Annotated in this window: 58 protein-coding genes, 1 tRNA gene and 2 pseudogenes (2 of these 61 running past the window's edge); 32 read left to right on the top strand and 29 right to left on the bottom strand. The window is 69.4% G+C overall.

Annotation, left to right across the window (positions count from 1 at the left end):
• The 4 genes in view from ACH413_RS37175 to ACH413_RS37160 are tightly spaced (at most 50 nt apart) and all read left to right on the top strand, a layout consistent with a single transcriptional unit that may run on beyond the window.
• Positions 1–940 carry the 3' portion of a glycosyltransferase family 2 protein gene (locus tag ACH413_RS37175; RefSeq protein ID WP_360039704.1) on the top strand. It extends 110 nt beyond the left edge of the window, so only the last 940 of its 1050 coding nucleotides appear in the window; the start codon falls outside the window, past its left edge; it ends in the stop codon at positions 938–940.
• Positions 933–1742, top strand: a complete 810-nt coding sequence (locus ACH413_RS37170) for a GNAT family N-acetyltransferase (RefSeq protein ID WP_360039707.1) — start codon at positions 933–935, stop codon at positions 1740–1742. Before ACH413_RS37175 ends, ACH413_RS37170 begins: the two co-directional genes overlap by 8 nt.
• Before the next feature lie 50 nt (positions 1743–1792).
• Entirely contained in the window at positions 1793–3079 is a 1287-nt protein-coding gene (locus ACH413_RS37165; RefSeq protein WP_360039710.1) for an MFS transporter, read from the top strand.
• A gap of 46 nt (positions 3080–3125) precedes the next feature.
• Positions 3126–3908 (top strand): thioredoxin domain-containing protein, encoded by a 783-nt coding sequence (locus ACH413_RS37160; RefSeq protein ID WP_360039713.1) that lies wholly within the window; start codon positions 3126–3128, stop codon positions 3906–3908.
• Here ACH413_RS37160 and ACH413_RS37155 read toward each other — a convergent pair.
• Positions 3901–5139 carry a phenylacetate--CoA ligase gene (locus ACH413_RS37155; protein WP_360039715.1) on the bottom strand — a complete coding sequence of 413 codons (1239 nt, stop codon included), beginning with the start codon at positions 5137–5139 and terminating at the stop codon, positions 3901–3903. The two genes, ACH413_RS37160 and ACH413_RS37155, sit on opposite strands and share 8 nt — an antisense overlap.
• A gap of 123 nt (positions 5140–5262) precedes the next feature.
• Here ACH413_RS37155 and ACH413_RS37150 point away from each other — a divergent pair.
• A tRNA-Ala gene (locus ACH413_RS37150) sits at positions 5263–5335 on the top strand.
• 236 nt (positions 5336–5571) lie between these two features.
• A complete protein-coding gene (locus ACH413_RS37145) occupies positions 5572–7713 on the top strand; it encodes an SNF2-related protein (protein ID WP_360039718.1) in 2142 nt (713 codons plus the stop codon).
• Between the two features lie 167 nt (positions 7714–7880).
• Here the strand turns inward: ACH413_RS37145 and ACH413_RS37140 are convergent, their stop codons facing one another.
• Positions 7881–8084 (bottom strand): cold-shock protein, encoded by a 204-nt coding sequence (locus ACH413_RS37140; RefSeq protein WP_030475722.1) that lies wholly within the window; start codon positions 8082–8084, stop codon positions 7881–7883.
• A 338-nt stretch (positions 8085–8422) separates the two neighbouring features.
• On the opposite strand from ACH413_RS37140, the gene ACH413_RS37135 reads away from it, so the two are divergent.
• Genes ACH413_RS37135 through ACH413_RS37120 form a run of 4 tightly spaced genes read left to right on the top strand, consistent with a single transcriptional unit; the run spans position 8423 to position 11431 of the window.
• Positions 8423–8986, top strand: coding sequence for a hypothetical protein (locus tag ACH413_RS37135; RefSeq protein WP_360039721.1), 564 nt, complete (start codon positions 8423–8425; stop codon positions 8984–8986).
• A 5-nt stretch (positions 8987–8991) separates the two neighbouring features.
• Entirely contained in the window at positions 8992–10083 is a 1092-nt protein-coding gene (locus ACH413_RS37130) for a histidine kinase (protein WP_360039724.1), read from the top strand.
• Positions 10080–10703 carry a response regulator transcription factor gene (locus ACH413_RS37125; RefSeq protein WP_360039727.1) on the top strand — a complete coding sequence of 208 codons (624 nt, stop codon included), beginning with the start codon at positions 10080–10082 and terminating at the stop codon, positions 10701–10703. The genes ACH413_RS37130 and ACH413_RS37125 overlap by 4 nt, the downstream gene beginning before the upstream one ends.
• A gap of 32 nt (positions 10704–10735) precedes the next feature.
• On the top strand, positions 10736–11431 hold the full coding sequence (locus tag ACH413_RS37120; protein ID WP_360039730.1) for an excalibur calcium-binding domain-containing protein: 696 nt from the start codon (positions 10736–10738) through the stop codon (positions 11429–11431).
• Here ACH413_RS37120 and ACH413_RS37115 read toward each other — a convergent pair whose 3' ends face one another.
• Entirely contained in the window at positions 11432–11593 is a 162-nt protein-coding gene (locus tag ACH413_RS37115) for a hypothetical protein (RefSeq protein WP_360039733.1), read from the bottom strand. It abuts the gene before it with no gap.
• Between the two features lie 143 nt (positions 11594–11736).
• Between ACH413_RS37115 and ACH413_RS37110 the strand changes: the two genes are divergently transcribed.
• Positions 11737–12606 carry a peptidase inhibitor family I36 protein gene (locus ACH413_RS37110; protein WP_360039736.1) on the top strand — a complete coding sequence of 290 codons (870 nt, stop codon included), beginning with the start codon at positions 11737–11739 and terminating at the stop codon, positions 12604–12606.
• A gap of 54 nt (positions 12607–12660) precedes the next feature.
• On the opposite strand, the gene ACH413_RS37105 is transcribed toward ACH413_RS37110, so the two are convergent.
• Positions 12661–13887: a helix-turn-helix domain-containing protein gene (locus tag ACH413_RS37105; RefSeq protein WP_360039738.1), complete on the bottom strand. Its 1227-nt coding sequence runs from the start codon at positions 13885–13887 to the stop codon at positions 12661–12663.
• A gap of 166 nt (positions 13888–14053) precedes the next feature.
• On the opposite strand from ACH413_RS37105, the gene ACH413_RS37100 reads away from it, so the two are divergent.
• From ACH413_RS37100 to ACH413_RS37070, 7 genes are all read left to right on the top strand, one after another.
• A complete protein-coding gene (locus tag ACH413_RS37100) occupies positions 14054–14359 on the top strand; it encodes a hypothetical protein (RefSeq protein ID WP_396425440.1) in 306 nt (101 codons plus the stop codon).
• A gap of 77 nt (positions 14360–14436) precedes the next feature.
• Positions 14437–15087: a hypothetical protein gene (locus tag ACH413_RS37095; RefSeq protein WP_360039743.1), complete on the top strand. Its 651-nt coding sequence runs from the start codon at positions 14437–14439 to the stop codon at positions 15085–15087.
• A 12-nt stretch (positions 15088–15099) separates the two neighbouring features.
• Complete coding sequence (locus ACH413_RS37090; RefSeq protein WP_360039746.1) at positions 15100–15942, top strand: NYN domain-containing protein; 843 nt, start codon at positions 15100–15102, stop codon at positions 15940–15942.
• 69 nt (positions 15943–16011) lie between these two features.
• Positions 16012–16902, top strand: coding sequence for an ABC transporter ATP-binding protein (locus ACH413_RS37085; RefSeq protein ID WP_360039749.1), 891 nt, complete (start codon positions 16012–16014; stop codon positions 16900–16902).
• Entirely contained in the window at positions 16899–17636 is a 738-nt protein-coding gene (locus ACH413_RS37080) for an ABC transporter permease (protein ID WP_360039752.1), read from the top strand. The genes ACH413_RS37085 and ACH413_RS37080 overlap by 4 nt, the downstream gene beginning before the upstream one ends.
• Positions 17633–18697 (top strand): sensor histidine kinase, encoded by a 1065-nt coding sequence (locus ACH413_RS37075; protein ID WP_360039755.1) that lies wholly within the window; start codon positions 17633–17635, stop codon positions 18695–18697. Before ACH413_RS37080 ends, ACH413_RS37075 begins: the two co-directional genes overlap by 4 nt.
• Complete coding sequence (locus tag ACH413_RS37070) at positions 18694–19296, top strand: response regulator transcription factor (RefSeq protein WP_360039758.1); 603 nt, start codon at positions 18694–18696, stop codon at positions 19294–19296. The genes ACH413_RS37075 and ACH413_RS37070 overlap by 4 nt, the downstream gene beginning before the upstream one ends.
• Positions 19297–19455: 159 nt before the next feature.
• Here ACH413_RS37070 and ACH413_RS37065 read toward each other — a convergent pair whose 3' ends face one another.
• Entirely contained in the window at positions 19456–20121 is a 666-nt protein-coding gene (locus ACH413_RS37065) for a DNA alkylation repair protein (RefSeq protein WP_360039761.1), read from the bottom strand.
• A 104-nt stretch (positions 20122–20225) separates the two neighbouring features.
• Positions 20226–20723: an RICIN domain-containing protein gene (locus ACH413_RS37060; RefSeq protein ID WP_360039763.1), complete on the bottom strand. Its 498-nt coding sequence runs from the start codon at positions 20721–20723 to the stop codon at positions 20226–20228.
• Between the two features lie 164 nt (positions 20724–20887).
• Here ACH413_RS37060 and ACH413_RS37055 point away from each other — a divergent pair.
• Positions 20888–22156: pseudogene (locus tag ACH413_RS37055) on the top strand (BTAD domain-containing putative transcriptional regulator); the annotation flags it as partial.
• A 334-nt stretch (positions 22157–22490) separates the two neighbouring features.
• Here ACH413_RS37055 and ACH413_RS37050 read toward each other — a convergent pair.
• The 3 genes from ACH413_RS37050 to ACH413_RS37040 are packed head-to-tail and all read right to left on the bottom strand — an operon-like array spanning position 22491 to position 23687.
• Positions 22491–22853 (bottom strand): MerR family transcriptional regulator, encoded by a 363-nt coding sequence (locus tag ACH413_RS37050; protein WP_360039766.1) that lies wholly within the window; start codon positions 22851–22853, stop codon positions 22491–22493.
• Between the two features lie 9 nt (positions 22854–22862).
• A complete protein-coding gene (locus ACH413_RS37045; RefSeq protein ID WP_360039769.1) occupies positions 22863–23222 on the bottom strand; it encodes a hypothetical protein in 360 nt (119 codons plus the stop codon).
• Positions 23223–23264: 42 nt separating this feature from the next.
• Positions 23265–23687 carry a hypothetical protein gene (locus ACH413_RS37040; protein WP_360039772.1) on the bottom strand — a complete coding sequence of 141 codons (423 nt, stop codon included), beginning with the start codon at positions 23685–23687 and terminating at the stop codon, positions 23265–23267.
• Positions 23688–23749: 62 nt separating this feature from the next.
• On the opposite strand from ACH413_RS37040, the gene ACH413_RS37035 reads away from it, so the two are divergent.
• Positions 23750–24490: a hypothetical protein gene (locus tag ACH413_RS37035; RefSeq protein ID WP_360039775.1), complete on the top strand. Its 741-nt coding sequence runs from the start codon at positions 23750–23752 to the stop codon at positions 24488–24490.
• On the opposite strand, the gene ACH413_RS37030 is transcribed toward ACH413_RS37035, so the two are convergent.
• On the bottom strand, positions 24487–24702 hold the full coding sequence (locus ACH413_RS37030) for a hypothetical protein (protein WP_360039778.1): 216 nt from the start codon (positions 24700–24702) through the stop codon (positions 24487–24489). The two genes, ACH413_RS37035 and ACH413_RS37030, sit on opposite strands and share 4 nt — an antisense overlap.
• A gap of 104 nt (positions 24703–24806) precedes the next feature.
• On the opposite strand from ACH413_RS37030, the gene ACH413_RS37025 reads away from it, so the two are divergent.
• Positions 24807–27548 (top strand): AAA family ATPase, encoded by a 2742-nt coding sequence (locus tag ACH413_RS37025; RefSeq protein WP_360039781.1) that lies wholly within the window; start codon positions 24807–24809, stop codon positions 27546–27548.
• A 174-nt stretch (positions 27549–27722) separates the two neighbouring features.
• Positions 27723–28295 carry a dihydrofolate reductase family protein gene (locus tag ACH413_RS37020; RefSeq protein ID WP_360039784.1) on the top strand — a complete coding sequence of 191 codons (573 nt, stop codon included), beginning with the start codon at positions 27723–27725 and terminating at the stop codon, positions 28293–28295.
• A 1-nt stretch (position 28296) separates the two neighbouring features.
• Here ACH413_RS37020 and ACH413_RS37015 read toward each other — a convergent pair whose 3' ends face one another.
• From ACH413_RS37015 to ACH413_RS37000, 4 genes are read right to left on the bottom strand one after another with little or no spacing between them, the layout of a single operon-like run.
• Positions 28297–28959, bottom strand: coding sequence for an HAD family hydrolase (locus ACH413_RS37015; protein WP_360039787.1), 663 nt, complete (start codon positions 28957–28959; stop codon positions 28297–28299).
• Complete coding sequence (locus tag ACH413_RS37010; RefSeq protein WP_360039789.1) at positions 28956–29828, bottom strand: pseudouridine-5'-phosphate glycosidase; 873 nt, start codon at positions 29826–29828, stop codon at positions 28956–28958. Before ACH413_RS37010 ends, ACH413_RS37015 begins: the two co-directional genes overlap by 4 nt.
• A gap of 7 nt (positions 29829–29835) precedes the next feature.
• On the bottom strand, positions 29836–30060 hold the full coding sequence (locus tag ACH413_RS37005) for a tautomerase family protein (protein ID WP_360039792.1): 225 nt from the start codon (positions 30058–30060) through the stop codon (positions 29836–29838).
• 10 nt (positions 30061–30070) lie between these two features.
• The gene (locus ACH413_RS37000) at positions 30071–33934 is read right to left on the bottom strand and encodes an amino acid adenylation domain-containing protein (protein WP_360039795.1); all 3864 of its coding nucleotides are present in this window, start codon (positions 33932–33934) and stop codon (positions 30071–30073) included.
• 253 nt (positions 33935–34187) lie between these two features.
• Here ACH413_RS37000 and ACH413_RS36995 point away from each other — a divergent pair, with 253 nt between their 5' ends.
• The 4 genes from ACH413_RS36995 to ACH413_RS36980 are packed head-to-tail and all read left to right on the top strand — an operon-like array spanning position 34188 to position 37621.
• Entirely contained in the window at positions 34188–34835 is a 648-nt protein-coding gene (locus ACH413_RS36995) for an ABC transporter permease (RefSeq protein ID WP_360039798.1), read from the top strand.
• Entirely contained in the window at positions 34828–35940 is a 1113-nt protein-coding gene (locus ACH413_RS36990) for an ATP-binding cassette domain-containing protein (protein WP_360039801.1), read from the top strand. Before ACH413_RS36995 ends, ACH413_RS36990 begins: the two co-directional genes overlap by 8 nt.
• Entirely contained in the window at positions 35937–36671 is a 735-nt protein-coding gene (locus ACH413_RS36985) for an ABC transporter permease (protein WP_360039804.1), read from the top strand. Before ACH413_RS36990 ends, ACH413_RS36985 begins: the two co-directional genes overlap by 4 nt.
• Positions 36668–37621, top strand: coding sequence for a glycine betaine ABC transporter substrate-binding protein (locus tag ACH413_RS36980; RefSeq protein ID WP_360039807.1), 954 nt, complete (start codon positions 36668–36670; stop codon positions 37619–37621). Before ACH413_RS36985 ends, ACH413_RS36980 begins: the two co-directional genes overlap by 4 nt.
• Here the strand turns inward: ACH413_RS36980 and ACH413_RS36975 are convergent, their stop codons facing one another.
• A complete protein-coding gene (locus ACH413_RS36975) occupies positions 37622–38146 on the bottom strand; it encodes a hypothetical protein (protein ID WP_360039810.1) in 525 nt (174 codons plus the stop codon).
• Between the two features lie 133 nt (positions 38147–38279).
• Between ACH413_RS36975 and ACH413_RS36970 the strand changes: the two genes are divergently transcribed.
• Positions 38280–38816, top strand: coding sequence for a hypothetical protein (locus tag ACH413_RS36970; protein WP_360039813.1), 537 nt, complete (start codon positions 38280–38282; stop codon positions 38814–38816).
• On the opposite strand, the gene ACH413_RS36965 is transcribed toward ACH413_RS36970, so the two are convergent.
• Positions 38802–39095, bottom strand: a complete 294-nt coding sequence (locus tag ACH413_RS36965) for a SelT/SelW/SelH family protein (RefSeq protein WP_319977958.1) — start codon at positions 39093–39095, stop codon at positions 38802–38804. The two genes, ACH413_RS36970 and ACH413_RS36965, sit on opposite strands and share 15 nt — an antisense overlap.
• On the bottom strand, positions 39092–39964 hold the full coding sequence (locus ACH413_RS36960) for a helix-turn-helix transcriptional regulator (RefSeq protein ID WP_360039816.1): 873 nt from the start codon (positions 39962–39964) through the stop codon (positions 39092–39094). Before ACH413_RS36960 ends, ACH413_RS36965 begins: the two co-directional genes overlap by 4 nt.
• Positions 39965–40106: 142 nt before the next feature.
• On the opposite strand from ACH413_RS36960, the gene ACH413_RS36955 reads away from it, so the two are divergent.
• Positions 40107–41147 (top strand): NAD(P)-dependent alcohol dehydrogenase, encoded by a 1041-nt coding sequence (locus ACH413_RS36955; RefSeq protein ID WP_396425438.1) that lies wholly within the window; start codon positions 40107–40109, stop codon positions 41145–41147.
• Between the two features lie 18 nt (positions 41148–41165).
• Here the strand turns inward: ACH413_RS36955 and ACH413_RS36950 are convergent, their stop codons facing one another.
• Positions 41166–41537, bottom strand: coding sequence for a MerR family transcriptional regulator (locus tag ACH413_RS36950; RefSeq protein WP_360039819.1), 372 nt, complete (start codon positions 41535–41537; stop codon positions 41166–41168).
• Between the two features lie 60 nt (positions 41538–41597).
• Between ACH413_RS36950 and ACH413_RS36945 the strand changes: the two genes are divergently transcribed.
• On the top strand, positions 41598–42647 hold the full coding sequence (locus ACH413_RS36945) for an alkene reductase (RefSeq protein WP_360039821.1): 1050 nt from the start codon (positions 41598–41600) through the stop codon (positions 42645–42647).
• On the opposite strand, the gene ACH413_RS36940 is transcribed toward ACH413_RS36945, so the two are convergent.
• Positions 42638–43225 (bottom strand): TetR/AcrR family transcriptional regulator, encoded by a 588-nt coding sequence (locus ACH413_RS36940; protein WP_360039824.1) that lies wholly within the window; start codon positions 43223–43225, stop codon positions 42638–42640. The two genes, ACH413_RS36945 and ACH413_RS36940, sit on opposite strands and share 10 nt — an antisense overlap.
• Before the next feature lie 94 nt (positions 43226–43319).
• Here ACH413_RS36940 and ACH413_RS36935 point away from each other — a divergent pair, with 94 nt between their 5' ends.
• Together ACH413_RS36935 and ACH413_RS36930 are read left to right on the top strand one after the other, a co-directional pair.
• The gene (locus tag ACH413_RS36935; protein WP_360039827.1) at positions 43320–43700 is read left to right on the top strand and encodes a nuclear transport factor 2 family protein; all 381 of its coding nucleotides are present in this window, start codon (positions 43320–43322) and stop codon (positions 43698–43700) included.
• On the top strand, positions 43697–44494 hold the full coding sequence (locus ACH413_RS36930) for an NmrA family NAD(P)-binding protein (protein WP_360039830.1): 798 nt from the start codon (positions 43697–43699) through the stop codon (positions 44492–44494). The genes ACH413_RS36935 and ACH413_RS36930 overlap by 4 nt, the downstream gene beginning before the upstream one ends.
• Here the strand turns inward: ACH413_RS36930 and ACH413_RS36925 are convergent.
• The 7 genes and pseudogenes from ACH413_RS36925 to ACH413_RS36895 all read right to left on the bottom strand — a co-directional run bounded on the left by ACH413_RS36925 (position 44472) and on the right by ACH413_RS36895 (position 50855).
• Complete coding sequence (locus ACH413_RS36925; RefSeq protein ID WP_360039833.1) at positions 44472–44990, bottom strand: pyridoxamine 5'-phosphate oxidase family protein; 519 nt, start codon at positions 44988–44990, stop codon at positions 44472–44474. The two genes, ACH413_RS36930 and ACH413_RS36925, sit on opposite strands and share 23 nt — an antisense overlap.
• Before the next feature lie 37 nt (positions 44991–45027).
• Entirely contained in the window at positions 45028–46344 is a 1317-nt protein-coding gene (locus ACH413_RS36920; RefSeq protein ID WP_360039836.1) for a hypothetical protein, read from the bottom strand.
• A gap of 48 nt (positions 46345–46392) precedes the next feature.
• The gene (locus ACH413_RS36915) at positions 46393–47895 is read right to left on the bottom strand and encodes a beta-xylosidase (RefSeq protein WP_360039839.1); all 1503 of its coding nucleotides are present in this window, start codon (positions 47893–47895) and stop codon (positions 46393–46395) included.
• 277 nt (positions 47896–48172) lie between these two features.
• A pseudogene (locus ACH413_RS36910) lies at positions 48173–48280 on the bottom strand (hypothetical protein); the annotation flags it as partial.
• Between the two features lie 27 nt (positions 48281–48307).
• Positions 48308–49096, bottom strand: coding sequence for a phosphotransferase (locus tag ACH413_RS36905; protein WP_360039842.1), 789 nt, complete (start codon positions 49094–49096; stop codon positions 48308–48310).
• Positions 49096–49740: a response regulator transcription factor gene (locus ACH413_RS36900; RefSeq protein WP_360039844.1), complete on the bottom strand. Its 645-nt coding sequence runs from the start codon at positions 49738–49740 to the stop codon at positions 49096–49098. Before ACH413_RS36900 ends, ACH413_RS36905 begins: the two co-directional genes overlap by 1 nt.
• Complete coding sequence (locus ACH413_RS36895) at positions 49731–50855, bottom strand: histidine kinase (protein ID WP_360039847.1); 1125 nt, start codon at positions 50853–50855, stop codon at positions 49731–49733. Before ACH413_RS36895 ends, ACH413_RS36900 begins: the two co-directional genes overlap by 10 nt.
• Before the next feature lie 163 nt (positions 50856–51018).
• On the opposite strand from ACH413_RS36895, the gene ACH413_RS36890 reads away from it, so the two are divergent.
• The gene (locus tag ACH413_RS36890) at positions 51019–51660 is read left to right on the top strand and encodes a DedA family protein (protein ID WP_360039850.1); all 642 of its coding nucleotides are present in this window, start codon (positions 51019–51021) and stop codon (positions 51658–51660) included.
• A gap of 591 nt (positions 51661–52251) precedes the next feature.
• Here ACH413_RS36890 and katG read toward each other — a convergent pair.
• The 3 genes from katG to ACH413_RS36875 all read right to left on the bottom strand — a co-directional run.
• The gene (katG, locus tag ACH413_RS36885) at positions 52252–54483 is read right to left on the bottom strand and encodes a catalase/peroxidase HPI (RefSeq protein WP_360039853.1); all 2232 of its coding nucleotides are present in this window, start codon (positions 54481–54483) and stop codon (positions 52252–52254) included.
• Between the two features lie 18 nt (positions 54484–54501).
• Positions 54502–54936 (bottom strand): Fur family transcriptional regulator, encoded by a 435-nt coding sequence (locus tag ACH413_RS36880; RefSeq protein ID WP_360039856.1) that lies wholly within the window; start codon positions 54934–54936, stop codon positions 54502–54504.
• A gap of 67 nt (positions 54937–55003) precedes the next feature.
• On the bottom strand, positions 55004–55057 hold the 3' portion of the coding sequence (locus tag ACH413_RS36875) for a PLP-dependent aminotransferase family protein (protein ID WP_360039859.1). It continues 1341 nt past the right edge of the window; the window shows 54 of its 1395 coding nt (coding positions 1342–1395); its start codon lies off the right edge, out of view; the stop codon is at positions 55004–55006.

Below are 55057 nucleotides of genomic sequence, written 5' to 3'. Positions count from 1 at the left end.
CGTCCTGGCCGTCGTGCCGGCGCGCAACGAGGAAGCCACGTTGCCGCGGTTGTTGCCCGGTCTGGTCGGGCAGCCGGGTGTGCGTGTCGTGGTGGTGGACGACGCTTCCGAGGACGGAACGGCCGCCGTCGCGCGGTCTCTGGGTGCCGAGGTGGTCGAGTCGTCCGGTCCTCCGCCTGGTTGGGCGGGCAAGACGCACGCGATGCATCTCGGCGTCGCGTCCGCTCGGGACGAAGAGTGGCTGTTGTTCGTGGACGCCGACGTGACCTGCACGCCTGACCTGGTCGGACGGCTGGTGGCGACGGCGACCGAACTGGGCGCGGACCTCGTGTCGTCGTCGGCGCGCGGGACCGGGCCTGCCTGGTGGTTCCTCCTGCCCGCGTTCAACACGCTGGTGTTCGAGGGCTCACCGCCGGACGGTCGCGGGGCCACGGCGCTCGCCGTTGGGCACTGCATCCTCGTGCGGCGGGCCGCGTTCGAGGCCGCCGGTGGCTGGGAGGCGATCGCGGGGACCCACGCGGACGACGTCGGCCTCGGGACGTTGATCAGGGACTCCGGCGGGTTCGTGAAGTTCGTCGACGCCTCGGCGTTGCTGACGACCTCCGGGATCGACACGTTCGGGGACTGCTGGCGCTCGTTGCGCAAGAGCATCCAGCCGGCGTTCCGGGAGATGTTCGGGCCGTGGGGACGTCCGTTGCTGGTGGCCGCGGGGCTGTTGCACCTCGCGTACGGGCTGGTCCCGGTGCTGCGGTGGCGGTCGCCGTGGTCGTGGCTGGCGTGGTTCGCGCAGGCCGTGCCGCACCGCGAGTTCCTGCTGCGGACCGGGCAGCCGGGGACCGCGGCTGTGCTGGCGCCGCTGGCGTGGGCGACGATTGGGGTGTTCCTGTTGGACTGCGCGTTGCGTCCAGGTGCCCAGTGGAAGGACCGCCGCGTTGGTTGACCCGTTGCGCGACCCGGACGACCCGGAGCTGCTCGACCCCTATCAGTCGAGGTCGCTCGCGATCCTGGTGGAAGGGGCGCGGCTCGCGTCCGGCGCCGTCCGGTACGGCAAGGTCGGCAAGGTCGGTTCCGCGGCCGTGGTGATCAACCGCGAGAACCCGCTGCCGTCCGGCAACTTCGGCTGCGCGCTGGACGGGTCGTCCGTCGAGGTCGCGTCGACGTTGTTGCAGCTCGAGCACACGTTCGCCGCGGCGGGACGCGCGGAGGCGGTCGTGTACGCCTCGCCGACCACCGTGGACGAGATCGAGGGGATCGCCGACGACTCCGGCTGGTACGCGGTCGAGGAGCTGCAGACCGTGGTCCACCGCGGGTCCGCCTCGGCCGTCGACGGGGTGCGGCGGGCGGTCGACGCGGACGTTCCCGGGATCGTCGAGCTGCTGTCCGATGAACTGGTCGGCAACCGGGAGCGGTTGTCGCGGTGGCTCGGGCATCGGCTGGACGACCCGCGGTGCCTGGTGATGGTGGTGGACGACGGCGACCGGGTCGGCGGGTTCGTGTCGGGCTTCGCCGAACGTGGTGTGGGCCTGGTCGAGCAGTGCGTGGTGCGTCCGGCGCGACGGCGTCGGGGCGTGGGGCGGTCGTTGGTGGTGTCCGCTGTCTCCGCGTTGCGTTCGTCGGGCGCGATGCTGGTCGCGTCGCAGGTGGACGAGGGTCCGGGGGAGCGGTTCGCCGAGGCGTGCGGGTTCGTCGCCGCCTATCCGGTGACGGCATATGTACGCAGAGTGGATGAGCTGCTCGATTGAGTTAGTTAGTTGCCGCGTGACATATCCTTAGCAGGGCTAAGGGAGGCTTTGTGCGCGAGCGGTTGCCGGTCGAGGTGTGGGTTCTGGTCGCGGCGAGCTTCATCATCGCCGTGGGGTTCGGGATCGTGGCACCTGTTCTGCCGGTGTACGCGTCCTCGTTCGGTGTCGGTCACACCGCTGTCGCGGCTCTGATCAGCACCTTCGCGTTCGTGAGGCTGGCGTTCGCGCCGGTGAGCGGCAAGCTGGTCAACCGGTTCGGCGAGCCTCGGGTGTACATCGTCGGGATCCTGATCGTCGCGTTCGGCACCGCGATGTCCGGGTTCTCGACGAGCTACGCCGAGATGCTGTCGTGGCGGGCGCTCGCCGGTGTCGGGTCGACGATGTTCACGGTCGCGGCCCTCGGGCTGCTGATCCGGATCACACCGGCGCCGATGCGCGGGCGTGCCTCGGGGATGTGGGCGGCCGGGTTCCTGATCGGCAACATCGCCGGACCGATCATCGGTGCCGGGCTGGTGCCGTTCGGGCTGTGGGTGCCGTTCGTGTCGTACGGCGCGTTGCTGTGCGTCGCGGCGTTCGTGGTCTGGATCTTCCTCCGGCGGTCGACGCTGGTGGCGCTGGACAGGACCAACACCGAAGTGCCCATGACGGTGCGTGAGGCCGCACGGCACCCCGCTTACCGCGCGGCGCTGGCGTCCGGGTTCGCGAACGGCTGGGCCGTGTTCGGCGTGCGGATCTCGCTGGTGCCGGTGTTCGTCATCGAGGCGCTGGAACACAGCGCGGCCGTGGCGGGCATCTCGATGTCGGTGTTCGCGGCCGGCAACGCCGCGATGCTGTTCCTGTCCGGCCGGATCGCCGACACGCGCGGCCGCAAGCCCGTCGCCATCGCCGGTCTCCTGGTGAGCGGCCTCGCGACGGTCGGGATGGGCTTCACCGGCGACCTGTGGACGTTCATGGCGGCGTCGTTGATCGCGGGCGCCGGAGCGGGCCTGCTGAACCCGCCGCAGAACGCGGTGGTGGCCGACGTCATCGGCGCGCGCGGCAAGGGCGGACCCGTGCTCGCGGGCTTCCAGATGGTGACGGACCTGGGTGCGATCATCGGCCCGATGTGCGCTGGCCTGCTCGCCGACTCGTTCGGCTTCGGAGCGTCGTTCGCCATCACCGGCGCCTCGCTGCTGCTGGCCGTGGGCTTCTGGTTCATCGCTCCCGAGACCCTGCCCACACATGAGGAGGAGCACACGGCCGCCGCGGTGGCGCCGGAGTGCGGCTGCCTCGACGAAAGTGCCGAGGTTCCGACCGGCGAACGCGTCGGCGGCAAGCCGCGTCACCCGGAAGCGTGATTGCGCGCTCAGCTTTCTTTTAGTTTGTGTCGCTACCCTCGTCGCCGTGGGTGGAGCAGAGCGCAGTGCGCGGAAGAAGAAGCAGGCCGCGCGTGCGGTGGTCCAGGCTCGTTCGTCGGGCTCTGACCGCACGAAGGTCATCGCGGGCATCGCGGTCGTGGCGGTGCTCGCCGTCGCCGTCATCGGCTACGTCATCTTCCAGCAGATGAAGCCGTCCACGTCGGCCACGGACGCCATTCCGCTGGCGCCGGCCGACCACACGATCTCGGCGCCCGCCGTCCGCGACGGCAACACCGTGCTCGTCGGCAAGGACACGGCCACCGTGACGGTCGACGTGTACGAGGACTTCCTGTGCCCGATCTGCGGCACGTTCGAGAAGACCTACGGCACCGACATCAAGAAGGCCGTCGAGGACGGCAAGGTCAAGATCCGCTACAACATCCTGCCGATGCTCAACCGCGCGTCGAAGCCCGAGGGCTACTCGACCGAGTCGGCCAACGCCGCCCTGTGCGTGGCCGACGACGGCAAGTTCAACGCGTTCCACGCGGCGCTGTTCAACTCGCAGCCCGAGGAGGGCGACGCCGGCTACACCAAGGACCAGCTCATCAAGCTGGGCAAGGAAGTCGGCGTGACCGCCGCCGGTTTCGAGTCGTGCGTGCAGAACCAGACCTACAAGTCGCAGCTGGACGAGCTGATGTCCAAGACCAGCAACGACCCTGTTCTGAAGGACGCCGAGACGGGCCGCTTCCGCGGCACGCCCAGCGTCGCCGCGGGTGGCAAGCTCGTCGACCTGGACAACAAGAACTGGTTGTCCGACCTGGCTAAGTAAGACCGTCGATCGGCGCCTGGCCCTGGGTCCACCGGGCCAGGCGTTGTGCTTTGCCCACTTCGGTGCGCGGCAGCTTGCCCGGTGTGAGGACGTGCACTTGGCACGTGATGCCGAGGCGTTCCTTGAGCTTGTTCGTCAGTTGGCTCTTGACGTCCTCCGTGGACTCGACGGCCACGTGCAACTGCGCCGTGGTGGTCCGGCGGTCCTCGACGATCAGGTAGTGCGGGCTCGCGAGGTCCAGCACGACGGCCTCGATCTCCGTCGGGAACACGTTCACGCCCCGGATGACGAGCATGTCGTCCTTGCGTCCCTTGAGCTTGCTCATTCTTTTCAGCGTGCGCTGGCCTTTTGGTTCGTGCAGGGTCGCCACGTCACCCGTGCGGTAGCGGAGGAGCGGCATGCCGGTCTTGGTGAGCGTGGTGAAGATGAGCTCGCCGTCGTCGGTCTCGGGGTAGAAGTGATCTTCCGCGATGTTGAGAAGCCCTTCGGAGTCAAGGGATTCACACGCCACACCGGGCCCGATGATCTCGGACAACCCGTAGATGTCCAGCGCTCTGATGCCCAGCCGCTGCTGAATCTCCTGCCGCATCTCGTCCGTCCACGGCTCGGCACCGAAGATGCCGACCTGGACGGAGTTCTCGCCGAGGTCCTCCGCCAGCCGCAGCGCGTACGACGGCGTGCAGCACAGCACGTCCGGCTTCAGATCCTCGATGAGCCGGACCTGCCGCTCCGTCATGCCGCCGGACATGGGGATGACCGTGGCGCCGAGCTTCAGGCCACCGTGATGCACCCCAAGCCCGCCGGTGAAAAGCCCGTAGCCGTAGGCGTTGTGGACGATCGAACTCGTGGTCGCGCCCGCACCCTTCAACGCCCTGGCCATCACCGTGGCCCAGACCTCGACGTCGTTGGCGGTGTAGGGGATAAGCGTCGGCCTGCCGCCCGTGCCGGACGACCCGTGCACGCACACGATGTCTTCCTGCGGCGCGATCCGCAGCCCGAACGGATAGTGGTCCCACAGGTCCTGCTTGCTGATCGTGGGCAGCAGGTGGATCTCGTCCAGCCGCACGTCTGTGCCGCTCGTCACTCCCGATTCCCTCAGCCTGGAACCCTGGAGGTTGTCCGTGCTCAGCAGGCGGTCGACGAGTGCTCGCAGACGCTGTTCCTGCAGCTCGTGACGGGCCTCGGGGTCCATGCACTCGATCTTCGGGTCAAGCGGTGCTCCGGCGGTCATCACCCGGTCCTACCAGCCTGAATGCGCTTTGGATACCCCCGATTTTTATCTTGTGGCGTCGATGTTGTACGGTATTGCCACACGAGAACGGCAGGGAAACCTACCGGGAACGTGGACCTTCAAGGGGCTGTGGCGCAGCTGGTAGCGCATCACACTGGCAGTGTGAGGGTCAGGGGTTCGAGTCCCCTCAGCTCCACTCGTTCCGAGGGCCGAGAAGTATCTGCAAAAAGCGCAGATCTTCTCGGCCCTCGGTGTTTTTCTGGGGGCCGAGCCCCCAGACCCCACGCCGGGGGCAAGCCCCCGGACCCCCCGTAGGTTGACCGGCACCCCGTAGGTTGACCGGGAGGTCGGGGGTTCTCGTGTGCCGCAACCATGTTCCGTTTTTGGCTTGGGATGCTGGGTACCCTCGGGCCGCCTTACGGAAGGACACGGGTGGACGACTCGGCGAAGGTCGGTAGGCACGCTCGCGCGGTGCTGGGGGCTGCGGAGGAATTTCGCGCCGAGGCGGCTGGGGTGCGTGCGGAGCCGGATCGGTTGCTCGCGCTTGCGCGTGTGAAGTACGAGGCGGTTCTGGACTCGGTGGTGGCCGAGCGGCTTCGTGTCATGTCGGTGGACAAGCTGCGGGACACCGAGGCGAACCTGCGGCTGAGCACGTTGAAGGCCGCTGGGTACCGGACTGTGGCCGATGTTGCCGAGGTGCGGCCGGAGCAGCTTGACGGTGTGCCTGGGGTCGGCCGGCAGTCCGCCGAGCAGATCGTGCGGGTCGCCCGTGCCGTTGTTGACGGTGTCGTGCGTGACACGACTGTTCGGCTGAATCCTGACCGTGCTGATCGGGCTCAGACCGAGCTGCTGCAGTTGATGTCCAAGCTGCGCAGGGCCAACCAGCTCGTCGGGCCGTTGCGTGAGCCGCTCGGGGACGTGCTGGGGCGGGTCGACGCCGATGTGCGTGCCGCGTCCCGTGCGTTGAGCCGGGTGCGGATGTTCTTCTCGTTGCGGAAGAACCGGCAGGCCGCCGTCGAGTCGCTCGACCGGCTCGAGGCCTTGCTGGGCAGTCGTGACGTGGCGGCGTTGCGTGCGGTGGGCGCGCAGTTGCGGGTGCCGGATCTGGATCATCGTGCGCTGTGGCGTGACTACGAGCTCGACGCGGCCGCGTACAACACGCTTCTCGCCGAGTTGGCCGGTGCGGACGCGGTGCCGGATCGCAGTGCCGCCAAGGGGTTCGTCCCGGCGGACATCGAGCACGAGGTCGACGCGACCACACTGGACACCAGCCGGCTGAAGGTGGCGCTGCGCGGGTACCAGGTGTTCGGGGCCAAGTTCGCGTTGGCGCGCAAGCGCGTCATCATCGGCGACGAGATGGGACTGGGCAAGACGATCGAGGCCATCGCGGTGATGGCCAGCCTCGCCGCCGGCGGCCGCAAGGGCTTCCTGGTGGTCTGCCCGGCGAGCGTTGTCGTCAACTGGGTCAACGAGATCGCCAGGCACAGCGATTTGGTGCCGCACCGGATGCACGGCTCTGGTCGTGACGGCGCGGTCGGCGAGTGGCTGGCGCAGGGCGGCGTCGGCGTGACGACGTTCGGCACGTTGCCGAAACTGGTGCTGCCGAAGAGGTTCCGGCCGGCGTTGGTCGTGGTCGACGAGGCGCACTACGTGAAGAACCCGGACACACAGCGCTCGCAGGCGGTCAACACGATCGTGCAGCGCGCGGAACGGGTGGTGCTCCTCACCGGCACGCCGATGGAGAACCGCGTCGAGGAGTTCCGCAACCTGGTCGCCTACCTCCAGCCGGGCGTCGCGGCCCGCACGGGCGCCACCGACGCCGTGGTGGGAGCGAAGGCCTTCCGTCGCGTCGTCGCGCCGGTGTACCTGCGGCGCAACCAGGAGGACGTGCTGGGGGAGCTGCCGGAACTGCTCGAGGTCGAGGACTGGGTCGAGTTCGGCAAGCAGGATCGTGGTGCGTACCTCGACGCGGTGCGCGAGGGGAACCTGATGGCGATGCGCCGCGCCGCCTACGCGCCCGGCACGCCCCGCGGTTCGGCGAAGCTCGAGCGGCTGCTGGAGATCATCGAGGAGTCGAGGGACAACGGCTGGAAGGTCGTGGTGTTCTCGTACTTCCACGACGTGCTGGACGCGGTCGCGGAGCACGTCGAGGTCTTCGGCCCCCTGACCGGCGCGACGTCGGCGCAGGGCCGTCAGCAACTGGTGGACGACTTCACGGCGTGCGAGGACCACGCGGTGCTGGTGGCCCAGATCGAGGCGGGCGGCGTGGGCCTCAACATCCAGGCCGCGTCCGTGGTGATCATCGCCGAGCCGCAGTGGAAGCCGAGCACGGAGGACCAGGCGATCGCCCGTTGCCACCGGATGGGCCAGGTCCGCAAGGTCCACGTGCACCGGTTGCTGGTCAAGGACAGCGTGGACGCGCGGGTGCAGGAGATCCGCGACCACAAGACCCTGCTGTTCGACCACTACGCGCGTGAGAGCGACACGAAGCACTCGCACGCGAGCGCGCTGGACTCGGCGGTGTCGGTGGAGCAGCGGGTGGTGCGGGCCGAGCAGCAGCGCCTCGGTCTCTAGGGGCCGGACGTCGCGGTGCCGGGCGCACAGGGGTGAACGCAGAGGTTGGCGCCGGGCTTCGTCGTTCGTGGAACAACGCGGACACGACGAAGCCCGGCCGGATGAGTCATCCGGCCGGGCTTCGGTGTCGTCCTGCTTGCCGCTGAGATCAGAGGCGGGCGAGGGGACTAGGCGGGGACGATGTTCTCCGCCTGCGGGCCCTTCTGGCCCTGCGTGATGTCGAAGGAGACCTTCTGGCCCTCCTGGAGCTCACGGAAGCCCTGAGCGGCGATGTTCGAGTAGTGGGCGAAGACGTCGGCGCCGCCACCGTCCTGCTCGATGAAGCCGAAGCCCTTTTCGGCGTTGAACCACTTGACGGTTCCGGTGGCCATGGTGCACTCCAAGCATGAATGTGGCGCCCGCACTGTGCGGGGCCGAGGTAACCCGTCGTGGCCGAAGAACACCGAACAGCAAAATGCCCGTGACCTGCGATCACGGGCGAACGGTACTTCGTAGCCATGACAGATGGGCATCACCCTACACGGATCGGCCTCCTGGCGGGCGCTGTACACGCCCCAATCTCCAGGATCTGCCGTGAATTCGACGCTCACCAGGCGGTCGGGCGTGCTGGGCACGTGTCGATCGGCACACTTCCGGGCATGACGTTCGACGTCCGAAGTGGCTGGTCGGGACTTCGGAGCACGGTGGTGGCGTCCCTAGCGTCGGTCGTGTGACGGACAACAGGATTTTCTTGCCGAGGTTCGGGGCCGCGTGCGGGGTCGTGCTGGCCCTGTCGATCGGCGTGCCGGGGGCCGTGGAGGCCTTCACCGGGGAGACGGCGGTCACCAGTGCGGTGATCGGGTTGGGGACGGCCTTCGGGGCGCCCGCGGTTCTGGCGTTGCACGGGCATCAGGCGCACGCGTCGGGGCGGTTCGGGGCGTTCGCGTTTGCCGCGAACCTGCTCGGGCTCGGGTTGTTCACCGGGGTGGCGTTCGCGCTGAACCTGGTGATCTTCTTCTTGGAACCGGGGCAGGTGGCGCCCGTGACGCAGGTGGTGCTGAAGGTGGCCTCGTTGGTGTTCGTGGCCGGCACCGCGTTGTTCGGGGTGTCGATGGTGCGGGCGAAGGTGTTCCCCGCGGTGCCGGCCTGGGGGTACGGGATCAGCTTCGTCGTGCTGGCCGTGTTCGCGGCGCTGCCGGACACGCCGTTGACGGCGCTGGTGCACGTCGCGTGCGCGGTGGTGCTGGTGTGGCTGTCTTCCGCGGTGTGGTCGGCGCGTCCGGCACTAGCCTGAGCGGCATGTTCACCTCGCGGCCCGCGTTCTGGGTCTCGCCTGTGATGTGTGCCGCGGTGCTGGTCGCGGGGGTGTACGCGGCGGTGTCCGGGCTCGGTGACACCAGCGTGCCCCTGCTGGTCGGCGGGCTGGTGGTGCTGGTGGCCGTGGACCTCGTGGAGTTCCGGCGTTATCCGGTGCGCACGCCCAAGGCGGTGGCGGCGGGGTTGTTGGTGTTGCGCGCGGCCCTCTACTTGGGACTGGCCTATGCGGACGGTTCCGGGCTGGCGCGGGTGATGTTGTTGCTCGTGCCGTTCACGGCGTACTTCGCGTTCGGGCAAGGCGTTGCGGTCGTGCTGGCGGTGGCGTGCTTCGTGATGGCCGTGGTGAGCACTCCGGAGTGGTACGCCGATCTCGAACAGGCGTCGGACCTCGTGATGTTCGCCGTGGGGCTGGTGCTCACCATCACGATGGCGGCGGTGGCGGTGCGCGAGCGCGACGGGCGGATCCGGTTGCAGGAGTCGCATCGGACGGTCGCGGAGCTGTCGGCGGCCGCGGAACGGGCGCGGGTGGCCAGGGATCTGCACGATGACCTCGGGCACCACCTGACGGCGATCGTGGTGCTGCTGGAAAAGGCTTCCGCCTTCCACGACCTCGAACCGGGCACGGCGAAGGCCGCGGTGCTCGACGCCGAACGGTCGGCGCGGCGGGCGTTGGGCGAGGTGCGGGAGTCGGTCCGGTCGCTGCGGTCGTTCCACCTGCCGGCCGCCCTCGACGAACTCGTTGCGGGGCAAGGGGATGTGACGCTCACGGTCAGCGGCTCGCCCGAGGCTCACGACACGGGTGCGTTGCACGCGCTGTATCGGGCGGCGCAGGAGGGCATCACCAACGCGCGCAGGCACGCTGCGGCCGGCAGCATCGCCGTCGCGGTCGAACTCGACGCCGAGCGGGCGCGGTTGACCGTGGCCGATGATGGACGTGGCATGGGTGCCGCGGCGGAGGGGTTCGGGTTGCTCGGGATGCGGGAACGGGTCGCGCTGGCCGGTGGACGGGTCGACCTCACCAGCTCGTCGGCCGGCACGCGGCTGACGGTGACGATTCCGGTGAGGACGACGTGACGCGCGTGCTGGTCGTCGACGACCAGCGGTTGATCCGGGAGGGCATCGCGTCGCTGCTGAGGCTGCAACCCGGCATCGAGGTCGTCGGCACCGCGGCGGACGGGCACGAGGCCGTGGAGCAGGCGGTGACGCTGGCCCCGGACGTGGTGCTGATGGACGTGCGGATGCCCGGCCTCGACGGGGTGGAGGCGGTGGCGTTGCTGCGCCGGCGCGCGCCCGCCTGCAAGGTCGTCATGTTGACCACGTTCGACGACGAGGACTACGTGGTGCGTTCGCTGCGTGCGGGTGCCACGGGCTATCTGCTCAAGGACCTGCCGTCGCAGAAGCTCGCGGCGGCGGTCAGGCTCGCCGCGGCGGGCGTGGCCCAGTTCGACCCGGCCGCGGCGGCCCGGCTGGCGGCGGTGCTCGGCCGGTCCGACGGCCACCGCGAACCGCTCACCGTGCGCGAGGTCGAGGTCCTGCGGCTGGTCGCGAGCGGAGCGACGAACAAGGAGATCGCCGAGCGCCTCCACCTGTCGGAGGGCACGGTGAAGAACCACATCTCGCGCATTCTCGGACGGCTCGGGCTGCGGGACCGGACGCAGGCCGCGCTTTATGCCCAGTCGCACGGACTTGTGTAACGACGCGTGGCGAAGGTCGCGATGTGGCGGCCATGACCGATTTCCAGCAGCTGTCGAGGACGGCCGCGATCGCTGCCGGTGTCCTGCTCGTGGTGTCCGCGTGCGGCACGCCGGAGCCCACCCGGCTCGCGGCCGGCCTCACCGGCACGACCACGACGACCGCCAGTTCGGCCGCCGCGACGACCACGCCTCCGCCGGTGACCGTGGAGTCCATCGTGGACGGTCGGACGGCGATGTTGTCCAACGGCACCACGGTTGTGCTGTCCGGACTCGCGCAGCCCGGCGAGTGCTGGGCCGCGTCTGCCGTCGAGTTCGCGACGAAGACCCTGGTGGGCGCGACGGTCCAGGTCGCGGACTCGCGACTGCTGCTGGCCGACGGCAAGGACTACGCGGCGCTCGCGGTCAGCCAGGGCGCCGGCCGGGCGATCGCCGGGGCGGACACGGCGATCCAGGTCGCGGAGACGGCGGCCAAGAAGGCCGCTCTAGGGTTTTGGGGACCGTCGTGCGGCGGGCTCGACGTGAAGCCCGCGCCCGTCGTGGCACCGCCCGTCGCGCCGCAGCCGGTGGTGCCGCAGCCGGAACCAGCGCCCGCACCCCAGCCGCCCGCAGCCGCGTACTACGCGAACTGCGCGGCCGCGAAGGCCGCCGGTGCGGCACCGCTCTTCCGGGGACAGCCCGGCTACCGCGCCGCTCTCGACCGGGACGGGGACGGCAAGGCCTGCGAGTAACTAGAAGCCTCCGCGCTCCAGCACGTTGCGCGCCTCCCGCAGCTCACGGCCGCCCTCGGCCTCGTCGAGGGCACCGGGCAGCGGCGGGTTCGTGTCCTTCTCCGCCACCCACTCCTCCGGTTTCGGACGGTCGGGCAGCGCGTCCCACTTGTTCTCGCTCATGAATCCAGTGTGCCCTGACAAGTCGGTGGCCGCCGGTGTCAGCGGAATGTCAGCGGCTCTCGCAATCCTTCAGTCGAAACGAAGCTTCCCCGGCACGACTGGGGTGTGCTGGGGCCGGTAAAACGGGACAAAGGGTTCACATCGTGCTGAAGAAAACCATCTTCGTGGCATTGATGGGCGCGCTGGTCAGCGCGTCCTTCGGGGCGGGCGTCGCGAACGCGGCGACGGACCGCAACGGCGTCTGCGAGTCGGGCGAGTTCTGCCTCTACTACAACAGCGACCAGGCCGGTTCGGTCTCGGACTTCGCCGGGTCGATCTCCGACTACGGTGACAGCCAGCCGTCCTGCTACGAGTTCAAGAGCGCGGGCAACGGCCAGGGCGTGTGCGTGAAGAACAACGCCGCCGCCGTCTGGAACCGCACCAGCGGGAACGTCACCGTCTACTACAACAGCGGCTACGCCGGCGCCAACCAGACGTTCGCGTCCGGCGCCAAGGGCAACCTGAAGGCGGAGCTCAAGAACGAGAACGCCTCGCACCGCTTCGGCGCGGGCAGCGACCCGGACCCGGACCCCGGTACGGGCACCTACCCGACGCCGCCGACCAACAACCAGCCGTCCGAGGCCGTTCGCGCGCCTCAGGCCAGCAAGCGGACCGCGTTCGTGCGCACGCAGATCGCCGACCTGACCGGTGAGAAGCAGTGCTACGTGGGCGACTACCGCTCCGGTGAGTCGTCGACGAGCAACCACAACACCGGCAACGCGCTCGACTGCACCATCTCGAACGCGATCGGCCAGCACCCCAACGCCACGCAGAAGGCCCAGGGCTGGAAGCTCGCCTACTGGCTGCAGAAGCACGCCGTGAAGCTCGACGTCCGGTACGTCATCTGGCAGGGCAAGATCTGGAGCGTCGCCCGCGCGTCCGAGGGCTGGCGCAAGTACACCGTCGCCACCGACGTGACCGGTGGCCACTACGACCACGTCCACGTCTCGATGCAGAACCCGTACGGCGACTGATCTGAGTCGTTTCCCGAAAGGCGAGCGCTTGATGCGCTCGCCTTTTCGGCGTTTTCAGGACCTCAGGTCGTGGACGATCAGCGACGCCGAGAGCAGCCGGATGTCGGTGGGATCGGCCGGGTTGTAGCCGGTGAGCTCGGTGACGCGGCGCAGGCGGTAGTTGAGCGTGTTGCGGTGCAGGTGCAGCTCGTCGGCCGTGCGGTGGCGGTTGTGGTCGCTGTTGATGAACGTCCGGAGCGTGTGCAGCAGGTCGGGGTGCTCGGCCAGCCGGTCCATCACGCGAGCCAAGCGCTTGCGGCCGGGGCCAGGGCGGCAGAGCTGGTACTCGAGCAGCACGTCGTCGAGGACGTACGCGCCGGGCGGGCGTCCGAGACGCTGGGCCAGTTCGGCGATGTCGGCGGCCTGACGGGCGGCGGCGGGAACGTCCTCGCGGTGCTCCGCCACGGCGATTCCGCCGGTCAGGACGGTACCGGCGGCGGTGTGCAGGCTGCGGACCAACGCGGCCGCTTCTTCCAGGTCCGATTCGGCGGTCTCCGCGGTGGTGGGCAGCAGCACCGTTCCGCCGTCGTGGTCCAACGCCGATAGGGCGTGTTTCGGCAGTTCAGCCCGCAGGCGCCGCACGAGACCATGGACGGCGAGCCGTGCGTCAGAGCCCTCGGCCAGTGCCGGCGCCTCGACGCGCACGGCGACCACGACGTGGTGGCTGGACAGCTCCAGCCCGATCCGTTCGGCCAGCGGCTCGGCCTCCCTGCCGGTCAGCAGGGCCGCGACCAGCGCACGACCGGCCTCGCGGCGTTCGGCGTGCAGGGCCTGCTGCTCGGCGAGGTACGACCCGGCCACGGCGGGAACGGCGACGCTCAGGTACCGCAGCAGCGCCGGCACCGTCGCCAGCAGGTCGGGGATCTCGTCCGGCTCGGCGACGGCGGCCATCGCCTCCCAGCCGACGGTCGCGGCGACGTGGTAGGTGCTGAGCACGATGTCGAGCGGAACGCCCTGCTGGGCGCGGCGCACCGCCGTGGCGATCTGCATGTCGAGCTCCTCGGGCGCCGGAGGCCGTTGTTCTCGCAACGAGCGCAGGAAGACCTGGAGGTGCCGGGTCACCGCTTCGGTGATCTCGCGGTCGACCAGCTGGTGCGGCAGCTGCCGGTACGTCGCGGATCTGGCGAAGAACGCCTCCAGCACCTTCTCGGCGATGCTCGGGATCTGCGTCGCGGCCCGGTCGTACAGCGGCGAGGCGGGGTCTGGTGCCTGGATGTCGACCACCGCCAGAGGCTTGCGCATCCGTGAGTCGCAGGCGATAGCCCGTTCCGGTGTGGTTGGTTGCACGAAAGAGGGACACCTCCGTTGTGCACGTGCCCCAAACATTTGACCCTATCGAGTGATGGACGATGAGGACGGCTCCGTCGCCCGGTCAGAATCAGGCGTTGTGAGCAGCGTCGAGGAATGCATGAAGTTGTTGCTGCGTCGCGGGTTTCGGCGGTCTGTCGTGCGTGATCAATTCACGTGCGTCAACGCGGTGATGTTCAGACGGGTGTGGCGTGGCACCAATGAGACGGTGCTCGCGTTGTCGGAGTCGGAGGCCCTGGCGTATCGCGTGGCCGAGGGCGACGCGGATCCATCGGACCCGTTCGTCGTCGATCCCGATCTGACGATGTGGCAGTGCGGTGGCGAGTTCCTGGACGTCGCGGGCCAGTTGCTGGGGCTGCCCGCCGCGCCGGGCCAGTCCGCGTTCGACCGGAATTCCGGCGGGTGACGTACCGCCGTTGATGCGTTGAGATGGAGTTCGGCTGCCGCCTGTGTGAACCCTGCGACCACACAAGGAGCAACCCGATGCGTCTCATGGCGATCGCCGGTGTCACCGTTCTGGTGGTGGCCGGCATGCAGCCCGCGGCCCACGCCGGGCCGGTGGGCAGCGGCTGGACCGAGCACAGTCCCGCGTGGAACCTGCAGATCCAGAGCAAGGGCGTGATCACGTCCTATCCGAGCAGCACCACCAGCGCGTCCGGGCCCGGCGGCTCCTACTCCCGTTCGGGCGGGGTGCAGACCTTCAAGCTGGTCAACAACGGCTCCAACCGGGTCGAGGCGCGGATCCAGGACAACTACCGGACCGGGCAGCGGCAGTTCGAGGGCGAGCTCAAGGTCACCGCGGGCACCGACGACGAGAGCGCCATGCAGATCTTCGGCAACGACGGCGACGGCGCCACCACATTGATGATCAGGTCGTTCTCCCGTGGCGGCGGCACCCTGCGTGGCGGAGGCAAGGATCTGATCAGCGGCATCAACGGCAAGTGGGTGCGGATCAACGTCACCCACAACGCCACCGCGACGGGCGGCAGCTACTCGATCCACATCAACGGCAAGCAGGTGCACACGGCCGGCGGCCCCAAGGGCGACCACTACTTCAAGTACGGCGTGTACGGCACGTTGAAGGCGTCGAGCGCCGAGCACCAGTGGCGCAACGTGCACTTCTACCGGAAGTAGTAATCTCGTCCGGTGGGTGAGACCGACCGGATCGGAGTGTTCTACGACGGCACGTGGTTCGCCTACCTGAGCGATTTCTACGCCACCGCGCACCCCAGGGGCGCGCGCATCTCTCTTGACGGCCTGCACGACGCGTTGCGCTGGTACGTCCACACGGAGACGGGTCGTCCATTGGACGAGTGCGTGGTCGCCGAGGCGCATTACGTTCGCGGTCGCATCGACACTCCCGCCGAATCCTTCGACCGGGCACTGGCTGCCGCCGGCATCACGCGGCACGACCTGCCGTTGCACAACGGCAAGGAGAAGGGTGTCGACGTCCTGCTCGCGCTGGAGGCGTGGGACCGGGCGACGACGGTGCCGTTGCAGTGGGTCGTGCTGCTGACCGGTGACTCGGACTTCGCTCCCCTCGCGGAGAGGCTGACGGCGCGGGGCGTGCGCGTGATCGTGCCGGTGGTGGACATCCAGACGGTCCACAAGCCTCCCGCGTGGACCCCGCGCACCGCCGCGCCGTTGCGGGCCGCGACACCGTTCACACCGGGGTTCGACGCGTTGTTCGCACCCGGTGACCAGGCCGACTACCCGTTGCGGCGCGCGTTCGTGCGGTCGTCGCAGGCGGTGGCGTCGCCGGTGGGAGCGCCGCGCGGCCGTCGCAAGGGCACGGTGGCCAGCTGGAAGACCGGGCAGGCGCACGGGTTCATCACCGACACGCGCGGCGGGTCGTGGTTCGTCTCGCGGGACGAGTTGCCGTCGGGACTGACGCTGCTGCTGGCGGGCACGACGGTGTCGTTCACCGGGTCGCCCTCGCCGTTGCCCGGCCGCAAGTACCCGAGGGCGCAGGCCGTCCGGCCCGAATGACAATTGTCATCCTGACGTCGTGACGCTGCCTCACTACTGGTGAAAGCCTGCTCCGACCAGGCTTGACGCATGGAAACGGTGCTCGAGGTACGGGGAGCGCGGCACGACTACGGTGCCACGCGAGCGTTGGACGGCGTCGATCTCGACGTCGGCGCGGGGGAGTGCGTGGCGTTGCTCGGGCCGAACGGCGCGGGCAAGACGACGCTGGTCAACCAGGTGATCGGGCTGCTGCCCGCCAAGCCCGGTTCGGTGCGCGTGCGCGGTGGAGATCCGCGGGTCGCGGCCACCCGGCGGCACCTCGGGGTGGTGCAGCAGTCGCTCGGGTTCCCGAACACGTTGAAGGTGTCCGAGCTGGTCACGGGTGCCGCGGTGCGGGCAGGCAAGCCTCGGGCGGCCGCTGGGCCGGTGATGGCCGAGCTCGACCTCGTCGACCTGGCCGGACGGCGGGCGGCCAAGCTGTCGGGCGGCCAGAAGCAACGGCTGCAGCTCGCGATGGCGCTGGTCGGCGACCCGTTGCTGCTGGTGCTGGACGAACCGACGGCGGGTCTGGACGTGCCCGCCCGCAAGCGGTTCTGGCAGATCCTGGCCGAACGGCGGGCGCGCGGGACCGGCGTGCTGCTCACCACGCACCTCATCGAGGAGTCGTCGGCCGTCGCCGACCGGGTCGTCGTGCTCGACCACGGCCGCGTGCTCGCCGAGGGCACGCCGGACGAACTGGTCGCGCGGCTGCCCGACCGCACGGTCATCGCCCGGACGGGTCTCGGCTTGGAGCGCCTCCAAGCGCTGCCCGGGGTCGTGTCGCTGCGCAACGACGGCGAGCACGTACACCTCGGGACGCGCGCGCCGGAGGCGTTGCTGCGGGTGCTGCTCGCGGAGGACCCCGGACTGACCGACCTGCGGGTCGAGGGCGCCGGGCTGGAAGAGGCAGTGGCCGGTCTGATCGAGAGGGGTGCGGCGTGAACACACAGGTCTTCGGTGTCGAGCTCGCGGACGAGCTGCGGGGCATCGTCCGCGAACCGGCCGCGTTGTTCTTCTCCATCGTCATGCCGGTGGCGTTCTTCGCGCTCTTCGTGTCGCTGTTCGGGAAGTTCAGCGACGGCGGGCTGTCCTCGGGCACCACGATGATCGCCACGTTCGGCGCGTTCGGCGTGATCTCGGTCGTGCTGATGAACCCCGGCATCGGTGTCGCGGCCGACCGGGAACGCGGTTGGCTGCGGGCGAAGCAGGTGTCCGCGGTGCCGATCGGCGTGACGCTGGCGGCGAAGGTGGTGGCGGCACTTCCTTACGCGGCAGGGGTGTTGGTCGCGATGACGGCGACGGCGGCCGTGACGGGCGCGTTGAACGCGCCGTTGCCCGCGCTGCTCAGGGTGCTGGGTGTGCTGGTGGCCGGCGCGCTGCCGTTCGCGTTGCTGAGCCTCGCGATCGGGTTCCAGGTCGGTTCGGGTGCCGCGGCCGCCGTGCTCAACGCGATCCTCATCCCGTCCGCCGTCGTGTCCGGACTGTGGATGCCGCTCGACATCATGCCCGCGTTCTTCCGTGACGTGGCACCGTTCCTGCCGACCTACCACCTGTCAGAACTCGCTCGCGCGCAGCTCACCGGCGGTCCCGTGCTGACACATGTGCTGGTGTTGCTGGGCACGGCGATCGTGGCTGCGGTGCTCGCGGCCGTGTCGTATCGTCATGCGCGGTCATGAGAAAAGTCGCTGGGATCTCCCGCTGGTTGCACCTGATCTACCTGGGGAACCTGCTGTGGGCACCGATCTTCGACCCGGCCACGGACTGGGTGGACTGGGCGCTCGTCGCCGTCGTCGTCGTGGCCTTCGTCCCGATGTACGTGCTGGCGTGGCTGCGGCCGGACCGCGTGCGCTGGTGGTGCCTGGTGCCGACGGTCGTGCTCGGTGCGTTGACCACGCCGTTCAACACCGGTGCCGCCGTGCTCTTCGTCTACGCGGGGGCGTTCGCCGGCCTCGCGGAGTCGCGGCGGGTGGCGATGCGGTGGTTCGTCGGCCTGACCGCGTTGATCTGCGTGTTCGGCGTGGTGTCGGTCGTCGAGATGCCGTACCGGCTGTGGGCGCTGCTGCCGTCGTTGATCTTCCTGTGGGTGATCGGCATCGTGCAGGTCGAGTGGTCCGAACGGGACCGCGAGGGATCCGACCTGCGCATCCGCACCGCGCGGATCGAGCACCTCGCGACCCTCGCCGAACGGGAGCGCATCGCCCGTGACCTGCACGACCTGCTCGGTCACACGCTGACCGCGATCATCCTGCGCGCCCAGCTCGTCGCCGCGGATCCCGCGCGGGCGCAGGAGGAAGCGGCCGAGATCGAACGCACCGCCCGTGCGGCGCTGGGTGAGATCCGGGACGCCGTCACGGGGTGGCGCAGCGCGTCGCTCGAGACCGAACTGGAGGCGGCGCGCACCGCGTTGGCGAGCCTCGGCGTCGAGGTCGTCGTGCGCAGGGATCCCGGACTGGTGATCGTCGGCTCGACCGAGCACGAACTGGCGCTCGCGCTGCGGGAGGCCGTCACCAACGTGGCCCGGCACGCGAACGCCAGGACGTGCCACATCGGTGTCGAGGCCCGCGACGGCGAGCTGCGGCTGGTGATCGCCGACGACGGCATCGGCGGCCACGCGCCGGAGGGCAACGGGCTGACGGGCATGCGCGAACGGATCGCCGCGCTCGGCGGGCTGGTCGGGCGCACCGCGACGGCCGGCACCACCGTCACCATCGCCGTCCCGCTGAAGGTGGCCACGTGATCAGGGTCGTGCTGGCGGAGGACCAGGCGATGGTGCGCGGCGCGTTCGCCCAACTCCTCGACCTGCAGCCCGACGTCACGGTCGTCGCGACCGCGGGCGACGGCGACGAAGCCCTTGCGGCCGTGGCGGAACACCGGCCCGACGTGCTGCTGACCGACATCGAGATGCCGGGCCGCACGGGACTGGACGTCGCCCAGGAACTGAGCTCCCGCGGCGACTCGACGCGCGTCCTGATCATCACGACGTTCGCCCGCAGCGGGTACCTGCGGCGCGCGATGGACGCGGGCGTCGCGGGGTACGTGCTGAAGGACGCGCCGATCGCCGACCTGGTCTCGGCACTGCGTCGCGTCCACGCCGGCGAACGCGTCGTCGCCGCCGAACTCGCGATGGCCGCGTGGGACAGCGCCGATCCGTTGACACCGCGCGAACGTGAGCTGCTGCAGGAGGTCACGACCGGCGCGAGCAACGCCGACATCGCGGCCCGGCTCAACCTCGCCGAGGGCACGGTCCGCAACTACCTGTCGACCGCGATGGCGAAACTGGGCGCGCGCAACCGTTCCGAGGCGGCGAACACCGCTCGCGAACGCGGCTGGCTCTAGTGGTGTGGCTCGGAACGTTGCCGGGGGAATTCGCGGTCAGGCGGGTGCATCGTGGTGTCGCCCCCGCGTCCTCGTACTGGTTGTACGGGGGCGTGGGGGCGACACCACGAGGTGCCCTGCTGAGCGTGGATCACCTCGCCGACGTTCCGAGACGCGCCACTAGCCCTTGCGCTTCACCATCTCGTTGATCCAGATCGGCGCGAACGGCGACGTGCAGCCCGGCGGCGTCGGGTAGTCCTTGAGGACCTCCAGGCGTTCGCCGATCTCGAGCGCACGGGCGCGTAGCGGCGGGTGCTCGATCCCGATCTGCGCCAGGCAGTGGTTCATCGCCCACTGCAGCCGTTCCGGGGCGTCCTTCATGTCCTTCTCGACGACGTCGAGCAGACCGTCGAGGTCCAACCCCTCCGGCTGCTTCGCCACGCGGTCGACGGTCAGCGCCCAGCCTGCGCTCGCGACCACCGGGTCCCGGTCGGCGAACCACAGCACGCGCAGTTCCTCGGTGTGCGGGCTCTTCTTCACGACGTAGTTCACGAGCCAGTCGTGCACCTTGGGCCGCTTGGCCTCGCGCAGCATCGTGTCGAGCTGGTCGCGGGAGAACGCCTTGGGGCGGCAGATCAGCAGCGCCAGCAGCCGGGCCGCGGTGTCGCCCGTCGCCCACAGGTCGAGCGCGAGGTCCTGCTGTGTCTTGAGGCGCTTCGCGATCGCGCGGAGCTTGCCGAGGTTCACGCCGTGGTCGTCGCCGTGCTTCTCGTTGACCGCACGGGCTTTCGGGTCGTCGAGCGCGGCCAGTTCGGCCAGCAGCTCCGCCACCGTGTCGTCTGCCACCGCTTGACCTCCCGCTCGCCACCGACGCCCGACAGCCTACGAGCAGGAACGCCGGAAGGCGGGTTGTGCCTCCGGCAAGAGGCACAACCCATGTGAGGGGGCGATCAGCCGATGGTGAAGAGCTGCGCGCGGTGGGTGACGCAGGTGTCCTGGTGCAGGATCGACTTGTTCTCGAAGTCGTGGCCCGAGATGTCCAGGCACAGGCCGCTGTGACGCGCCCGGAACTTCTTCGCGCCGGAGTCGGTGGTCTCGACCAGGAACTGCTGGTTCCACTTGGTGGCGCTGCAGGTGTACTGGATGGCGTCGGCGGTCGGGTCCTGGCTCGAGTCCCAGATGTCGATGCACTTGCCGCTGTGCGCCGCCTTGATCCGCACCGCGCCGCTGCCGTCGCCGACCTCCTCCAGCGTCCACTGCTGGTGGGACTTCGACGCGTCGCAGACGTACTGGGCGATCGCGGCCTTGTTGGACCGGCTGCCGTCGGCGACGTCGAGGCACTTGGCGGAGTTGGAGTTGCGGATCAGGTCGTAGCTGACGGCCGCGGACGAGGTGCCCGCGCCGGCGAGGGCCACCGCGGCGGCCGTCAGTGCGATCGCGGCGCTCATGCGGCGAAGAAACGTCCTGGACATTGTGCCCTCCGAAGATCTGCTGACGATCGGCTCCCTGCGACCGATCTGTCGGGAATGACACTGGAAGTCCGGTGTTCGGCATTGATTCGGCAACTGTGTGATCGGCTGCTCAGCGGCCGTTCCCGTGCTCCTGAAGGGGAGTGTGGCTCGTGAAGTTCGGACTGCTCGGCGATGTCGAGGTCCGCGTCGGTGGCCGGGTTCTGGACATCGGTCATTCCCGGCAGCGATGCGTGCTGGCGGTGTTGCTGGTCGAGGCGAACCGGCTGGTGCCCGTCGACGTGCTCGTGGATCGGGTGTGGGGCGAGAACGTGCCGCACCGGGCGCGCAACGCCGTCGCCGGATACGTGTCGCGGCTGCGGCAGGTGTTGCCGGACGAGGTGCGGATCGCCGGGCGGCAGGGCGGGTACGTGCTGACCGCCGACCCGATGTCCGTTGATCTGCACCGGTTTCACGCTCTCGTGGAACGGGCGCGCGCCCGGCCGGGCGAAGCCGTCGCGCTGCTGGATGAAGCGCTCGGGCTGTGGCGTGGCGAACCGTTCTCCACTGTGGACACTCCGTGGCTGGCGGGGGTGCGCACGGCGTTGGAGGCGCGGCGGTTCGCGGCTCTGCTGGACCGCAACGATCTGGTGCTGGCGCAGGGTCGGCACGCCGAACTGCTGGCCGAACTCGAAGCGATGGCCACGGCGTTCCCGTTGGACGAACGGCTTGCGGGACAGGTGATGCTGGCGCTGTACCGGTGCGGGCGGCAGGCCGACGCCTTGCTGCGCTACGAACAGGTCCGGCTGCGGCTGGCAGACGAGCTGGGTGCCGATCTGGGGCCCGGATTGCGGTTGCTGCACAGGAAGATCCTCACCGCGGACCTGGCGCTGCCGGCCGACGTGCCCCGGCAGCTGCCCGCGCCGCCGCGGTTCGCGGGCCGGGCCCGCGAGCTCGCCGCACTCGACGCCGCGCTGGCCTCGGGGCAGCGCATCGTGGCCGTGTCCGGCATGGCCGGTGTGGGCAAGACGGCGTTGGCGGTGCACTGGGCACATCGGGTCGCCGACCGGTTTCCCGGCGGGCAGCTGTTCGCCGACCTGCGAGGGTTCGGGCCGGGTGGACCGGCCGACGTGCCCGGCGCGGCGGGCAGGCGCATGCTCGTCCTGCTGGACAACGCCAGGGACGCGGACCAGGTCCGGCGGCTGTTGCCGCGCTTTCCCGGCTGCCTGGTGCTGGTCACGAGCCGCGACCGGCTGACAGGTCTGGTCGCCGCGGACGGCGCGCATCCCGTCCCGGTGGACCCGATGTCCACAGAGGACTCACGTGACCTGCTCGCCGGTCGTCTCGGCGGGCTCGCCGACGCGGGCTCCGTGACCGAGATCGTCACGAGGTGCGCCGGCCTGCCGCTCGCGCTGACCGTCGTGGCCGCGCGCATCGCCTGCACCGGGTTCGGGTTGCGGGAGATCGCGGCCGAACTGCGGGGCGGGCTCGACCCGTTCGACGGCGGTGACCCCGCCACGGACGTGCGCACGGTGTTCTCCTGGTCCTACCAGGCGTTGGGGCCGGAGGCGGCTCGGTTGTTCCGGCTGCTCGGCCGCCACCCCGGTCTGGAGATCTCGGTGGAGGACGCCGCGGCACTCGCCGGAACACCGCGGGTGCGGCCGTTGCTGGCCGAACTGGTCCGCGCACACCTGCTCGCCGAACGCCGGCCCGGTCGTTACGTCCTGCACGGTCTGCTGCGCGCGTACGCCGCGGAACTGGCCCTGCTCAGTCGCTCAGCGCCGCCACCACCGGGCACTGAGCCTGGACACCGTTCTCCGCGACGTCCAGCAACGCGAGCCGCACCCGGTCGAGGTCGCGCATCCGCTCCTCGATCTCGGCGACCTTGCCGGTGATCACGTCACCGACGTCGGGCGTCGTGGAGGCGGTGAGGATCTGCTCGACCTCGGTGAGCGTGAAGCCGAGCCGTGCCGCACGGCGGATGAACTTCAACCGCTTCAACGCTTCCCGGTCGTAGTGGCGGTAGCCGCCGTGGGTGCGGGCGGTGGGCACGACGAGGCCGCGGCGTTCGTAGAACCGCACGGTGCTGATGCCCACCCCGGCGGCGCGGGCCAGTTCGGATATGCGCACCACCGGACGCTACCTCCGGACCAGTGCGCGCAGCTGTGCCGCGCCCCAGAACAGCTCCAGCACCAGGAACCCGGCCAGCGCCGGCGTGTGCCCGTTCCACAACGCCCACGCGAACCAGAGGCTGAACAGGGCGCGCCCGGCGGTGTCGGCGGCGATCAGCAACGGTTCGGGGCGCAGCCAGCGGACGATCGACCACATCACCACGACCGTGCCGAACAGCGTGGAGAACAGGAGCGTCTCCCTGGTGTGGGGCGTGCCGAGGAGGTCCAGCACGAGCGCGCCGGTCCAGGGCGTGACGAACGCGATGCTCGCCACGAGGTCGTACAGCGCGCCGGCTTTGCCCCAGCGGGTCACGTGATCTTGTGTCATGCCGTTCACGATGAGCCCTGCACCGTGGTGCAGGGTCAAGCCCTATTTCCTGGTCAGCCAGAGGTACCCGCTGCCGAACACGACGGCGACCAGCCCCACGCCCCACAGGGTGAGAACCACGAGACCCTCGTAGTTCCGCCGCGCTTCGGGACCGTAGACGGCTTCGTGGGCGCCGACGTCGTACGCGCGCACAACGCTGCCTTGGCGGAGTTCGGGCCCGGTCCTGCCGTCCAGCCGGACGTCCTCGCGAGTCACCTTGCCGTCGTCGCTCGTGAAGGTGCCGTGCGGGCTGCTGCATCCGGCGCGCTTGCTGCAGGAGAAGCCCTCTCCGATCACGTAGTTGCCCGGTACACCGAGGTCGAAGAGGACCCTGGCACCCAGCCACGCCCCCTGCGCGCAGAACAGCACCAGCAGGAATCCGGCCACGATCGACGCGCCGATCACGCCCCGGTGTGAATCGTCCACTTCCCACCCCCTGTCCCCACTAACGTTGGCAGGCGAGTGGTTTGTTGACCTGGAGGAGCCACGTGACCGGCCAGATCGTGCGCCACGCCGGCCAGATCGAGGCCGTGCGCGTGCGGTTCGCGGCCGTGCACCAGGCCAGCGCGGTCGTCGTCGGCGACGAGACCGTGTACGGGCGGTTGTGCCGGTGGATCATCCACCCCGTCCTGGAGAAACACGCCCGGCAGGACGAGCTGGTCGCCTACGTCGAGGAGAACCTGCGGCTCATCGTGACCGGGTTGTACGACCTCTACGGCGTGCGGCCGCCTGATCCCGACCCCGTGCGGGAGGCCGCCGTGCCTTCGCTGGTCGCGCCGGTCGAGGACTCGGCGCGGGCGGCGATGGAGCTGATCGGGCCGTTGCGGGACGTGCTGGACGACCTCACCGGACTGCCGGACGTCGTCGCCGCACACGCGATGACCTGGTACAACATCGCGGCCGAGCAGCAGGACATGGCCGACGAGCTCGAAGGTCTGCTGGAGTACGACGCTCCCGAGTGGAGTGGTGCTCTGGAGCATCTGCGGTTGATGGGGCACAACATCGAGGCGATCCGCGGGCTCAGTTCGGTGTCGGCGGCGTTCGGGGAGATCACCGAAAGCGTCGGGGTGCTGGTCGCGCAGACCCGGCGGCTCGTGCGGGAGCTCGTGATCAGCCTGGCCGTGGCGCCGACGGACGCGACGCTGTGGCGGCTGGCGTGCCGGATCGCGGTGTACGGGGTGGCGCTCAACGCCACCCTCACGCACCTGGAGGACCGCCTCGAGGGTTAGGCCGCTCGTTGCGCGCGGCGGCGGGCGATCTGCGGCAGGAACCACATGTAGACGCCCGTTCCCATCAGGACGAACAACGGCAGCAGCGGCACGTACGACACCCACACCACCGAGCTGTCGACGGTCAGCGCGACGGCCGTGAAGACGACGGTGGCCATGAAGACCATGCTCACCACGCGGTGGAACTGACGGATTCCCTTGCTGCCGGCCATTTTCGCTGTCCTCCAGGGTCGTTGTTGAGGACAACGGTAAGAGCATCGCGCCGGCCCCGCTTCTCGATTCCTGACCGGCTGCGCAGCTAGTACTGTCGGGCGCCATGCAGTTCCAGTCCCCGGTGCTGGTCGGCCGGGTCGAGGAGACCTCAGCACTGCGGGCCGCGGTGACCAGGGCCGAGCACCGTCGCGGCGGTGCGATGTTCCTGGTGGGGGAACCGGGGATCGGCAAGTCGCGGCTGGCGTCCGAGATCGCCGGGCACGCCTCGCGCCGCGGGTTTCGCGTGCTCAGGGGGCGGGCGAGCCGGGCGGTGCCGCTGCGGGCGTTGTGCGAGGCGGTTCTGTCGGCGTTTCGCAAGGTCGGCGCACCCGATGAGCAGCAGCTCGGCGCCTATCTGCCCGTGCTGCTGCGGATGACCCCGGACGCGCCCGCAGGCGTTCCCGATCCGGCGGTGGTCAGGGCCGAGGCCGTGCTGCGGCTGCTCACCGCCGAGAAAACCCTTCTGGTGCTGGAGGATCTGCACGACGCGGACGGCGAGACCCTGGCCGTCGTCGACTACCTGCTCGACAACCTCGCGGACGAACCCGTCCTGCTGGTGGCCACGCTGCGGCCGCATCCCGATGGCGCGCGACGACTGGCGGACGAGGCCACCGCACGCCGGGTGGCCGGGACGCTGAGGCTGGCCGGGCTGACCGACGCCGAGGTCGCCGAACTCGCCCGCCACTGCCTGGGCGAACCCGCGCCGGCCGACGTCCTTAAGCAGCTGGCCGAGGTCTCCGACGGGGTGCCGTTCGTCGTCGAGGAGCTGATCAACGGCGACCTGCGGGCCGTGCCGCCGACGGTCGCGGCGGCCACACTCCACCGCGTCGACGCGCTCGGGCCCGAGTGCGTCGCGCTGCTCGAAACCGCCGCGATCTTCGGGCGGACGTTCCCGCTCGACGTCGTCGCTGCCGTCGCGAACAGCACGGACGAGCTGTGGCAGGACGCCGAACGCGCGCAGCTCGTCCACGGCCACCAGTTCCGGCACGCGCTGACCGCCGACGCGATCACGGGCCGGATGACGCCGACCGCGCGGGCGACGCTCGCCAGAAGAGCCGCGAGAGCCACGGAAGCGTTGCGTCCCACCGAGTTGGAGCTCATCGCCGAGCTGTGGGAGGCGGGCGGCGAGACCGCGAAGGCCGTGGGCTGCCTGGTGCGGGCCGGGAAGCACGCCGCCGCGCTCGGCCGGTTCGGCACCGCCGTCGAGCTGCTCGAGCGCGGCCAGGCCCTGACCGGCGACCCGGACCTCACCGCGGACCTGCTCGACGCGCTCGCCCTCGTCCTGCCGCTGGCCGCGGTCGTCGTTCCCGCCGACAACGGCGCCAGGGCCTTCGCACTGGGAGAACGGCTTCAGCAGGCCCTCACGGCGGCGCACGCCCAGCCCGAACGCCGCGCGGCCGTCCGGCTCGCGCAGGCCAGGGTCGCCGCCGTCGCGGGCCAGTGGGAACGCGGCCTCGACCTGCTCGAGACGGCCAAGGAGACCTGCGCGACCGTCGACGTCGTCAAGGCGGCGCTCCTGCTCGGGCTCAACCAGCTCGACCTGCTGCCCAAGGCCCGCGCCCTGGCCGAACGCGCCGCCGCCACGGGCACGCCGGAGATCGTCTGCGAAGCCCTCGAAGTGCTCACCCGGTGCACCAGGGGCCAGGACCTCGCCGAGGCCCGTCAGCACATTCAGCGCTGGCTCCAGGTCGCCGAACAGCACGGGCTCGCGGCGTGGCGGCTGCGGGCGTTGCTGGAACTGGGCATCACCGACAAGTACCTGACGGCCGGCGTCGACACCCTGCTGGCCGCCCGCCAGGCCGCGGCGGACACCGGCGCGATCGTGATCCTGATAGCCGCCGACCTGCACCTGGGCGCCACCTACCTGGTGCGCGGCGAGTACGAGGAATCCGCGAAGTACGGCGCGAGCGCGGGGAAGGCCGCCGGGAAACTGGGCCTGCACGCGTTGAAGGCGCTGGCCGTCGCGATCGAGGCCGGCATCGCCGCCATGCACGGCAACCGCAAGGCGACCGACCAGGCGCTGGCCCGGCTGCGTGACCACGGCGGCTCCGAGGAGATTTGGGCGTACAGCTCGGCGGTCTGCGCGTTGATGGAGGAGCAGTACGACCGCGCGCTGGCCGAGTTCGACGAGCTGGAGAACGCCGTCACGGAACCGCGCATCCTCCGCGGCACCTTCTACCAGGGCCCGCGGTTGCTGGTGCGGGTCGCGCACGGCCTCGCCGCCCGGCCGGAGTACGAACGGCTCGCCGAGTCGCACCTGTCCCAGGTCCGGCTGCACCGCACGTACTTCGCGTGGAGCCGCGCGATCCTGCTGGGCCGCGAAGGCCAGGTCGCGGGGGCCAACGCCGCCGCCGCCGAGGCGCTGGACCTGAGCACCGGCCTCGGCCTGCCGCGCTACCTGGGGCTCAGACTCGCCGGTCCGAGCGCGCTGGCGGACGGCTGGGGCGAACCGCTCGAATGGCTGCGCGAAGCCGAGGAGCACTTCCACCAGGAAGGTGTGCCCGCTGTCGCCGCCGCCTGCCGGGCCGTGCTGCGCGAGGCAGGCGCACCGCAGCAACGCCGCCGCCGTGACCACGAGACCGTGCCCGCCGACCTGCGCAAAGCCGGCGTCACCGTCCGCGAGTACGAGGTGCTGCGCCTGGTCGTCGACCGGTTCGGGAACGCCGAGATAGCGGAGCGGCTGTTCCTGTCCCCCCGAACGGTCGAACGCCACGTCGCGAGCCTCAAGGTCCGCACCGGCCGGCAGAGCCGCGCCGACCTCATCGCCTACGCCCGTCCGCTAATTGGGGGCTCAGTACCCATGTGAGCCGGGCCGCCGCCGGGAAGACTCCGTCACCTGACCGGCGGCGCTGGACTCGGTGGGGTGTTCAGCGCCGCCGTCACTCATGCCGGAAACTTTCTTGGCGCGAGATGTCGATACCGGGCATCTCCCGTTCGACGCACTGATGAGAGCAAGCGCGAACACACCAAGGAGAACCAGATGCGCACCCTGATCGCCACTGCCTTCGTCTCCCTCGACGGCGTCGTCGAGGCGCCCGGTGGCGAGTCCGGTCACCGCAGCTCCGGCTGGACCTTCAAGGACATCGAGTTCGACGAGGCCGCCTACGAGATCAAGGGCCGTGAGCAGGAAGAAGCCGCGGCCATGATGATGGGCCGGGTCAGCTACGAGGCGTTCGCGCCGGTGTGGCCGACGCTCGACTACTTCCCGCAGTACAACGCGATGCCGAAGTACGTCGTGTCCAGCACGCTCAAGGACGACCAGCTGGTCGACAACTGGGGCGACATCACGATCCTGCGCTCGCTGGACGACGTCGCCGCGCTCAAGGAGACCGAGGGCGGCCCGATCTCGCTGCACGGCAGTGCGACGCTGAACCGCAACCTCTCCGACGCGGGCCTGATCGACCGCTACCACCTGCTGGTGTTCCCGGTGCTGCTCGGCGCGGGCAAGCGGCTGTTCAGCGAGACCGACAAGGACAAGCAGATGCTCAAGGTCGTGGAGAGCGAGACGTACGCGAACGGCATCCAGAAGCTGGTCTACGACGTCGTGCGCTGAATCAGGTGCACTCTCGCACCGCGGCCACCACGCCGGCGAACGAGTCGACCAGCCAGGTCGGGTTCGCGCTGAGCAGCTGGTCGACGCTGTGCACGCCGTAGCTGACGGCGACGGACGACATCCCGGCACCGTGCGCCATGTGGATGTCGTGCGTGGTGTCGCCGACCATGACCGCGTTCGCCGGTGCCACGCCGAGCCTGCGCAGCACGAGGAGACCGGACTCCGGGTCGGGCTTGGGTTTCGAGACCTGGTCCGCGCCGACCACGACGGAGAACTCCTCGCGCAGGCCGGCGGCGGTGAGCAGTGCCTCGGCGTTCACGATGAACTTGCTGGTCGCGACGGCGAGCCGGAAACCGTCCTCCCGCAACGCCTGCAGCCCGTCGTACACGCCGGGGAACACCAGCTGCGTCGCCATCGGCAGCACGATCTTGCGGAACGTCGCCTGGTAGACCTCGACGCAGGTCGTGACGACCGGTTCGTCCTCGGGGACCCCGAGGACCTTGGCGAACGCGGACGGCAGCGGCAGCCCGATCGTGGCGCGGATGGTCGCCGAGTCCGCCGTGGGCAGGTCGAGCTGGGCGAACACCGCGGCGAACGTCGTGACGATCCCGCGCGGGGAGTCGACCAGCGTGCCGTCCAGGTCGAAGATCGCGCAACGGTTCACGAGGAGAACTCCTTCGCGTGGGCGGCGGCGAGCTCTCCGGCGACCTCGGCGGTGTTGATCAGCACCGCCATCTCGGCCTTCGCGGAACGCCCCTCCGTCGCGCGGTCAACGGCACGCTCAAGGTACTTCGTTCCCGCGGCGAGCACGGCTGTGATCACGGCCTCCATCTCGGCGCTGTCGATGGCGTCCGCGGGCTTGGTCGGCGTGGTGACGAGGAACGAGCCGCGGCTGCCGAGCGACCAGTGGCTCTCGATCGCACGGGCGAGCACGGCCGGGTCGTCGACGCGGTGCGGACTGCGCAGTCCGCTGGACACGCAGTAGAACGCGGGGAAGTCGTCTGACCGGTAGGCGACGACCGGAACGCCTTGCGTCTCCAGGAACTCCAGCGTGAGGCCGAGGTCGAGGGTGCTCCTGGCACCCGCGCAGACCACCGCGACCTTCGAGCGGGTGAACTGGACCAGGTCCGGCGAGACGCGCCGTGCATCGCGGTGCACGCCGCCGATCGCGGCCGTCGACAGGAACTTCAGCCCTGCCAGCTCGGCCGCGATCAACGTGGACGCGACGGTGGTCGCGGCCGTCGTCCCGCGGGCCAGCACGACCGGGAGATCCCGGCTGCCGGCCCGCGGCACACCTGGTGTGGAAGCGAACCGCTCGAGCTCGGTCTCCGAGAGACCGACGAGGATCCGGCCCTTGTCGACGCCGATCGTGGCGGGCACCGACCCGCTCGCCCGCACCGCGTCCTCGACCAGGCGCGCGGTCTCCGCGCTGTCCTGGCCGGACCTGAGCACGTCCGACGGCAGCGCCACGACGGGTTGCCCCGCCGTGATCGCCTCGGCCACTTCCTCGCCGTACACCAGGGGAATGTTCATCGGCACCTCAGTAGCTCGGGGTCTTGCGCAGGAACTCCTTGCGTTCCAAGATCTCCGGCGCGTAGACCTGTTCCTGCCACGCCTGCGGGTCGACCGGTTCCACGGCGATCGACACGACGCCCTCGTCGCAGCCGAACGCCCGTGTCACCGCCTCGGTGATGGCCGAGACCAGCTCGGACGTCTGCTCCTCGTTGAGCGGGGCGGGGAAGTGCTTGATGTTCACGTGCGGCACCGCGACCTCCTCACGACTGGCCTCCCGCGATGGCGAGAGTGACCGCCTTGGTGACGGCCGCGATCAGTTCGGCCATCTGCTCGTCGGACAGCAGCACCGGCACCGCCGCCGCTTCCTTGCGCACGGTGGCGTTCTGCTCCATCGACGCCAGCAGCTCGTCGATGTCGGGCTCGCGCAGCAGGCTGTAGTGGTCGGCCTCCAGCTCGACGACCACCGGGTCGGTGACCGAGAAGCCCTCGCTGCCCTCGATGAACGAGTAGTCGTCGCCCTGCGCCTTGAAGATCGTGAGCGGCGCGGTGATCGTGCGCTGGGCCAGTTCGCTGAAGGTGTACTTGAAGGAGAACGTCTCGGTGACGATCTTGATGATCCGCCGCACGAGCTCGCTGTCGAGGTCGCGGAACTCGCCGCTGATGAACGCCGCGAAGCTGTCCTCGTCCTTCGCGACCTCCAGGCACCGGCTCAGCCGGGCGTCGGTGATGCTGCCCGCGAAGACCGAGAACAGGATCGTCACGAACGCGCTGTTGTCGTAGGAGGCCTCGTCGCTGTCCCGCTCCGAGCGCACCTTCGGCGACCCCGGCGCGATCAGGTACAGGTTCGCGATCTCCTCGCCCGCCTGCTCCAGCTGGTAGGCGGTCTCGAACGCGACCCGCGCGCCGAAGGAGTAGCCCCACAACGTGTACGGGCCCTCCGGCTGGACCTCCTTGATGGCCTCGATGTCGGCCGCGGCCATCTCGCGGATCGTGCTGTACGGCGTCTCGCCCGCGTTGATGCCGTGCGCCTGCACGCCGTAGAACGGGCGCTCCGAACGACTTGCGAGCGTGCGCAGGTTCATCGGGTAGCCGCCCAGGCCGGGCCAGCAGAACACCGGCACCGCGTCCCCGTTGGGCTGCAACGGGACCAGCCGCGAGATCGGTCCCTCGTGCAGGCCGTCGACGCGCCGCGAGAGCTGCTCGATGGTCGGCGACTCGAACAGCACCTGCAACGGCAGGGTGGTGCCGAAGTCCTTGTTGATGCGGTTGACCAGGCCGACCGCGATCAACGAGTTGCCGCCGGTCTCGAAGAAGTCGTCGTGCGTCGAGACGGTCTCGCGCTTCATCAGCTTCTTCCACATCTCGCTGATGCGGCGCTCGGTGATGGTGCGCGGCGCGACGAACGGCCGGTCCTGGTCGTCGACGTTGGTCTTGTCCGACTTCTCCAGGGCCTTGACGTCGATCTTGCCGTTCGCGGTGACCGGCAACGCGTCCAGCACCACAACCTTGTTCGGGATCATGTAGTCCGGCAGGAAGTTGACCAGGTCGTCGCGGATCAGCTCGGCCGGGCCCTTCATGTGGACGACGTCCTCCTTCATGCCGGGGCTGCGGCGCTGGTCGTAGGAGACCTTGCCGCCCAGGAAGAAGTACGACGGCCCGTCGCTGCGGCCGGCGGCCTTCAGGATGTCGCAGATGCGCTTGGCCGACGGGAGGTCGTTGTTGGTCTTCGAGCTGTAGCCCGACGACATGAAACCGAGGTCGACGTCGTTGGCGGACAGGCGGTGCATCGTCCGGCCGAGGTCGATGTAGCGCCGCCACTGCTCCGTGGAACGGCCGATGGCGCTGATGCCGAAGCTCGCGCGCTCGTACACCGCCTGGTTGATGGCGATGACGTGCTTGCGCAGCACCAGGTCGTCGGACACGCGCTCGAACTCGCCGTCGGCGTAGCGGTACTGGCCGCCGGGCAGGTTCGTGACGCGGCCGGGGTGCGTCTGGACGTAGACGTCGACGTCGTCCTCGCGGATGCCGGTGTAGGCGCACAGTTCGAACGTGCCGAGGTAGTAGTCCTCGTCGGCGACGTCCAGCAGTTCCTTGGTCTCCGGGGTGTGCGCGGCGGCCGTGATGTCGAGTCCGTAGCCGGGCAGGACCTCTTCGAAGAGCCCGACCATGTGGCCGGTCTCGATCTCCAGGACCTCCTGGATGTTGTTGAGGTACACCGACTCGATCGCTGCCTTGCGTCCGATGAAGTGCAGTTTCGCCTGCGCCTCATAGCTTTCCGGCAGTGACGCGATCAGCACGAGCTGGTGGCGCAGCGGGTGGTAGTAGTACAACCCGCTCGGCAGGCCCGCGATGTGGTGCAGTTCCAGGTGGAGCTGGGTCGCGTAGAGCGAGCCCGGTGACGCGTAGCCGTACTTCGGCAGCAGCCGCTGGTCGCTGAAGTGCGCGCCGAAGTAGCGCAGGATCTCGCCCAGTTCCGCGAAGTGGATGGCCTTCGGGTCCTTGGAGCCCGCGCCGATCGGCTTGCGCTCCAGCAACCGCCGCAGGTCGGCGTCGGTGACCTGGCCGCCCTCGTAGAAGCGGTAGGACTTGCGCGAGAAGACGACCTTCCGTTGCAGGCACGAGGCTTCCTCGCCGGGCAGCTCGAAGCTCTGCCGCTCGCTGAGGTCGTCGCGCACGCCGGGGTTCGACAGCTGCGCGCGGACCTGCAGGCGGCTCGACTTCGACTGGTGGTGCGAGCCGGAGTTGCCCTGATCCATCAGGGCGGCTTCCTTGGGGTTCAGCTCCACGCATGCGATCAGGTTCTGGAACCCCGTGCGCTCGTCCTCCTTGACGATCACCGCCGCGTTGCGCACCCAGTCGTGCGTCTCGATCGCGAGCCGGATCTCGTCCAGCTCGACCCGGTAGCCGCGCAGCTTGACCTGGCTGTCCGCGCGGCCGGCGAACTGCACGGTGCCGTCGAGGTTCTGCGTCACGAGGTCGCCGGTGCGGAACATGCCGTCCACGAACCGTTCCTCGGTCAGCTCCGGCTGGTGCAGGTAGCCGCGGGCGACCTGGACGCCACCGATGTAGAGCTCGCCGATCTCGCCCGGCGTGACCATGTCGCGGTTGGCGTCGAGAACCAGGTACGTCGTGTTCGCGACGGGCAGGCCGATCGAGATGGACTTGGGTGCCTCGGCGAGTTCGGCGGGGTCGACCACGTGCGACGACGAGTTGATCGTCGTCTCCGTGGGGCCGTAGAGGTTGATGAGCCGGACGTTCGGCATGTCCGCGACGAACGCCTGGGCCAGTGTGCGGGACAAGGCCTCGCCACCGCTGAAGACCTGCTTCAGCGACGTGACGGTGTGGAACTCCTCGGTGTCGATCAACGCCTGCAGCAGCGTCGGCACGCACTGCAGCGTGGTGACGCCGTGCTCGCGCATGGTCTCGATCAGCATCTCGGGGTCGCGGTAGATGCCGGGGCGGCCCATCACCACGGTGCTGCCGACCGCGGGGGCGAGGATCTCCCACTGCGCCGCGTCGAAGCTCATCGGCGTCTTCTGCACCACGCGCTTCGTGCCGTCGATGGCGTGGGTGTCGTGCAGCCACAGCATCTGGTTGACGATGCTGCGGTGCTCGATCATCACGCCCTTGGGCCGGCCGGTGCTGCCCGAGGTGTAGATGATGTAGGCGAGGCTGTTGCTGGAAGGGGAGAAGCCGTCGTCGAACGCCTCGTCGCAGTCGTCGAGCGTGACGATCCTCGTGGTGCTGGGCGCGAGTTCGGCCAGGCGTTGCTTCAGCGCGGGCTGCGTCACGACGACCTTCGTGCGCGAGTCCTCGATCATGTACCGGAGCCGCTCCTCCGGGTACTCCGGGCTCAGCGGCAGATAGGCGCCTCCTCCGCAGAGGATTCCCCAGGCGCCGACCACGAGGTCGAGCGATGGTTCGACGAACATGCCGACGCAGTCGTCCTCGCTGATGCCGAGGCGGCGCAGATGCGTGGCGAGCGCGGAACTCTGCTCGAAGAGTTCGCCGTAGGTGATGCTTTCTTCACCGAAGACGACGGCTGTGCGATCGGGGTGTTCCTCCACCTGCTTGCGCAGCAGGTCCGGGAGGCAGCCGCCGTCCACTTCAGCTTCGTGCGACATCTCAGAAATCCCCCAAGCGGTCGACAGGCATGAGTGGTGCGAGCGCGTTCTTGGTTAGTTGAAGAACGTATGAGTAACGGCTCGAAACCCACTGGAGTGACCTGCCCGGTGGTCAGCCGAGGAGGTCTACCAGAACAGCCTTGAACGACAACGGATTCCCGCGCACTGAGACGGGTGGTTCGGTGGCGAATGGTTGCCTGACCGTCCACAGTGGTGTTGGGTAGACGCCAACTTCGAGGGCGGGGCCACGAGGATGAATGTTCTGCAGTACGTGGCCGATCGGTGGGATCGGCTGTCTTTGCAAGCGTTTTTGCACGTCAGTGCCGTTGTGCAGTGCACAGTCCTGGCGACTGTGCTCGGTGTGGCGATCGGGGTCGCGGTCTATCGCAGCCCGGCCGGATCCGCACTGGCCACGGCGTTGGCGAGCACGATTCTGACCATTCCGTCGTTCGCGCTGCTGGCGTTGCTGATTCCGGTGTTCGGGCTGGGCGCGAACACGACTGTCGTCGCATTGGTGCTTTACGCCTTGTTGCCAATAGTTCGCAACACGGTGGTAGGACTGGCCGGAGTGGATCCGGCTGTGAGTGATGCCGCAAGAGGGATTGGGATGAGCAGATTCGGGGTACTCGCGCGCGTTGAGTTGCGCTTGGCGTGGCCCGCGATTCTGGCCGGAATGCGGGTCGCGACGCAGATGCTGATGGGTATTGCCGTGATCGCGGCGTATGCGAAAGGGCCGGGTTTGGGATCAGAGGTGTTCTCCGGACTCGCGAACGCGGGCAGTGCGAACTCGATGAACCAGGCCCTCGCCGGAACGATCGGCGTGGTGATCCTCGCCCTGCTGCTCGACGGCGTGTACGTGCTGGTCAACCGTTTCACCGTGTCGAGGGGCGTCCGTGGCTGAAGGCATCGAGATCCGGCTCGACCACGTCACCAAGCGGTATCCGGGGCAGAAGGCGGCGGCGGTCGACGACTTCTCGATGGTCGTGCCCGCCGGGCAGATCGTCGTGTTCGTCGGCCCGTCCGGCTGCGGCAAGACCACGACCATGCGGATGATCAACCGGTTGATCGAGCCGACGTCCGGCACGATCACGATCGGCGGCGAGGACGCGCTGAGGATCGACCCGGACGACCTGCGCCGGCGCGTCGGCTACGCGATCCAGCAGGCGGGGTTGTTCCCGCACTTCACGGTGGCGCAGAGCATCGGGATCGTGCCGGGACTGCTCGGCTGGGACAAGAAGAGGATCGCGGCCCGCGTCGAGGAGATGATGGACCTCGTCGGGCTCGATCCCGGCGAGTTCTCCGACCGCTTCCCGCGTCAGCTCTCGGGCGGCCAGCAGCAACGGGTCGGCGTCGCCCGCGCGTTGGCCGCCGATCCGCCGGTGCTGCTGATGGACGAACCCTTCGGCGCGGTCGACCCGATCACCCGCGGGCACCTGCAGGACGAGTTGCTGCGGCTGCAGAGCGAGCTCCGCAAGACGATCGTGTTCGTCACGCACGACTTCGACGAGGCCGTGAAGCTCGGCGACAGGATCGCCGTGCTGGGCGACCGGTCCACGATCCTGCAGTACGACACCCCCGACGCGATCCTCGCCAACCCGGCGGACGACACGGTGGCAGGGTTCGTCGGCGCCGGTGCGTCGCTGAAGGCGCTGACGCTGACACGGGTGCGGGACGTCGAACTGGGCCAGGCCGTCACGGCGCGCGCGGACGCCGATCCGTCCACAGTGGAGACCGGTGACGCGAAGTTCGTGCTGGTGCTCGACCAGCGCGACCGGCCGGTGCGGTGGGTGCGGGCGAGCGAACTGAAGCGTGCGACGTCGCTGCATCGCATCGGCCAGCCGGTGCAGGACTCGGTGTCGCTGCAGTCGACGCTGCGGGACGCGCTGGAAGCGATGATCACCGAGGGAGGCCACGCCGTCGTCACCGGTGGCCGCGGCGAGTACGTGGGCACGATCGACCTCTCGACCGTCACCGAGGTCGTGCAACAGCTGCGGGCGAACGCGTGACGGCCGGGCGGATCCGGTTCTGGGCGCAGCCCGTCGCGGTGCTGCTGATCGTCGGCGGTGTGCTGGCGTGGGTGTTCTCCGGTGAGCTGACGGCGACCGAGAAGGGCACGCTGAACGCGTCGTCGTTGCTGACCGCGCTGCGCGACCACCTGGCGATGACGGTCGTGGTGACCGCGATCGTGGTGGTGGTCGCGGTACCGGCCGGGATCGTCGTGACCAGGTCGTGGGCCCGCTTTCTCGCCCCGGTGTTCCTGGCGGTCGCGAACGTCGGCCAGGCCGCGCCCGCACTGGGCGTGCTGGTGCTGTGGTTCCTGGTCACCGGTGCTTCCGGCGGGCTGTGGGTGGCCGCGCTGCCGCTCGCGTTCTACTCGCTGCTTCCCGTGCTGCGCAACACGATCGTCGGCATCCAGCAGGTCGATCCGTCCCTTGTGGACTCCGGTAGGGGCATCGGCATGTCGGCGTCCGCCGTGCTGTGGCGCGTCGAGCTCCCGCTGGCCGTTCCGCTGATCCTGGCCGGTCTGCGCACCGCGCTGGTGCTCGCGGTCGGCACGGCCACGTTCGGGCTGTTCGTCAACGCCGGCGGGTTCGGGTTGCTGATCGACACCGGCTACAAGCTGAACCTGATGAAGGTCCTGGTGACCGGCTCGGCGCTGGCGGCGGGACTCGCGCTGCTGGTCGACTGGGTCGGCGCGGTGATCGAGCAGTGGTTCGGCCCCAAGGGGGTCCGATGAGGAAGTTCGCACTCGTTCTGGTGCTCTGCCTGGCCGGTTGTGGCCTGGACGTCAACAGCGCGTTGCCCTACAAGGTGTTGCCGGGTTCGATCCAGCCGGACCAGTCGCTCCAGGGCGTCGAGATCACCGTGGGGTCCAAGGACTTCACCGAGAACATCCTGCTCGGCTACCTGGCCGAGATGGCGTTGTCCGCGGCCGGCGCCGACGTCGTCGACCTGACCGACCTGAAGGGCTCGCAGACCGCCCGGCAGGCGCTGCTCAACGGCGAGGTCGACGTCACCTGGGAGTACACCGGCACCGGCTGGATCAACTACCAGGGCAACGAACTCCCGGTGCCCGGCAGCGAACAGGCGCAGTACGACGCCACGAAGAAGGCCGACCTGGAGAAGTACGGCGTCGAGTGGCTGGCCTACTCGCCGCTCAACGACCAGTACGCGTTCGCCGTCACCGAGGCCTACGGCGAGCAGCACGGCCTGAAGACCACCTCGGACCTGGCGGTGTTCCTGACCCAGAACCCGGACCAGGCGGTGTTCTGCCTGGAGACCGAGTTCACCAGCCGCCAGGACGGTTTCCCGGCCGCACAACGCACCTACGGCTTCCCGACCACCGAGGTGAAGAACTTCGGCATCGGCACGATCTACTCGGCGGTCGCGGGTGGCACCTGCCCGGTCGGTGAGGTGTTCACGACCGACGGCCGCATCGCCGCGCAGAAGCTCCGCGTGCTGGAGGACGACAAGAAGGCGTTCCCGCAGTACAACGTCGCGCCGACCGTGCGCGCCGAGTTCCTCGCCCGGTATCCGCAGATCCGCGGCCCGCTGGAGAAGGTGAGCGCCGCGCTGACCAACGACCAGATGATCGAGCTGTGCCGTCAGGTCGACGTGGAGGGCAGGGACGCGGGCGAGGTGGCGCGCGACTGGATGGTGTCGAAGGGGTTCATCAGGACGGACTGATCAGCGCATCGCCCGTCCGACCGGCGGCAGCACCGAGACCATCGCGGCGGCCAGCCACAGCATCAGCGCGATGCCCGGCACGATGATCAGCGTGCCGGCGTGGTTGATCGTCAGCCGGATGACGGCGAAGACGTAGTAGGCGACCACGAGGAACCCGAGCCCGGCGAGGATCCAGCGCGCGAACCCGAGCCGCGCGATCACCAGTGCGGCGAGCAGCAGCACCACACCGCCCGCGACGTAGGTGGCGACGATCGCCGGGTCACCGTTGGCGATGAAGCCGCGCCCGAACGCCAGTCCGAGCAACGCGACGGCGGCCTCCGGGGTCTGCCGGATGCCCTTGCCGTCGGCGGAGTTCAGCCCGGCCAGCACGAAGCACAGCACCGCGACCAGCAGCCACAGTCCACCCGCGAGGAACGCCGGCGCGACGCTCGGGCGCAACGGCTGGCCCCAGCCGGGGGCGGGGCCGTAACCCTGACCGTGTCCCTGCGGCGGCTGCTGCGCCTGCCAACCCTGGTTCGGATGCACGGCAGCCACCCTACGAGCCGTGAGGCCAGGCCGCAGGGAATTCGCAGAAGGCTTAGCACGGCAGGCGTTTTGCCCGATTGACGATGCCTGCCAGGCGCGGGAGGTTGTGGGGAAACCGAAGGGGGAGAACCGAATGCGATCAACCCTGTTAGGTGTCGTGCTGGCCTTGGGCGGCATGGTGGTCGGGGTAGGACCGGCGAGTGCGGCGGGACCGTGCTCGGTCAACACGACGCGGACGACTCCGGGCGGCTACGTCGCCAAGATGACCTGCTCCAGCCCGGACGCGTTCATCGACGGGTACGGCAGCACGACCGGTGACGCGAACCGGGAAGGCTTGCTGCTGCGGCAGTTCCAGAGCAACGGCGGTCCGTTGTGCAGCGGCGACAGCAGCCGCGCGGACGTCGGCGGTTTCCGGATCAGCATGTCGTGCGCCAAACCGACCTCGTTCGTCGACGCGTTCGGCACCACGCTCACGGACGCGGCGCGGGAAGCCCGGCTGCTCAAGGAGATCGCCCCCGGCCGGTTCTGCACGCACGACCGCGTGCGCGCCATCTCCGGCGGGTACGAAGTCTCGGGCGGCTGCACGAAGCCGACCATCTGGTTCAGCGGTGTCGGTGCCACCGTGACGCAGGCCGCGGAGAACGCGCGACTGTCCTCAGGCGTCGGCTGAGTTCTTGCGATCGGTGTGGCCCAGGGACCGTTCCGGCGCCACCCGGTCGCGCACGAGCTGCTTGAGCACGGCGAGGTCCGGGAAGCCCTCCTGAACCTTCCGCGACCACAGGGTCTCGCCGTCGAGCCGCACGTCGAACACGCCTCCGGTGCCGGGGATCAGCGCGACCTCGCCCAGTTCCGCGGTGAACGTGGTCAGCAGCTCCTGCGCGGTCCAGCCGGCACGCAGCAACCACCGGCACTGGGTGCAGTACTCGATCTCCAGACGCGGTGTCCTCATGACTGAGTCTTAACAGACTCTCCCGTACGGGTCGCGTCCTTGCCCCAGCTGGCCAGCAGCTGCAGCGCCTGAGCGGACGGCGTGCCGGGCTCTGCGTGGTAGCTGCTCAGCCACAGGTCGGGCTCGCTGGGCAGCCGCAGCGTCTCGTACGACAGCCTCATGTCGCCGACGAGCGGGTGGCGGAACACCTTCGTGCCGAACGTCTTCTCCTTGACGTCGTGCCGTGCCCAGAGCTGGCGGAACAGCTCGCTCTTCACCGACAGCTCGCCGATCAGGCTGGTCAGTTCGGGGTCGTTCGGGAAGCAGCCCGCGTCCATCCGCAGGAACGCGACGACGTCGGCGGCCTTGCTCTCCCAGTTGTGGAAGAGCTGCTGGGTGGAGGGGTTGAGGAAGATCAGCCGCGCCCAGTTCCGGTCGCGCGGCGCGAGCTCGCTCCAGTCGCCGAACACCGCCGCGGCCATCGAGTTCCACGCGTAGATGTCCGTGCGCCGCCCGCCGATGTACGCGGGCACACCCAGGTTGTCGAGCAGGTGCTTCAGCGCCGGCCGGACCTCGCGGGTGACCCTCTTCTTCCGGTTCCCGTACGGGCAGTTCGTGAGGTTTCGCAGGTGCGTCTGCTCGGTCTCGTTGAGCTGCAACGCACGTGCGATCGAGTCGAGGACCTCGTCCGAGACGTTGCGGCCGTTGCCCTGCTCAAGCCGTGTGTAGTACGCCACGGAAACGCCTGCGAGCTGCGCCAGTTCCTCACGGCGCAGGCCCGGCACACGGCGCGTGCGGCCGTAACGGGGCAGTCCGACGTCGTCGGGGGACAGCCGCGCCCGGCGGCTGCGCAGGAACTCGCTCAGCTCGGTGCGCGGGTCTACGTCCATGCGTCCGAGTATCCCCGGCCAGGGCGAACCGTGCCTGCTACTGCTGGTAGTAGGCACGCCAGACGTACGAAGAGCAGGTGTCTGGGTAGCTCTCCCGAAGCGGCGCAGTGTCTACATCGACACGACAACGAGGAGAAACCTGATGAGCACCGTCGCTGCCTACGCCGCCCCAGCACCCAAGGCACCGCTGGAGCGCACCACCATCGAACGTCGCGCGGTCGGCGCGCACGACGTCCTGATCGACATCAAGTTCGCCGGCATCTGCCACTCCGACATCCACCAGGTCAACGAGGGCTGGGGCCAGGGCATCTTCCCGATGGTCCCCGGTCACGAGATCGCCGGCGTGGTCGTCGAGGTCGGCTCCGAGGTCACCCGCCACGCCGTCGGCGACCGGGTCGGTGTCGGCTGCATGGTCGACTCGTGCCGTGAGTGCGAGTTCTGCCTGCGCGGGCTGGAGCAGTACTGCGCGAACGGCAACACCATGACCTACAACGGCATCGACCGCCGCGGCGACGTCACCTACGGCGGCTACTCGCGGCAGATCGTGGTCGACGAGAACTACGTCGTGCGCATCCCGGACGCGCTCCCGCTCGACGTGGCCGCGCCGCTGCTGTGCGCGGGCATCACGCTCTACTCGCCGCTCAAGCACTGGGGCGTCGCACCGGGCAAGAAGGTCGCCGTCGTCGGCCTGGGCGGGCTCGGCCACATGGGCGTCAAGATCGCCGCCGCGCTCGGCGCCGAGGTCACCGTGCTGTCGCAGTCGTTGCGCAAGAAGGACGACGGTCTCAAGCTCGGCGCCCACGACTACCGCGCCACCAGCGACCCGGCCACGTTCACGGAGCTGGCCGGCAAGTTCGACGTGATCGTCTCCACGGTGTCCGCGCCGCTGGACTTCACCGCCTACCTCGGGCTGCTCAAGACCGACGGCGCCCTGGTGAACGTCGGCGCGCCGGAGGAGCCGATCTCGATCAACCTGTTCGGGCTGCTCGGCGGCCGCAAGACGCTGGCCGGTTCCATGATCGGCGGCATCGCGGAGACCCAGGAGATGCTGGACTTCTGCGCCGAGCACGGCCTCGGTTCGGAGATCGAGCTGATCGGCGCCGACCAGATCAACACCGCCTACGAGCGGGTGCAGTCGAGCGACGTGCGGTACCGGTTCGTGATCGACACCGCCACGATCTGATCGCCGTGCCGTGTCCGCTCAGCTGGGCGGGCACGGCACCCCGGTCGTGTAGGCCTTCGTGGCACCCGCGATCACCGCGTCGAGCTGCTGGAGGGTCTCCTGCAGCTCTTCGATCTGCTTCACCACCGACGACCGGTGCCCGCGCAGCTTGGCCAGCACCTCCGGCGCCGCCACCCCCGTCACCACGCACGGCAGCATCTCCAGGATGGACGTGCTGGAGATCCCCGCGGCGTAGAGCTGCTGGATCAGCCGGACCCGGCCGACGGCGTTCTCGGCGTAGCGCCGTTGCCCACTTCCGCTGCGTTCAGCTGCGAGAAGGCCCTGCTCTTCGTAGTAGCGCAACGCGCGCACGCTCACGCTCGTGCGTTCTGCCAACTCACCGATGCGCATTGAGACCTCCGCCACAAAAGCTATCTCTGACGTCAACGTCAGGTTTCTAGCCTAGCTCTCATGCTGCTCACGAGCTACGAACTCGGAAACCTGACCCTGCCGAACCGCCTCGTCATGGCGCCGATGACCCGCGCACGGGCCGTTGACGGCAAACCGACCGAGGCCACGGCCACCTACTACGCCCAGCGCGCCACCGCCGGACTCATCGTCACCGAAGGCGTGCACCCGAACGCGGTCGGCCAGGCCGGTCCGTTCATGCCCGGCGTCCACGACGACGAGCAGGTCGCGGCCTGGCGGGTGGTCACCGACGCCGTGCACGCGAACGGCGGCCGGATCTTCGCCCAGCTCATGCACGGCGGCCGCATCGGTCACGCCGAGGTCGCCGGGCACCACCCCGTCGGTCCGTCGGCGATCGCGGCCGGCACCGACGTGTTCACCCCGACCGGCATGAAGCCCGCACCGGTGCCGCGGGCGTTGTCGGCGGCGGAGGTCTCGGACCAGGTCCAGGCGTTCGGTGACGCGGCCCGCAAGGCCGTCGACGCCGGGTTCGACGGGGTCGAACTGCACGGCGCGAACGGCTACCTGATCCAGCAGTTCCTGTCCTCCAGCGCGAACGAGCGCACCGACGGCTACGGCGGCTCGATCAGCGGCCGCATCCGGTTCGCAGTGGAAGCCGTCGAAGCGGCCGTGGACGCCATCGGCCCGGACCGCGTCGGCATCCGGCTCTCACCGGGCGGCGAGATCCAGGGCATCGTCGAGGAGAACGTGCCCACGCTCTACGGCGAGCTGCTGAAGGCGTTGCCGGACATGGCTTACATCCACGTGCTCGCGACCGTGGACGACGAGCGGCTGATGGAGTTGCGCAAGTCGTGGCCGAGCGCGTTCATCCTCAACCCCGGCGGCCAGATCGGCCCGAACGAGAGCACGCAGGAGCAGGGGGAGCGCTGGCTCGCCAACGGCGCCGACCTGATCAGCTACGGCCGCGCGTACATCGGCAACCCCGACCTCGTCGAACGGTTCCGCCAGGGCCTGCCGCTCGCCAGCTCGGACCAGGAGACCTGGTTCCAGGCGCCCACCGGCTACGTCGACTACCCCGCCCATCAGCACTGAAGCGCGCGCAGCAGGTGGTCGACGAGCCGTTCGAGGTAGTCGGGCTCGACCTCGGCCCGCCGGACCGACAGCCGCCAGTAGACCGGGGCCGCGACCAGGTCCAGCGCGATCTCGAAGTCCAGGTCCGCCGGTAGTTCGCCCCGGTCGACCGCTCGCCGCAACGTGACGGCGCCGAGCGCCCGCCGGGGTTCGCCGATCGTCGCCGCGATCGCCTCGGACAACGCCGGCGTGCGGACGGCCTCGGCGGTGAGGTCGGGCAGGATCGTGGCGAACCGGGGGTGCGTCAGCCAGTCGTGCACGGCCGTGACCGTGGCCAGCAGGTCGCCGCGCAACGACCCGGTGTCCGGAACCTCGGCCAGTGGCACGGAGAACTCCGAAAGCGCCGCGACCACCATGTCCTGTTTGGACGGCCACCGCCGGTACAGCGCGCTCTTGCCGACCTCCGCGCGCTTGGCCACCGCCTCCATCGAGAGCCGGCCGTAGCCGTGCAGGGCGAGCTCGTCGAACACGGCGTCGGTGATCGCCTGCGTCACCTGAGGCTGCAGGACGGCGGCGCCGGTCGGGGTGCGCTTGGTCATGACGCACATCATAGGACTGGACGAGACGGTCCCGTCCCGCCTAACGTTGTGGACGGGACGGAACCGTCTCGTCCATTTCTTTCGGAGGGCTTCCGTGGATCTCATCCCGAGGGCACTGCAACTGCTGCTGGACAAGGACATGATCGGGTTCGCGCGTCTGTGGGCCGAGGACGGCGTGATGGAGTTCCCGTTCGCCCCGCCCGGCTGGCCTGCTCGGGTGGAGGGGCGTGCCGCGATCGAGGACTACCTGCGCGACTACCCGAAGATGCTCGACATCCAGGGCTTCCCGAAGCAGGTCGTGCACCAGAGCACCGACCCGGACGTGCTCATCGCCGAGTTCGACGCCGAGGGTGTCGTGGTCGCGACAGGCGAGCCGTACCGGGCCTCCTACATCGCGGTCGTCACGACCCGCGACGGCGAGATCGTGAGCTACCGCGACTACTGGAACCCGCTGCTCGCGCAGGAACTGGCATGACCGCGTTGATCATCGGCGGCACCGGGACGACCGGCAGCCGCCTCGCATCGTTGCTGCCAGACGCCCGAATCGGCACGAGAAAACCGGTGCGGCCCGGCCAGGTCCGGTTCGACTGGGACGTGCCGGCGACGTTTGAACATGCGCTGGAGGGGATAGATCGTCTTTACCTGATCCCCCCGGTCGGCGTCGTCGACCCCGCGCCGGTGGTCGAGTCGCTGCTCACTCGAGCGCGGCTCGTGCGGCGAGTGGTATTGCTGAGCTCGTCCGCGGTGCCGGAGAGCGCCACGGGGATGGGCGCTCTCCCGGCGCTCGTGCGCGCCATGCCCGAGTGGGCGGTGCTGCGGCCGTCGTGGTTCATGCAGAACTTCACCGGCGAGCACCTCGTCGCCCAGGGCGTCCGGTCCGGCGAGATCGTCACGGCGACCGGGGACGGCAGGGTCGGGTTCGTCGACGCCGCCGACATCGCCGCGGTGGCCGCGCGGGCGTTGACGGATCCGTTGCCGCACAACACCGAGCACCTGATCACCGGACCCGAGGCGCTCAGCTACGCCGATGCCGCCGCGATCATCACCGAGGTCACCGGGAAGCCCGTGCGGCACCGTTCGGTCAGCACCGGGGAGATGGCCGAACGGATCGGATCGGTGCTGCCGAAGGAGTTCGCCGCCGTCCTCGCCGCGCTCGACGAGGACATCCGCGGTGGGGCCGAGGACCGGGTCACCACGACCGTCGAGGACGTGACGGGCAGGCCCGCCCGGTCGTTCCGCGACTTCGTCAGGCGAACGTCCAGCGAGTAGCGCCACCCGGTTCCACGGTGGCCACGGCGTGCGCGCCGTGCAACGTGATCCGGTAGACGTACCAGGGTCCCGCGCCTCCGCTCGGCGCCATGAAGGGCGCGGTGAACGCCGCGCCCTCGCGTTGCGCGGGCCAGCCCGACTCGCGGTACCTCGCGGCGACGCGGTCCAAGGTGGACTCGTCGCCGACCAGGTGCGCGTCGCCCTCCAGCACGAGGTCCATTCCGGTCAGCCGCACCGAGATCGTGCAGGCCGGGTTCTCCGCGAGGTTGCGCGACTTGCGGGTGTCGAGCCCGCTCACGAAGTAGAGCGCGTCCTCGAACCAGACCGCGCCTATGCCGACCGAGTGCGGCCTACCGTCCGGGCGCACGGTGTTCAGGAAGAACGGCACGTCCTTCGCCGCGGACTCGGTGGCGAGCAGGTCCTGTGCCTGGCTCCACGGCAGGGCGGCGTTGCCGTAGCGGTCGAGGTTGCGGGTTTCGATCGTCGAGTTCGTCATGCAACTACGTCGAACGAGGATCCGCGTTTTCGACGAGTCAGCGCACCGATTCGCACGGAACGATGAAGAACCAGTCGTCAGGCGCGTGCTCCAGCCGTGCCTCCGTCGCTCCCGCGGCGCATTCCGCACGGGCGTTCGAGAGGCTCTCGTCCCACGGAACGCCCGTGAGCACCGTCTTCGGCTCCCGCAGGTAGGCGAAGACGCTGACCACCACGAGGAATCCGATCAGGTAACGGCTTCCGGCGACCACCGCGCGTTCCCAGGTCTTCGCCGGCGTCGCGTCGAGTCCCACGAAGATCGCGGTGAACAGGAACAGGCACGGCGCGATGCTGTAGCGCTGCGCGGCCATCACCACGTCCTCCGCCTGCACCTGCAGGACCTGCGTCCAGTTCAGCACCAGGCACGCCACGATGAGGATCACGCTGTAGGCAACGGCGACCAGCGCGAGCGTCCGCCCGGTCCGGTCACCGAACCGCAGGCCCGCCGCGATCGGCACGGCGGCGGCCAGCAGCGAGCCGAGGATCAGCAGGTTGCCCATCGCCGGGTAGAGCTCGGCGACCCGCTCGGACCCCGTGAACGCCACCACGGGCACCCGCAGCAGGCTCGCCAGCAGCACCTGCACCGGGTCGACCGCGTCGTGCGAGTACGGCGTGCGCGACGCGAACAGCATCGTCAGCCCCTGCACGACCAGTCCGGCGAGGAACGCGATCGGCACCTCCCTGCGCGGCTGGAAGAGCCGCAGGAGCGCGATCGGCGCCAGGATGAACACCAGCGGGCTCGACAGGGCGGCGAGGACCACGAACAGCGCGATCGGCACGCGCGGGGCGTTGCGCCACAACAACGCCCAGAAGGCGCCGTAGAGCAGGAACCAGTGCAGGTTCGCCATGTTGTTCAACGTCTCGGAGTTGCCCGCCGGCAACACGATGACCAGCGCCGCCAGCGCGAACCGCATCGGCGCCGACTTCAGGTACGCCTTCGAGGCCGCGAACGTGATCAACGCGATGAGCGCCCGCAGCATCGCGGCGCAGACCGCGAACCCCGCAGCGGTCCACTCCAGCGGCAGCAACGCGACCAGCTGGGCGACCAGGCGCGGCAGCATGTGCAGGTAGCCGCCGTACGGGTCGGTCAGGTTCGACAGCACGGGGGAGCGCACGGCGTCGACCATGAACCGGGCGCCGTCCTCGGCCCACAGGTGGTCGAGCCGGGACCAGCCGGCGGGGATGAGCAGCAGGAACGCCATCGCGGCGACGAACCCGCCCAGCATGCCCAGCCAGGTCAGTTCGTGCCGCGGTTCGTCCGGCACCGGCAGCACGCTGTCCGCGAGCGCCTTGGGCCGTTGGGCCGTGAAAGCCATCAGTCGGTCCCCCGTGTCCGATTTCGAGCCAGGGGAGAACGTAGCCGGTCAGGGCCGGGCGAGGTCCGGCAGGCGCTCGTAGGCCGCCCACTGCTCGGCGGACACCGTGCTGATCTGGGACGAGTTCAACCCCGCGAGCTCGGTCGAGTTGACCACCCACAGCTTGCCGTCGAGCAGCAGCCCGACCGCGCCGTCCGGGTTGCTCACCGCGGGCGCGCCGGCCGGGACCTTGGCCGTGAGCTTGAACGAGTCGACGCCCTGCGGACGGGTGCCGAGCACGCCGCGCGAGAACTTCTCGGCCACCGAGCGGCGTTCGAACCGCATCAGGTTGCCGCCCGCGACGACGTCGAGCGTGCGTTCCGGGGACGGCACCGCGAAGCCGTTGAGAACCCTCGCCTCGGCCGCGGTGGCGCATCCCCTGATGCCCCGCACGTCGATGCCGAAGTGGGAGATGTTCGTCGGTCCAGCCGGGCCTTCGACAGTGCCGCGCAGCACGTCGATCGCGACTCGGCCGCACGGGTCCTTGGCGTTGATCGGCGCGTGGCCCTCCGGCGTGCGCAGGAGGCCGGGGCCTTCCCTCCACGGGCCGGGGATCAGCACCGGTTCGAACGGGTGGCGGGTGAAGTCCCTGTTCCAGAACGTGATGGTGGTGCCGTTGTCGGTCTCGTGGGCGATGGCGAACGACGACACCGCGTCGATCCACATCCAGTCCGAGCTGAACGCCTCGACCACCGACCGGGTGCGCGGCCCGTTGTTCGACGTCACCGGCTTGAAGCCCTGCTTGCCCAGTGCCTCGACGCCCTTGGCGAACGTCGGGTCCTTCGAACGCAGCACGTACTGCCCGGCGCCGTTCTGGTGCGAGGCGAGGCCGGTGGTGTCGGTGAACATCAGGTACACCCAGCCGTCGAGGTAGATCGCCGACTGCTGGCCCGCGCCGTAGGTGTTCTCGCGGATGATGTCGCCGGCTGGGCCGAGGATCGACTGGCCGCCGTTCTCCCGCGTCCAGGTGATGCCGTCCTTGCTGGACGCGACGCCCGCCGAGCTGCCGTTCGCGTGGTTGTCCCGCGATGCGCCCGTGTAATACATGTAATAGACATCGCCGATCTTGATCAGCGACGGGTCGCACGTGTGCATGGCGTCGAAGCTGCCGCCACTGCCCGAGAACACCGGGATCGCCGTCGAGAACGGTCCACCGACGGACGGACCCTCGCTATAGAGGATGTCGTCGCCGCCGGGTGGGGCCGCGCTCAGCTGGCTGCACCACCACGCGCGCACCTTGCCGTTGTCGAGCATCACGGCGGGCGCGTAGTTGTACGGCGCGTCACCGGCCCCGGCGATCACCGTGCCACCGCTCTGGCGGCCGTTGTCGATCGCGAGCTTGAGGTTGTCCCTGGGCGGCGGTGCCGGTGCCGGGTCCTTCGACGACGTGGGCTTCTTCTGGTCGGACGGTGCTCCGACCGGGTCACCGACCGCCGCGTTGGTGCACGCCGTAACCGCACTGACCAGCGCGAGCGCAGCGAGTAACGCGAGAGGTCGACGACTCAGGGACACTCACCCATCATAGTGATCAAGTCCTCCGTACGGGTGAAGTGCGTTGGCGCAAACCCATTCATGTCCTCTCAATTAGCCCTTCCCGACGCCCTGAAAAGCGCGATTCAGCTGCCCAAGAGCACAATTCCGGCGATCAAAGGCACCAACGGAGACGCTCCGGTGTTAGCCAGTCCTGGTGGGCGGAACACGAGTGGCGGCAGCAGGTCCTGCGGGGTCTGGGTGATCGGCGGCGGACCGGCCGGGCCGGGCTGCTGCGGCAGCGCTGAGCAGGACGAACTCAGGGCAGCGTGAGGTCGTCGAGCTTGTCGCCGGCCCCGTAGAAGCCGGCGAACGCCTCGGAGTTGGTGAGCGTGCTCTGCGCGCCTGTGACGGTGAGCACACCCGTGTCGTTGGTGGTCTTGGACCTGGCTTCCTAGCTGGCCGGCGGGTGTTCGCGGACCGCGCAGCGGCGGCGGAACCAGGCGAGGAACTTCGCCGGGTCGCCGCCCTGCCGGAGTGTGGACACCGCGCCGGTCAGCGGGAACATCGCGGCGTGCGTGCGCGCCCGTTCGTATTCGGCAGGCCGCACCCGTTTGACCAGGGGCCAGCCGTAGCTGGCGAACGCCGCCGCGTCGAGCGCCGGGTCTCCGGCGCAGGCGAAGTCCCAGTCGATGATTCCGCTGACTTTTCCGTTGTGCCAGCGCAGGTTCACCGGCGCCAGGTCGCCGTGCACGAACCCCGTGGCCTCCGGCAGGTCCGCGAACCGTTGCAGGACTTGGGAGGCCTGGTCGCGTTCGTCGGCGTCGAGCAGCGGGAACACCAGTTCGGTGATCTCCTCCGCTGTCCGCCGCCCGCCCGCGTGGTGCAGCGGTTCGTCCAGCAGCGCAACGAGTTCGGCGGTCGGCTCCACTGCGGCGAGCGCGTCCAGCACCTCGCGGACGGCCTCGTCGCTCGCGGTCTCCGCGGGCTCGCCGGGCAGGTACGAGAGGACGACGTGAGCCTGGCCGAGCGGCAGGTCCAGCCGATCCTCGATGACCTCCGGCACGGCGAACGGCAGGTCCAGCCGCGAGATCCGGCGGAGTGCCTGCGCGCGTCGCCTCGCGTCCGTGAGGTCCCTGCGAGGGAACCGGGCGACCCACTTCCCTTGCACCACAACGGCATCGTTGAACGTGCCGCGCGCCAGCTCCGCGCCCGGCGTCCTGAGCAGGTCCTCGATCGTCATCAGCTGCCCAGGTAGCGGACGACGGCCATCACCCGGCGGCTCACACCGGACGAGCCGGAGAGACCGAGCTTGTCGAAGATGGAGTTGATGTGCTTTTCCGCAGCGCTCTGCGAGATGTGCAGCTGCGTGGAGATGCGGGCGTTCGTGAGACCTTGGGCCATCAGTTCCAGGACGTCCTTCTCTCTCGCCGTCAGCGTTTCGAGCGGGTCGACGTGGGTGGTTCTGGTCAGCAGCCTGCGCACGACCTCCGGGTCGAAGGCCGCGCCGCCCGCCGCGACCCTGTCGAGCGCCTCCAGGAACTCGTCCACCTGCGCCACGCGATCCTTGAGCAGGTAGCCGACCTTGCCGCCGGTGCTGGTGATCAGCTCGGTGGCGTAGCGGTTCTCGACGTACTGGGACAGCACGAGCACGCTGACCTCCGGCCACCGCTCGCGGATCTCCAGTGCGGCCCGCATGCCGTCGTCCTTGTGGTCCGGCGGCATCCGGACGTCGGTGACCACGATGTCCGGCCGGTGCTCCTCGGTGGCCTTGATGAGCTCCGGTGCGGTGCCGACGGCGGCCACGACGTCGTGCCCCTCCTCGGCGAGCAACCGGATCAGGCCCTCGCGCAGCAGCGTCGAGTCCTCGGCCAGGATCACTCGCACGGCAACCTCGCGTAGATCGTGGTGGGACCGCCTTCAGGACTGGTCACCTCGAACGTCCCGTCCACCGCCTTGACCCTCCTGGCCAGCCCGGACAGCCCGGTGCCGGTGGGATCCGCGCCTCCGAAACCGTCGTCCCACACCATCACCGTGATGTCGCCGGGCGCCGGCCACACGGAGATCTCCACGACCGTCGGATCGGCGTGCTTGGCCGCGTTGTTGACCGCTTCGGACGCCACGAAGTAGATCACCGTCTCCAGTGCCGTGCCCGGCGACGCCTTGAGCTCGTTGCTGATCTCCACGCGCACGCTCGACCGCTCCGCCAGCACCTCGAGCGCCGTGTCCAGCCCCGAGTCGTCGAGCACGGCGGGGTAGACGCGGGTGGCGACCTCGCGCAGTTCGTCGATGGCCTCGCCCGCCGTGAGGTGCGCCTGCAGCAACAACTCCTGCAGCTGCTCCTCGCCCTTGGCCCGCCGAGCCCGGCCGATCAGCATGCCGAGCGCGACGAGCCGTTGCTGAACACCGTCGTGCAGGTCGCGCTCGATGCGCCGCCGCTCGTCGTCGATCGCCTCGATGACCTCGGCCCGCGTGCTCGTCAGCTCCGCGACCCGTTGCCGCAGCAGCGTCTGCTGACTCGTCCCGAGCATCGCGGTGGCGAGCCAGCGGTCCAGCACCGCCACCCCGACCACCCCGGCCGTGGTCACGAAGATGACCAGCGCACCCGGAATCGCCACCAGCGCCATCAGCTCCAGGGTGACGCGATCCCCGTCCTCGACGAGGCCCCAGTCGCCGTCGAAGAGCCACGCCGTCACCATCGAGATCGCGACGGAGTACCAGAACGCCAGCATCCAGATCACGCCCGCGCCGAGCGCGCCGACCAGCCACCGCACCGCGAGGTAACGACGGCATCCCTTTCGCGTCAGCGGGTTCGTGTGCACGGCCCGGTCGAACCGCGTGATCCGGCTCAACTCGTACTCGGTCTGCCCGACCACTCCCACGTCGACGGCCGCGGCGGCGAGACCCAGCAGCCCCGTCACCGAACCGATCGTGAGCCCGGCGAGCATCCGGAACCAGCCGCGCACCAGCGAACCCGCACTGAGCTGCCCCTCCTGCTGCACATTCGCCACCGTACTGGCCCGTTCAGCCACCGGCATTGCGGTTTACCGCAGTATCGCCCTGCGGTTTCCCCCACGATTCCCAACGGACAACCTCATGGCCCAGCCGCTTTCCCATTCCTAACGTGGACCCCGACCGAATTCACCGTTCCTGAGGGGAAATCCAATGCTGGCAGAATGGGCCGTCTCGCTGATGGAGTCACTGGGAGGCGTGGGCGCGGCCGTGGTCGTGGGCCTCGACAACCTGTTCCCGCCCATCCCGAGCGAGCTGGTGCTGCCCCTGGCCGGCTTCTCCGCGAGCAAAGGCGTGTTCAGCCTGCCGGCGGCCCTGTCCTGGACCACGCTCGGCTCCGTGGCGGGAGCCGTCATCGTCTACCTGGCGGGCATGCTCCTGGGCCGCACCAGAACCCGCGCCCTGGTGGCCCGAATCCCGCTGGTCCGCGTAACGGACTTCGACAAGTCCGAAGCCTGGTTCACCCGCCACGGCACCAAGGCCGTGTTCTTAGGACGGATGGTGCCGCTGTTCCGCAGCTTCATCTCCCTGCCCGCAGGCGTGGAACGCATGAACTTCCCGAAGTTCCTCGCACTGACCACACTGGGCAGCCTGATCTGGAACACCATCTTCGTAGGCGCCGGCTACCTGCTGGGCGAGAACTGGCACCGAGTCGAGTCCTACGCGGGAATCTTCCAAAAGCTGGTGATCGCCGCGGTGGCCGTCGCCGTCACGCTCTTCGTGGTGACCCGCCTGCGCCAGCGCTCGTCGGGCGACCCGGAGGCGACGGCGGTCTTACCGCGCGCGAAGCGATAACGCCGCCGCGCACCCGCGCCCGCCGCTCGGCATCGACCACCACGACCGTCGCTCGGCATAGGCTGATGGCCTTGCCGCGCAACGCATTCCAGCACCGGCGAACCTTCGTCTGCCGGCCTCAACCGGTCGGGCCAGTCTGCCGAGTCCGAGGTTGGGCGGTGGCTGCCGCCGGGTCTCACGAGCCGCGTATCCCAGGTAATGGCGTTGCCGTGCAACGGTATCCGACGAGGGCCATGTCAACACTGCCGAGTGCTCGGCCGGCTCCGCGCCGCAGGCCACGGCGTCGGCGAGGCCCCGCCCATCAGCCCCAATCGGCTGGAGTGCTCCGCTGGGCCCAAGGCTGCTGGGCAGCGACCGCCGCCAGTCCCTGTGAGCTGCGCATCTCAGGCGATGGTGTTGCCACACAACGCATCCCGGCCTGGTCGTGTCACCGCTACCGCATGTTCGGCCGGTTCCGCATGGCACGCCAAGACATCGGCGAACCCGCCCTTGTCCAAGCCACCCCCGCGGCCCGTGCGGGTGCGTCCCCCGGTGAAGACGAAGGTGCCCCAGGCCGGGGGAGATGGCCTGGGGCACCGGGGAGGGGCTGGATCAGACGTCGTAGCGGTCCGCGTTCATGACCTTGTTCCACGCCACGACGAAGTCCTGGACGAACTTCGCGGCGGCGTCGTCACTCGCGTAGACCTCTGCGATGGCGCGCAGCTCGGAGTTCGAGCCGAACACCAGGTCGTTGCGGGTGCCGGTCCAGCGGACGGCGCCGGTGGTGCGGTCGCGGCCCTCGAAGTTCTCCTGGTCCTCGGTGACCGACTTCCACTCCGTCTCCATGTCGAGGAGGTTCACGAAGAAGTCGTTGGTCAGGGTCTCCGGCTTGGCCGTGAGCACGCCCGCAGTCGAACCACCGTGGTTGGCGCCCAGCACGCGCAGGCCTCCGACCAGCGCGGTCAGCTCCGGGGCGGAGAGGCCGAGCAGGTTCGCCTTGTCGACGAGGAGGTACTCCGACGGCAGCGGGTGGCCCTTGCCGCGGTAGTTGCGGAAGCCGTCGATCGTGGGCTCCAGGACGGCGAACGACTCGGCGTCGGTCTGCTCCTGGGTGGCGTCGACGCGGCCCGCGAGGAACGGCACCTCGACGTCGTGGCCCGCGGCCTTGGCGGCCTGCTCGATCGCCGCGGCGCCGCCGAGGACGATCAGGTCGGCCAGTGAGACCTTCTTGCCGCCGGTCGCGGAGCTGTTGAACGCCTCCTGCACGCCTTCCAGAACCCGCAGGACCTGCGCGAGCTGGTCGGGCTCGTTGACCTCCCAGCCGCGCTGCGGCTCGAGGCGGATGCGCGCGCCGTTGGCGCCACCGCGCTTGTCGCTCTGGCGGAACGACGAGGCCGAGGCCCACGCGGTCTTGACGAGCTGCGAGATCGAGAGACCGGACTCGAGGATCTTCGCCTTCAGCGACGCGACGTCGTCGGCGGAGACGACCTCGTGGTCGACGGCCGGCAGACGGTCCTGCCAGATCAGCTCCTCCTGCGGCACCTGCGCGCCGAGGTAGCGCTGGATCGGGCCCATGTCGCGGTGGGTCAGCTTGAACCACGCGCGGGAGAACGCGTCGGCGAACGCCTCGTGGCTCTCCGCGAACTTGCGCGAGATCGGCTCGTAGATCGGGTCGAAGCGCAGCGCGAGGTCCGTGGTCAGCATCTGCGGCGTGCGGTTGAGGGTGCCGTCCTCGGGGTCCGGCACCGTGTTGGCGCCCGCGCCGTCCTTCGGCTTCCACTGGTGCGCGCCGGCGGGGGACTTGGTGAGCTCCCACTCGAACGCGAAGAGGTTCTTGAAGAACAGGTTCGTCCACTTGGTGGGCTGCTGCGTCCAGGTCACCTCCAGGCCGGAGGTGATGGCGTCACGACCCTTGCCGCTGCCGTGCGTGCTGATCCAGCCGAAGCCCTGCGCGTCGATCGTGGCGCCCTCGGGCTCCGCGCCGACGAGGTCCGGGTCGCCCGCGCCGTGCGCCTTGCCGAAGGTGTGGCCGCCGGCGATGAGCGCGACGGTCTCCTCGTCGTTCATGCCCATGCGGCCGAACGTCTCGCGGATGTCGCGGGCGGAGGCCAGCGGGTCCGGGTTGCCGTTCGGGCCCTCGGGGTTGACGTAGATCAGACCCATCTGGACGGCCGCGAGCGGCGACTCCAGGTCGCGGTCACCGCTGTAGCGCGCGTCGCCGCCGAGCCACGTGGTCTCCGGGCCCCAGTAGACGTCCTCGTCCGGCTCCCACACGTCCGCGCGGCCGCCGGCGAAGCCGAAGGTCTCGAAGCCCATGGTCTCCAGCGCGCGGTTGCCCGTGAAGATCATGAGGTCGGCCCAGGAGACCTTCTTGCCCCACTTCTTCTTCACCGGCCACAGCAGACGGCGGGCCTTGTCCAGGTTGCCGTTGTCCGGCCAGCTGTTGAGCGGGGCGAAGCGCTGCATGCCCGCACCGGCGCCACCGCGGCCGTCGTGGGTGCGGTAGGTGCCCGCGCTGTGCCACGCCATGCGGATCATGAACGGGCCGTAGTGCCCGAAGTCCGCGGGCCACCAGTCCTTCGACTCGGTCAGCACGGCGTCGACGTCGCGCGCCAGCTCGTCGAGGTCGACGGTCAGGAACTCCTGGCCGTAGTCGAGCGCACCACCGAACGGGTCCGCCTGGACGGGGTGCTTGCGCAGGATCCGGAGGTTGAGCTGGTTGGGCCACCAGTCACGGTTGCTGCCGCCCTCGCTGGGGTGGCTGATGCGACCGTGCGCGACCGGGCAGCCGCCGGCCTCCTCCTCGTTCAGGTCGGCCAGCTTGGCGTCAGTGCTGTCGGACACGGGAATCCTTCCGGGTGTTCAGGAACTTTTCGCGGCGGTCGTGCACTCGGGGCAGGAGCCCCAGTAGATGACCTCGGCCTCGTCGATGACGAACCCGTGGTCGTCGGATGCGTCCAGGCATGGCGCGTGGCCGACCGCGCAGTCGACGTCGGCGATGGCGCCGCAGGATCTGCACACGACGTGGTGGTGGTTGTCCCCGACGCGCGCCTCGTAACGGGCGACCGAACCTTGGGGCTCGATGCGCCGCAGCAGGCCGGCTCCGGTCAGTGCGCGGAGCACGTCGTACACGGCCTGATGGGAGACCGCGCCGAGGTTCTGACGCACGACACCGATGATCGAGTCCGTGTCGGCGTGCGGGTGGGAGTGCACCGCGGACAGCACAGCGATCCGAGGAGCAGTCACCCGAAGCGACGCTCCACGCAACAGGCGCTCGAAATCGGAAGCCGTGGGCACGAGCGTCACCCTGCCGTCTTTTCTGGAATGAGTCAAGTTAACGAACGATGCAGTTCACCCGAAGCGGTCACCGCCGTACGGCGAACACGGCGTCAGCCAGTCGCCGCACGCCCTCGGCGAG

Origin of the sequence: Lentzea sp. NPDC020367 (assembly GCF_044387305.1) — a bacterium.
Classification (GTDB): Bacteria; Actinomycetota; Actinomycetes; order Mycobacteriales; family Pseudonocardiaceae; genus Lentzea.
Note: the sequence above shows the minus strand (reverse complement) of the source record. Positions and strands in the feature narration are given on the sequence as shown.

Coding starts and splice junctions, on each gene's coding strand:
- ACH413_RS37010 (WP_360039789.1), bottom strand. CDS start 29,828: ATGAACATTCCCCTGGTGTACGGCGAGGAAGTGGCCGAGGCGATCACG.
- ACH413_RS37030 (WP_360039778.1), bottom strand. CDS start 24,702: ATGGCCGGCAGCAAGGGAATCCGTCAGTTCCACCGCGTGGTGAGCATG.
- ACH413_RS37020 (WP_360039784.1), top strand. CDS start 27,723: ATGCGCACCCTGATCGCCACTGCCTTCGTCTCCCTCGACGGCGTCGTC.
- ACH413_RS37100 (WP_396425440.1), top strand. CDS start 14,054: ATGAAGTTGTTGCTGCGTCGCGGGTTTCGGCGGTCTGTCGTGCGTGAT.
- ACH413_RS37060 (WP_360039763.1), bottom strand. CDS start 20,723: ATGAGCGCCGCGATCGCACTGACGGCCGCCGCGGTGGCCCTCGCCGGC.
- ACH413_RS37130 (WP_360039724.1), top strand. CDS start 8,992: ATGTTCACCTCGCGGCCCGCGTTCTGGGTCTCGCCTGTGATGTGTGCC.
- ACH413_RS36955 (WP_396425438.1), top strand. CDS start 40,107: ATGAGCACCGTCGCTGCCTACGCCGCCCCAGCACCCAAGGCACCGCTG.
- ACH413_RS36905 (WP_360039842.1), bottom strand. CDS start 49,096: ATGACGATCGAGGACCTGCTCAGGACGCCGGGCGCGGAGCTGGCGCGC.
- ACH413_RS37120 (WP_360039730.1), top strand. CDS start 10,736: ATGACCGATTTCCAGCAGCTGTCGAGGACGGCCGCGATCGCTGCCGGT.
- ACH413_RS37045 (WP_360039769.1), bottom strand. CDS start 23,222: ATGACACAAGATCACGTGACCCGCTGGGGCAAAGCCGGCGCGCTGTAC.
- ACH413_RS37105 (WP_360039738.1), bottom strand. CDS start 13,887: ATGCGCAAGCCTCTGGCGGTGGTCGACATCCAGGCACCAGACCCCGCC.
- ACH413_RS37025 (WP_360039781.1), top strand. CDS start 24,807: ATGCAGTTCCAGTCCCCGGTGCTGGTCGGCCGGGTCGAGGAGACCTCA.
- ACH413_RS36995 (WP_360039798.1), top strand. CDS start 34,188: ATGAATGTTCTGCAGTACGTGGCCGATCGGTGGGATCGGCTGTCTTTG.
- ACH413_RS36965 (WP_319977958.1), bottom strand. CDS start 39,095: ATGAGGACACCGCGTCTGGAGATCGAGTACTGCACCCAGTGCCGGTGG.
- ACH413_RS36940 (WP_360039824.1), bottom strand. CDS start 43,225: ATGACCAAGCGCACCCCGACCGGCGCCGCCGTCCTGCAGCCTCAGGTG.
- ACH413_RS37095 (WP_360039743.1), top strand. CDS start 14,437: ATGCGTCTCATGGCGATCGCCGGTGTCACCGTTCTGGTGGTGGCCGGC.
- ACH413_RS37140 (WP_030475722.1), bottom strand. CDS start 8,084: ATGGCCACCGGAACCGTCAAGTGGTTCAACGCCGAAAAGGGCTTCGGC.
- ACH413_RS37115 (WP_360039733.1), bottom strand. CDS start 11,593: ATGAGCGAGAACAAGTGGGACGCGCTGCCCGACCGTCCGAAACCGGAG.
- ACH413_RS36970 (WP_360039813.1), top strand. CDS start 38,280: ATGCGATCAACCCTGTTAGGTGTCGTGCTGGCCTTGGGCGGCATGGTG.
- ACH413_RS36930 (WP_360039830.1), top strand. CDS start 43,697: ATGACCGCGTTGATCATCGGCGGCACCGGGACGACCGGCAGCCGCCTC.
- ACH413_RS37000 (WP_360039795.1), bottom strand. CDS start 33,934: ATGTCGCACGAAGCTGAAGTGGACGGCGGCTGCCTCCCGGACCTGCTG.
- ACH413_RS36925 (WP_360039833.1), bottom strand. CDS start 44,990: ATGACGAACTCGACGATCGAAACCCGCAACCTCGACCGCTACGGCAAC.
- ACH413_RS36950 (WP_360039819.1), bottom strand. CDS start 41,537: ATGCGCATCGGTGAGTTGGCAGAACGCACGAGCGTGAGCGTGCGCGCG.
- ACH413_RS36945 (WP_360039821.1), top strand. CDS start 41,598: ATGCTGCTCACGAGCTACGAACTCGGAAACCTGACCCTGCCGAACCGC.
- ACH413_RS37155 (WP_360039715.1), bottom strand. CDS start 5,139: ATGACCGCCGGAGCACCGCTTGACCCGAAGATCGAGTGCATGGACCCC.
- ACH413_RS36980 (WP_360039807.1), top strand. CDS start 36,668: ATGAGGAAGTTCGCACTCGTTCTGGTGCTCTGCCTGGCCGGTTGTGGC.
- ACH413_RS37075 (WP_360039755.1), top strand. CDS start 17,633: ATGAGAAAAGTCGCTGGGATCTCCCGCTGGTTGCACCTGATCTACCTG.
- ACH413_RS36960 (WP_360039816.1), bottom strand. CDS start 39,964: ATGGACGTAGACCCGCGCACCGAGCTGAGCGAGTTCCTGCGCAGCCGC.
- ACH413_RS36920 (WP_360039836.1), bottom strand. CDS start 46,344: ATGGCTTTCACGGCCCAACGGCCCAAGGCGCTCGCGGACAGCGTGCTG.
- ACH413_RS37085 (WP_360039749.1), top strand. CDS start 16,012: ATGGAAACGGTGCTCGAGGTACGGGGAGCGCGGCACGACTACGGTGCC.
- ACH413_RS36890 (WP_360039850.1), top strand. CDS start 51,019: ATGCTGGCAGAATGGGCCGTCTCGCTGATGGAGTCACTGGGAGGCGTG.